The sequence below is a fragment of the Anoxybacillus sp. PDR2 genome, from assembly GCF_009834045.1.
GTDB classification, from domain to species: Bacteria; Bacillota; Bacilli; order Bacillales; family Anoxybacillaceae; genus Anoxybacteroides; species Anoxybacteroides rupiense.
The window spans coordinates 3,638,871-3,696,541 of the sequence record NZ_CP047158.1 but is presented as its reverse complement, the minus strand read 5'-3'; the positions used below and the strand labels follow the sequence as shown (position 1 = coordinate 3,696,541).

At 44.1% G+C, this 57,671-nt stretch carries 57 protein-coding genes (2 of these 57 cut by a window edge); 53 read left to right on the top strand and 4 right to left on the bottom strand.

The genetic code is table 11. The features are described from left to right. On the top strand, positions 1-712 hold the final stretch of the coding sequence (gene argS / locus GRQ40_RS17805) for an arginine--tRNA ligase (RefSeq protein ID WP_080862197.1). 959 nt of this gene lie to the left of the window's left edge; the window shows 712 of its 1,671 coding nt (coding positions 960-1,671); the start codon falls outside the window, past its left edge; the stop codon is at positions 710-712. 193 nt (positions 713-905) lie between these two features. After that, complete coding sequence (locus tag GRQ40_RS17800; RefSeq protein ID WP_066150676.1) at positions 906-1,073, top strand: XapX domain-containing protein; 168 nt, start codon at positions 906-908, stop codon at positions 1,071-1,073. A 29-nt stretch (positions 1,074-1,102) separates the two neighbouring features. On the opposite strand, the gene cls is transcribed toward GRQ40_RS17800, so the two are convergent. Beyond that, positions 1,103-2,290: a cardiolipin synthase gene (cls, locus tag GRQ40_RS17795; protein WP_066150674.1), complete on the bottom strand. Its 1,188-nt coding sequence runs from the start codon at positions 2,288-2,290 to the stop codon at positions 1,103-1,105. A 203-nt stretch (positions 2,291-2,493) separates the two neighbouring features. On the opposite strand from cls, the gene GRQ40_RS17790 reads away from it, so the two are divergent. The 9 genes from GRQ40_RS17790 to GRQ40_RS17750 all read left to right on the top strand — a co-directional run bounded on the left by GRQ40_RS17790 (position 2,494) and on the right by GRQ40_RS17750 (position 15,782). Beyond that, the gene (locus GRQ40_RS17790; RefSeq protein WP_159720642.1) at positions 2,494-4,599 is read left to right on the top strand and encodes a heterodisulfide reductase-related iron-sulfur binding cluster; all 2,106 of its coding nucleotides are present in this window, start codon (positions 2,494-2,496) and stop codon (positions 4,597-4,599) included. 216 nt (positions 4,600-4,815) lie between these two features. After that, on the top strand, positions 4,816-5,994 hold the full coding sequence (locus GRQ40_RS17785; RefSeq protein WP_159720640.1) for an acetyl-CoA C-acetyltransferase: 1,179 nt from the start codon (positions 4,816-4,818) through the stop codon (positions 5,992-5,994). Positions 5,995-6,152: 158 nt separating this feature from the next. Continuing rightward, the gene (locus GRQ40_RS17780) at positions 6,153-7,004 is read left to right on the top strand and encodes a 3-hydroxybutyryl-CoA dehydrogenase (RefSeq protein WP_159720638.1); all 852 of its coding nucleotides are present in this window, start codon (positions 6,153-6,155) and stop codon (positions 7,002-7,004) included. 43 nt (positions 7,005-7,047) lie between these two features. Next, positions 7,048-8,181: an acyl-CoA dehydrogenase gene (locus GRQ40_RS17775; RefSeq protein ID WP_159720636.1), complete on the top strand. Its 1,134-nt coding sequence runs from the start codon at positions 7,048-7,050 to the stop codon at positions 8,179-8,181. 16 nt (positions 8,182-8,197) lie between these two features. Next, the gene (locus tag GRQ40_RS17770) at positions 8,198-9,340 is read left to right on the top strand and encodes an acyl-CoA dehydrogenase (protein ID WP_044741519.1); all 1,143 of its coding nucleotides are present in this window, start codon (positions 8,198-8,200) and stop codon (positions 9,338-9,340) included. 21 nt (positions 9,341-9,361) lie between these two features. Beyond that, a complete protein-coding gene (locus GRQ40_RS17765) occupies positions 9,362-9,991 on the top strand; it encodes a TetR/AcrR family transcriptional regulator (RefSeq protein WP_044741591.1) in 630 nt (209 codons plus the stop codon). A gap of 21 nt (positions 9,992-10,012) precedes the next feature. After that, positions 10,013-13,270 carry a fused isobutyryl-CoA mutase/GTPase IcmF gene (icmF, locus tag GRQ40_RS17760; RefSeq protein WP_159720634.1) on the top strand — a complete coding sequence of 1,086 codons (3,258 nt, stop codon included), beginning with the start codon at positions 10,013-10,015 and terminating at the stop codon, positions 13,268-13,270. A gap of 188 nt (positions 13,271-13,458) precedes the next feature. Continuing rightward, the gene (gene rpoE / locus GRQ40_RS17755; protein ID WP_044741521.1) at positions 13,459-14,016 is read left to right on the top strand and encodes a DNA-directed RNA polymerase subunit delta; all 558 of its coding nucleotides are present in this window, start codon (positions 13,459-13,461) and stop codon (positions 14,014-14,016) included. A 170-nt stretch (positions 14,017-14,186) separates the two neighbouring features. Then, positions 14,187-15,782: a CTP synthase gene (locus GRQ40_RS17750; RefSeq protein WP_044741522.1), complete on the top strand. Its 1,596-nt coding sequence runs from the start codon at positions 14,187-14,189 to the stop codon at positions 15,780-15,782. A gap of 43 nt (positions 15,783-15,825) precedes the next feature. Here the strand turns inward: GRQ40_RS17750 and GRQ40_RS17745 are convergent, their stop codons facing one another. Then, positions 15,826-16,359: a DUF2529 domain-containing protein gene (locus tag GRQ40_RS17745; RefSeq protein WP_201295965.1), complete on the bottom strand. Its 534-nt coding sequence runs from the start codon at positions 16,357-16,359 to the stop codon at positions 15,826-15,828. A gap of 187 nt (positions 16,360-16,546) precedes the next feature. On the opposite strand from GRQ40_RS17745, the gene GRQ40_RS17740 reads away from it, so the two are divergent. From GRQ40_RS17740 to GRQ40_RS17685, 12 genes are all read left to right on the top strand, one after another. Next, positions 16,547-16,906, top strand: coding sequence for a response regulator (locus GRQ40_RS17740; RefSeq protein WP_044741523.1), 360 nt, complete (start codon positions 16,547-16,549; stop codon positions 16,904-16,906). Positions 16,907-17,097: 191 nt separating this feature from the next. Beyond that, positions 17,098-17,958 (top strand): class II fructose-bisphosphate aldolase, encoded by an 861-nt coding sequence (locus GRQ40_RS17735; protein WP_044741524.1) that lies wholly within the window; start codon positions 17,098-17,100, stop codon positions 17,956-17,958. Between the two features lie 86 nt (positions 17,959-18,044). Further along, on the top strand, positions 18,045-18,692 hold the full coding sequence (gene fsa, locus GRQ40_RS17730) for a fructose-6-phosphate aldolase (RefSeq protein WP_080862201.1): 648 nt from the start codon (positions 18,045-18,047) through the stop codon (positions 18,690-18,692). A gap of 89 nt (positions 18,693-18,781) precedes the next feature. Further along, entirely contained in the window at positions 18,782-20,068 is a 1,287-nt protein-coding gene (locus GRQ40_RS17725) for a UDP-N-acetylglucosamine 1-carboxyvinyltransferase (protein WP_044741526.1), read from the top strand. A gap of 28 nt (positions 20,069-20,096) precedes the next feature. After that, entirely contained in the window at positions 20,097-21,062 is a 966-nt protein-coding gene (gene glpX / locus GRQ40_RS17720) for a class II fructose-bisphosphatase (RefSeq protein ID WP_066150651.1), read from the top strand. A 643-nt stretch (positions 21,063-21,705) separates the two neighbouring features. Then, positions 21,706-22,977 (top strand): transcription termination factor Rho, encoded by a 1,272-nt coding sequence (gene rho, locus GRQ40_RS17715; protein WP_044741528.1) that lies wholly within the window; start codon positions 21,706-21,708, stop codon positions 22,975-22,977. A gap of 130 nt (positions 22,978-23,107) precedes the next feature. Continuing rightward, complete coding sequence (gene rpmE, locus GRQ40_RS17710; protein ID WP_044741529.1) at positions 23,108-23,308, top strand: 50S ribosomal protein L31; 201 nt, start codon at positions 23,108-23,110, stop codon at positions 23,306-23,308. Between the two features lie 133 nt (positions 23,309-23,441). Next, positions 23,442-24,068 (top strand): thymidine kinase, encoded by a 627-nt coding sequence (locus GRQ40_RS17705; RefSeq protein ID WP_066150649.1) that lies wholly within the window; start codon positions 23,442-23,444, stop codon positions 24,066-24,068. 67 nt (positions 24,069-24,135) lie between these two features. After that, positions 24,136-24,579 (top strand): hypothetical protein, encoded by a 444-nt coding sequence (locus GRQ40_RS17700; protein WP_231734678.1) that lies wholly within the window; start codon positions 24,136-24,138, stop codon positions 24,577-24,579. Between the two features lie 628 nt (positions 24,580-25,207). Continuing rightward, a complete protein-coding gene (locus tag GRQ40_RS17695) occupies positions 25,208-26,356 on the top strand; it encodes an iron-containing alcohol dehydrogenase (RefSeq protein ID WP_044741531.1) in 1,149 nt (382 codons plus the stop codon). 2 nt (positions 26,357-26,358) lie between these two features. Further along, on the top strand, positions 26,359-28,005 hold the full coding sequence (locus tag GRQ40_RS17690) for a GAF domain-containing sensor histidine kinase (protein WP_159720632.1): 1,647 nt from the start codon (positions 26,359-26,361) through the stop codon (positions 28,003-28,005). A gap of 18 nt (positions 28,006-28,023) precedes the next feature. After that, positions 28,024-29,475, top strand: a complete 1,452-nt coding sequence (locus tag GRQ40_RS17685; protein ID WP_159720630.1) for a sigma-54-dependent transcriptional regulator — start codon at positions 28,024-28,026, stop codon at positions 29,473-29,475. 132 nt (positions 29,476-29,607) lie between these two features. On the opposite strand, the gene adh is transcribed toward GRQ40_RS17685, so the two are convergent. Both adh and adhP read right to left on the bottom strand, forming a co-directional pair. Next, the gene (gene adh / locus GRQ40_RS17680; protein ID WP_080862204.1) at positions 29,608-31,125 is read right to left on the bottom strand and encodes an aldehyde dehydrogenase; all 1,518 of its coding nucleotides are present in this window, start codon (positions 31,123-31,125) and stop codon (positions 29,608-29,610) included. 82 nt (positions 31,126-31,207) lie between these two features. Next, complete coding sequence (gene adhP / locus GRQ40_RS17675; protein ID WP_044741534.1) at positions 31,208-32,221, bottom strand: alcohol dehydrogenase AdhP; 1,014 nt, start codon at positions 32,219-32,221, stop codon at positions 31,208-31,210. 633 nt (positions 32,222-32,854) lie between these two features. On the opposite strand from adhP, the gene prfA reads away from it, so the two are divergent. From prfA to nuoL, 30 genes are all read left to right on the top strand, one after another. Continuing rightward, on the top strand, positions 32,855-33,931 hold the full coding sequence (prfA, locus tag GRQ40_RS17670; protein WP_159720628.1) for a peptide chain release factor 1: 1,077 nt from the start codon (positions 32,855-32,857) through the stop codon (positions 33,929-33,931). Next, on the top strand, positions 33,921-34,793 hold the full coding sequence (gene prmC / locus GRQ40_RS17665) for a peptide chain release factor N(5)-glutamine methyltransferase (RefSeq protein ID WP_159720626.1): 873 nt from the start codon (positions 33,921-33,923) through the stop codon (positions 34,791-34,793). Before prfA ends, prmC begins: the two co-directional genes overlap by 11 nt. 312 nt (positions 34,794-35,105) lie before the next feature. Continuing rightward, complete coding sequence (gene spoIIR, locus GRQ40_RS17660; protein WP_159720624.1) at positions 35,106-35,933, top strand: stage II sporulation protein R; 828 nt, start codon at positions 35,106-35,108, stop codon at positions 35,931-35,933. A 190-nt stretch (positions 35,934-36,123) separates the two neighbouring features. Beyond that, the gene (locus GRQ40_RS17655) at positions 36,124-37,170 is read left to right on the top strand and encodes an L-threonylcarbamoyladenylate synthase (protein ID WP_159720622.1); all 1,047 of its coding nucleotides are present in this window, start codon (positions 36,124-36,126) and stop codon (positions 37,168-37,170) included. Between the two features lie 62 nt (positions 37,171-37,232). Beyond that, on the top strand, positions 37,233-37,790 hold the full coding sequence (locus GRQ40_RS17650) for a manganese efflux pump MntP (RefSeq protein WP_080862207.1): 558 nt from the start codon (positions 37,233-37,235) through the stop codon (positions 37,788-37,790). A 316-nt stretch (positions 37,791-38,106) separates the two neighbouring features. Further along, a complete protein-coding gene (locus GRQ40_RS17645) occupies positions 38,107-38,541 on the top strand; it encodes a low molecular weight protein arginine phosphatase (RefSeq protein WP_159720620.1) in 435 nt (144 codons plus the stop codon). Between the two features lie 26 nt (positions 38,542-38,567). Further along, positions 38,568-39,860 carry a methyl-accepting chemotaxis protein gene (locus GRQ40_RS17640; protein ID WP_080862209.1) on the top strand — a complete coding sequence of 431 codons (1,293 nt, stop codon included), beginning with the start codon at positions 38,568-38,570 and terminating at the stop codon, positions 39,858-39,860. A 448-nt stretch (positions 39,861-40,308) separates the two neighbouring features. Then, entirely contained in the window at positions 40,309-40,755 is a 447-nt protein-coding gene (gene rpiB / locus GRQ40_RS17635) for a ribose 5-phosphate isomerase B (RefSeq protein WP_044741542.1), read from the top strand. Positions 40,756-40,772: 17 nt separating this feature from the next. Continuing rightward, positions 40,773-41,345, top strand: a complete 573-nt coding sequence (locus GRQ40_RS17630) for a TIGR01440 family protein (RefSeq protein ID WP_066150623.1) — start codon at positions 40,773-40,775, stop codon at positions 41,343-41,345. 90 nt (positions 41,346-41,435) lie between these two features. Then, on the top strand, positions 41,436-42,671 hold the full coding sequence (gene glyA, locus GRQ40_RS17625) for a serine hydroxymethyltransferase (RefSeq protein WP_159720618.1): 1,236 nt from the start codon (positions 41,436-41,438) through the stop codon (positions 42,669-42,671). 133 nt (positions 42,672-42,804) lie between these two features. Beyond that, complete coding sequence (gene upp / locus GRQ40_RS17620) at positions 42,805-43,434, top strand: uracil phosphoribosyltransferase (protein WP_066150620.1); 630 nt, start codon at positions 42,805-42,807, stop codon at positions 43,432-43,434. Positions 43,435-43,860: 426 nt separating this feature from the next. Continuing rightward, positions 43,861-44,082 (top strand): AtpZ/AtpI family protein, encoded by a 222-nt coding sequence (locus tag GRQ40_RS17615; RefSeq protein WP_044741546.1) that lies wholly within the window; start codon positions 43,861-43,863, stop codon positions 44,080-44,082. A 4-nt stretch (positions 44,083-44,086) separates the two neighbouring features. Beyond that, positions 44,087-44,443, top strand: coding sequence for an ATP synthase subunit I (locus GRQ40_RS17610; RefSeq protein WP_066150614.1), 357 nt, complete (start codon positions 44,087-44,089; stop codon positions 44,441-44,443). 27 nt (positions 44,444-44,470) lie between these two features. Then, the gene (atpB, locus tag GRQ40_RS17605; protein ID WP_066150612.1) at positions 44,471-45,184 is read left to right on the top strand and encodes a F0F1 ATP synthase subunit A; all 714 of its coding nucleotides are present in this window, start codon (positions 44,471-44,473) and stop codon (positions 45,182-45,184) included. 56 nt (positions 45,185-45,240) lie between these two features. Further along, positions 45,241-45,453: a F0F1 ATP synthase subunit C gene (gene atpE, locus GRQ40_RS17600; RefSeq protein WP_017436872.1), complete on the top strand. Its 213-nt coding sequence runs from the start codon at positions 45,241-45,243 to the stop codon at positions 45,451-45,453. Between the two features lie 137 nt (positions 45,454-45,590). Continuing rightward, positions 45,591-46,112 carry a F0F1 ATP synthase subunit B gene (gene atpF / locus GRQ40_RS17595; RefSeq protein ID WP_066150851.1) on the top strand — a complete coding sequence of 174 codons (522 nt, stop codon included), beginning with the start codon at positions 45,591-45,593 and terminating at the stop codon, positions 46,110-46,112. Continuing rightward, positions 46,109-46,645, top strand: coding sequence for a F0F1 ATP synthase subunit delta (locus tag GRQ40_RS17590; RefSeq protein WP_044741551.1), 537 nt, complete (start codon positions 46,109-46,111; stop codon positions 46,643-46,645). The genes atpF and GRQ40_RS17590 overlap by 4 nt, the downstream gene beginning before the upstream one ends. A 25-nt stretch (positions 46,646-46,670) precedes the next feature. Then, a complete protein-coding gene (gene atpA, locus GRQ40_RS17585) occupies positions 46,671-48,179 on the top strand; it encodes a F0F1 ATP synthase subunit alpha (protein ID WP_066150609.1) in 1,509 nt (502 codons plus the stop codon). An 85-nt stretch (positions 48,180-48,264) separates the two neighbouring features. After that, entirely contained in the window at positions 48,265-49,119 is an 855-nt protein-coding gene (locus GRQ40_RS17580) for a F0F1 ATP synthase subunit gamma (RefSeq protein WP_159720616.1), read from the top strand. A gap of 61 nt (positions 49,120-49,180) precedes the next feature. Then, positions 49,181-50,602, top strand: coding sequence for a F0F1 ATP synthase subunit beta (gene atpD, locus GRQ40_RS17575; RefSeq protein ID WP_044741554.1), 1,422 nt, complete (start codon positions 49,181-49,183; stop codon positions 50,600-50,602). Positions 50,603-50,627: 25 nt separating this feature from the next. Beyond that, positions 50,628-51,029 carry a F0F1 ATP synthase subunit epsilon gene (locus GRQ40_RS17570; RefSeq protein ID WP_044741555.1) on the top strand — a complete coding sequence of 134 codons (402 nt, stop codon included), beginning with the start codon at positions 50,628-50,630 and terminating at the stop codon, positions 51,027-51,029. 386 nt (positions 51,030-51,415) lie between these two features. Further along, positions 51,416-51,784: an NADH-quinone oxidoreductase subunit A gene (locus GRQ40_RS17565; protein ID WP_159720614.1), complete on the top strand. Its 369-nt coding sequence runs from the start codon at positions 51,416-51,418 to the stop codon at positions 51,782-51,784. Next, positions 51,775-52,287, top strand: coding sequence for a NuoB/complex I 20 kDa subunit family protein (locus GRQ40_RS17560; RefSeq protein ID WP_044741556.1), 513 nt, complete (start codon positions 51,775-51,777; stop codon positions 52,285-52,287). The genes GRQ40_RS17565 and GRQ40_RS17560 overlap by 10 nt, the downstream gene beginning before the upstream one ends. Positions 52,288-52,290: 3 nt before the next feature. Further along, the gene (locus tag GRQ40_RS17555) at positions 52,291-53,292 is read left to right on the top strand and encodes an NADH-quinone oxidoreductase subunit C (RefSeq protein WP_159720612.1); all 1,002 of its coding nucleotides are present in this window, start codon (positions 52,291-52,293) and stop codon (positions 53,290-53,292) included. A 3-nt stretch (positions 53,293-53,295) separates the two neighbouring features. After that, positions 53,296-54,396, top strand: a complete 1,101-nt coding sequence (locus GRQ40_RS17550) for an NADH-quinone oxidoreductase subunit D (RefSeq protein ID WP_159720610.1) — start codon at positions 53,296-53,298, stop codon at positions 54,394-54,396. After that, on the top strand, positions 54,393-55,397 hold the full coding sequence (gene nuoH, locus GRQ40_RS17545; protein ID WP_066150594.1) for an NADH-quinone oxidoreductase subunit NuoH: 1,005 nt from the start codon (positions 54,393-54,395) through the stop codon (positions 55,395-55,397). The genes GRQ40_RS17550 and nuoH overlap by 4 nt, the downstream gene beginning before the upstream one ends. Before the next feature lie 30 nt (positions 55,398-55,427). Next, positions 55,428-55,847 carry an NADH-quinone oxidoreductase subunit NuoI gene (gene nuoI, locus GRQ40_RS17540; RefSeq protein ID WP_044741560.1) on the top strand — a complete coding sequence of 140 codons (420 nt, stop codon included), beginning with the start codon at positions 55,428-55,430 and terminating at the stop codon, positions 55,845-55,847. Beyond that, the gene (locus tag GRQ40_RS17535) at positions 55,844-56,356 is read left to right on the top strand and encodes an NADH-quinone oxidoreductase subunit J (RefSeq protein ID WP_159720608.1); all 513 of its coding nucleotides are present in this window, start codon (positions 55,844-55,846) and stop codon (positions 56,354-56,356) included. The genes nuoI and GRQ40_RS17535 overlap by 4 nt, the downstream gene beginning before the upstream one ends. Beyond that, complete coding sequence (gene nuoK, locus GRQ40_RS17530; protein WP_044741562.1) at positions 56,353-56,667, top strand: NADH-quinone oxidoreductase subunit NuoK; 315 nt, start codon at positions 56,353-56,355, stop codon at positions 56,665-56,667. The genes GRQ40_RS17535 and nuoK overlap by 4 nt, the downstream gene beginning before the upstream one ends. A 95-nt stretch (positions 56,668-56,762) precedes the next feature. Further along, positions 56,763-57,671, top strand: the 5' portion of a protein-coding gene (gene nuoL, locus GRQ40_RS17525) for an NADH-quinone oxidoreductase subunit L (protein WP_159720606.1). The gene runs 948 nt beyond the window's last position; only the first 909 of its 1,857 coding nucleotides appear in the window; it begins with the start codon at positions 56,763-56,765; its stop codon lies beyond the right edge, outside the window.

Genomic DNA, 57,671 nt, shown 5'->3' with positions numbered 1-57,671 from the left:
TATCGCCTATCATCAAGATAAACTGCAACGCGGTTTTACGAAGCTGATTAACATTTGGGGAGCCGATCATCATGGCTATATTCCGCGCATGAAAGCGGCCATTGAAGCGCTCGGCTATGATCCGGCGGTATTGGAAGTCGAAATTATTCAGCTAGTAAGCTTATATCAAAATGGCGAGAAAGTAAAAATGAGCAAGCGTACTGGCAAGGCGGTGACGATGCGCGATTTAATGGAAGAAGTTGGCTTGGATGCGACTCGTTATTTCTTTGCGATGCGTTCAAGCGATACCCATTTAGATTTTGATATGGACTTAGCGGTTTCGCAATCGAATGAAAACCCGGTATATTATGCACAATATGCTCATGCGCGTGTCTGCAGCATTCTTCGTCAAGGAGCCGAGCAGAATTTGACATATGAAGGGACACAGAAGCTCGAGTATATTCAATCTGAAAAAGAAATCGAACTCTTGAAAAAGCTTGGCGAGTTTCCGTCTGCTGTTTCTGAAGCGGCTTTGAAGCGCACGCCGCATCGAATTACCAACTATGTTTTTGATCTGGCTTCTGCTTTGCACAGCTTTTACAATGCGGAAAAAGTAATTGATCCGGAAAATAAGGAAAAAAGCCAAGCGCGCTTAGCTCTTGTTAAAGCTGTACAAATCACGCTGCAAAACGCTTTAGCTTTAATTGGCGTGTCGGCGCCAGAAAAAATGTAATCGCCTATTTTATTTTTTGAATATCATATTAAGTGAAACAGGAAATGGATATATTTGTATTGAAGGCAACACAAATATATCCATTTTTTTGACTCCTCATTTTGCAGAGAGTATGTTAAGATGTGTAAGGGCTGTCGATAAAAGTAGATATATGTCGAAAAATGGACAGCGAACATGAACGGAGGAGAATGTCATGAAAGAAGTAATTATATCATTACTGACCGGCATGGTCGTCGGTTTTTTATTTACCCTATTTCGTCTGCCGATTCCAGCTCCGCCGGCGCTGGCGGGAATTTCAGGAATTATTGGCGTTTATCTCGGCATGAAAGTATTTCAGTGGCTGAGTGTATTTTGGAAATAAAAATGTTGGGGAAAAAGCCCCAACATTTTTTATAGCCATTCAGAAAGAAGGAGAGATAGCGATTCTTTGCCGCGGTCCCATATGGTTCGTTTTTTCCAAAAATCGATCGTCAATCGTTCAGAGCGGGAAAGGTCGCGTTTAATCACCTGATGCATGTGCTGCATAAAGGAACGGTCATAAATCAAGCAATTCATTTCGCCATTTAAAAACAAGCTGCGCTTATCGAAATTAGCGGTGCCAATATCGCATACGCGATCATCGATCATGATCGTTTTCGCATGGTAAAATCCTTGATAAAAACGATAAATTTCCGCTCCCGCATTTAATAAGCGGTAGAAATAGGGAAAGGCGGCTTCCTTGACAAATAGATGATCCGCTTTGAGCGGAACGAGAATGGTCACCGCGACTTGGCGTTCTAATGCGTCAAGCAACGCGTTCATTACTTTAGCACTAGGAATAAAATAAGGGGAACCGATGATGATTTGCTGCTGTGCTTGGCGGATCAGCGCAATGAATTCATTTTCAAGTCCTTGCCCATTTGTCGCAATGAACTGATGGGTAATGGGGCCTTTATCTGCTCGTGGAAAGTACAGCTGGCGTGTCGTGAGCTTTTCTTTTGTCGCGGCTTCCCAATCATCAAAAAACTGTGTTTGCAAATCCGCTACCCCTTCTCCGGTTATTTTTAAATGATAATCACGCCAATCTCCAAAATCCGTATCCTGGCCAATGTACTCTTTGCCAATGTTGAAACCGCCAACATAGCCAATCATTCCGTCAATTACGGTTATTTTTCGATGATTTCTGCGATTTAGCTTGTAAAAGAAATAAGGGAATGTAGGTTTTCGGCTATAGACAAACTGGACACCACTTTTTCGTAGAGAACGAATAATTGATTTAGGAAGTCCAAAGCTGCCGATCCAGTCTACAAGCAAACGGACTTCCACTCCTTCTCTTGCCTTTTGCTGTAAAAGAGAAAAAAAATATTGACTAATGTCGTCCGTTTTGACAATATAAAACAAAATATGAATATGATTTTTTGCTTGTTCGATTGTTTGGAAATAATCGAAGAATAAATGTTTTCCATTGGTAAACAGCTCTATGTTGCCTTGGCGCATCGGGTATTCTTTTTTGGCATTTCCGCTTGTCCGTCTGCGCCCTATTTGTACATCTATTATAATCAGTACAACGAAAATGACAATGACCCACAAAATCATCATTGTACGTTCCTCCTGTCTGCATCGATCGTTATTAATGTTCCCTAAATGAAAAAAATTAGCACCTACCCCAGCAAAACGTTGTTGACTGAATGCTCATTCATTATTAAAATAAAGCCAAGGGGTATAATTCTGAAAATTTCTTTTGTTATTAATATTGTTTTTATTGTTAATGGAAAAACAAGGGGGAAAGGAGCATTAGAAATATGAATGCGTTATTAGTGATTAACTTCCTTGCGTTTTTGCTTGTAACCGCTTACGCTGTGTATTTATTTGCGTATCTTGTAAAAACGCGCATTGCTTACATTAAGCTAGGAAAGAAAGTGGAATTTGACCAAAAGGTAAAAGAAAGGCTAGATAAAATTTGGGTGAATGTATTCGGGCAGAAAAAGCTTTTGAAGGATAAAAAAAGCGGTTTAATCCATGTCGTTTTTTTCTATGGATTTATTCTTGTTCAATTTGGGGCTATTGATTTTATTATGAAAGGAATTGTACCAGGAGCCCATCTTCCATTAGGGCCGCTTTATCCAGGATTTACGTTTTTCCAAGAAATCGTGACTCTCCTCATTTTAATTGCCGTATTTTGGGCGTTTTATCGCCGATATATTGAAAAGCTTGTGCGCTTAAAACGCGATTTCAAGGCTGGATTAGTGTTAATTTTTATCGGGGGGCTTATGCTTTCTGTGTTGTTTGGAAATGGCATGTCCATGATTTGGCACGCCGAGGAAGCAACATGGAGCGAACCGATCGCCTCTCTTGTCGCTGGTGCGTTTTTCTGGGTAGGAAAAACAGGAGCGACTGTACTTTTCTATGTCGCATGGTGGATTCACTTGCTGATCCTGCTTACCTTCTTAGTATATGTCCCTCAGTCGAAGCATGCACACTTAATTGCAGGTCCAGTGAATGTCTTCTTTAGTCGTTTATCCCGACCAAAGCTTGAGAAAATTAATTTTGAAGATGAGACACAGGAATCATTTGGCGTTGGAAAAATTGAAGACTTTAAGCAAACGCAGCTGATCGATTTATATGCTTGTGTGGAATGCGGCCGATGTACGAACATGTGCCCAGCCACAGGAACGGGCAAAATGCTTTCGCCGATGGACTTAATTTTAAAGCTGCGCGATCATTTAACGGAAACAGGAGCGGCTGTGACCTCCAAAGCTCCATGGGTGCCGGCATTTGCGTTTAAAAATACGCGAGGCAATCAGCTGGCGTTTGCCGCACAAGGCTTGCAGGAGCAAGCAGCTACGCTCGAAATGCCAAGCTTAATTGGCGATGTCATTACTGAAGAAGAAATTTGGGCCTGTACGACATGCCGTAACTGTGAAGATCAGTGCCCAGTCATGAATGAACATGTCGATAAAATTATCGATCTTCGCCGTTATCTTGTATTAACAGAAGGAAAAATGAATCCCGATGCCCAACGTGCCATGACCAATATTGAGCGCCAAGGAAATCCATGGGGGCTCAATCGAAAAGAGAAAGAAAATTGGCGGGAGCTGCGCGAGGATGCTCATATTCCGACGGTGAAGGAAATGCAAAAAGCCGGCGAAGAATTTGAATATTTATTGTGGGTTGGTTCAATGGGCGCATTTGATAATCGAAGCCAAAAAATCGCTTTAGCATTTGCGCGCTTATTAAACGAAGCAGGCGTCAAGTTCGCCATTTTAGGAAATAAAGAGAAAAACTCCGGTGATACCCCACGCCGGCTCGGAAATGAATTTTTATTCCAAGAATTAGTGAATAACAATATCGCTGAATTTGAAAAAGCAGGTGTCAAAAAGATTGTAACAATTGATCCACATGCTTATAACACATTTAAAAATGAATATCCGGATTTTGGATTCGAAGCAGAGGTTTATCATCATACGGAACTTCTTGCCAAGCTTGTGGAGGAAGGGCGATTAGTACCGAAATATGAAGTGAATGAAACCGTTACGTTCCATGACTCTTGCTATCTTGGGCGCTACAACGAAGTATATGAGCAGCCGCGCAGCGTTTTGCGAGCGATTCCAGGCGTCAAGCTTGTAGAAATGGAACGCAACCGCGAAAAAGGAATGTGCTGTGGCGCCGGTGGCGGTCTCATGTGGATGGAGGAAACGACAGGAACGCGCATTAACGTTGCACGTACGGAACAGGCATTGGCTGTCAATCCAACGGTGATCAGTTCCGGCTGCCCATATTGCTTAACGATGCTGACGGATGGAACAAAAGCGAAGGAAGTAGAGGAAAAAGTGGCGACGTATGATATTGCCGAGCTTTTAGAAAAAGCGGTATTTGGTGACGAAAACCAAAAGGATATGGTATCTTAAAAAAAATTGAATAAATAATTCGTATTTTTAAAAATAATTAGTATAATAGAAGAGGGAGGTGTGCGAAATGTACACCTTTCTCCTAGTCTATTGTATCGAGCGAGCGTTCAGTCTGTGTTTTGTAATCGCTTTCTAAATTCGAACAGTCCATCGTACAGACTGCTGACACTTAAACATGGCTTAAGTGGATAAATATCGTTCAAAGGGGAGAGGAAGATGGGAAAAACGGTTATTTTAAGCGGAGTGCGTACGCCGTTTGGAAAATTTGGCGGAGGACTTAGCTCATTAACGGCTTCACAATTAGGCGGGATCGCTATTAAGGAAGCGCTTCATCGGGCTAATCTTAGCGCTGAGCAAATTGATGAGGTCATTTTAGGAACGGTTCTACAAGGAGGGCAAGGACAGCTCCCTTCACGCCAAGCGGCTCGCTATGCCGGAATTCCGTGGGAAGTGCGCACGGAGACGATTAATAAAGTATGTGCCTCTGGTATGCGGAGCGTAACATTGGCTGACCAAATCATCCGCGCTGGAGATGGCGAAGTGATTGTCGCCGGAGGAATGGAATCCATGAGCAATGCACCGTATGTTTTACCAAAGGCACGCTGGGGGCTCCGCATGGGCGATTCGACAGTAAAAGATTTAATGGTGTATGACGGTCTCACATGCAGCTTTACCGGTGTCCATATGGGCATATATGGAAGCGAGACGGCCAAAGAATTAGAAATTTCCCGGCAGCATCAAGACGAGTGGGCGTATCGCAGCCATCAACGCGCGATCGCGGCGATCGAGGCAGGGTTGTTAGCAGAAGAAATTGTACCGGTTGAAATACCGCAACGCAAGGGTGGAACGCTGTTGGTGGAGCATGATGAATCACCGCGTAAAGATACATCGCTTGATAAATTAGCAAAACTGTCTCCTGTATTTGATCCGTCTGGCACGATTACAGCCGGCAACGCTCCAGGAGTGAATGACGGAGCAGCTGCGCTTGTTTTAATGAGCGAAGAACGAGCGCTAAGAGAAGGAAGAAAGCCGTTAGCGACCATTATCGGTCATGCTGCGATAGCTGTTGAGGCAAAGGACTTCCCAAAAACACCAGGGCTTGTCATTAATGAATTGCTCAGAAAAACAGGAAAAAAAGCGGAGGAAGTCGATTTGTTTGAGATTAATGAAGCGTTTTCAGCAGTCGCTTTAGCCAGCATCAAGATTGCTGGATTAGACCCTGAAAAAGTGAATGTGAATGGCGGGGCGGTCGCACTAGGACATCCGATTGGTGCAAGCGGCGCGCGGATTATTATCACGCTAATTCATGAATTGCAGCGTCGCGGCGGCGGCATCGGAATTGCGGCTATTTGTAGCGGCGGCGGTCAAGGGGATGCCATTATGGTACAAGTATAAACATTATCAAGGCCCGCAGCTGTACATGGAATGAATAGTGTGGAAAATAAGCCCTGTAGACAGAGCGGGCCATTCTTGACAAGAGGCCAATCGCGATTGATCGACCTATTTCAATGCTGAAGATTTTACAAAAAGTTTGATTGATGGAGGATAGAAAGATGGATGTAAAAAAAGTAATGGTAATTGGTGCAGGTCAAATGGGATCAGGTATTGCGCAAGTATGTGCCATGGCTGGATATGATGTGTTTTTGCATGATTTAAAACAGGAATATGTAGATCGCGGCCTTGCTACGATTTCAAAAAATCTAACGCGACAAGTCGAAAAAGGAAAGCTGACTGAAGACGAAAAAGCAAGTATCTTGCATCGCCTTACCCCTTCTCTAGATCTACAACATGCAAGCGAAGTAGATTTAGTCATTGAAGCCGTTGTGGAAAATATGGAAGTGAAAACAAAGCTGTTTGCGCAGCTTGATGAATTGGCCCCTGCGCATGCCATTTTAGCAACGAATACATCCTCGCTTCCGATTACAGAAATCGCCGCAGCAACAAAACGACCAGAGAAAGTGATTGGCATGCATTTTATGAATCCAGTTCCTGTTATGAAGCTTGTCGAAATTATTCGGGGGCTGGCAACCGCTGAAGAAGTCTATCAAACGATTGAAGATATGACCCACAAGCTCAATAAAGTACCTGTCGAAGTAAACGATTTCCCAGGATTTATTTCAAACCGCATTTTAATGCCGATGATTAATGAAGCGATTTATGCGCTATATGAAGGCGTAGCGACAAAAGAGGCGATTGATGAGGTAATGAAGCTCGGTATGAATCATCCGATGGGACCATTAACCCTAGCAGATTTTATCGGCTTAGATACATGCCTTTATATTATGGAAACGCTTCACGAAGGATTTGGCGATGATAAATATCGTCCGTGCCCGCTGTTGCGCAAGTACGTAAAGGCTGGATGGCTTGGACGCAAAACAGGAAAAGGCTTCTACACATATGAATAACCAACAGATGGTTTGACAGTATCCAACAAAGAGGGTGACAAACATGAATTTACATTTTACAGAAGAACAAGAAATGATGCGCAAGATGGTCAGAGAGTTCGCAGAAAGTGAAATTACCCCGTTTGTAGAGCAAATGGAGAAAGGAGAATTCCCGCGCCCCATCCTCAGCAAGATGGCGGAGCTCGGTTTAATGGGAATTACGATTCCAGAAGAGTACGGCGGGGCAGGAATGGATTTTGTTTCGTATATTATTGCGATTCATGAAATTTCAAAAGTCAGCGCAACGGTCGGCGTGATTTTATCTGTGCATACATCTGTCGGCACGAATCCTATTCTTTACTTTGGAACGGAGGAGCAAAAAAGAAAATATGTGCCGAAGCTTGCAAGCGGTGAATATTTAGGAGCCTTTTGCTTAACAGAGCCGAGCGCAGGTTCAGATGCGAAAAGCTTAAAGACAAAGGCCGTTCGCCAAGGAGATTATTATATCTTAAACGGTTCAAAAGTGTTTATCACAAACGGCGGGGAAGCAGATACGTATATTGTATTTGCCCGCACAAATCCAGACGAAACAGGAAGCCGAGGCATTTCTGCTTTTATTGTGGAAAAGGATACGCCAGGATTTATCATCGGAAAAGATGAAAAGAAAATGGGGCTTCACGGTTCACGAACCGTACAAATCTCTTTTGAAGATGCGAAAGTGCCAGCGGAAAATTTATTGGGCGAAGAAGGACAAGGCTTTAAAATCGCCATGGCCAACCTTGATGTTGGGCGCATCGGCATTGCTGCCCAATCGCTCGGTATTGCGGAAGCAGCGCTTGAGCATGCAACGGCTTATGCAAAGGAAAGAATCCAATTCGGCAAACCGATCGCTGAACAGCAAGGAGTGGGGTTTAAACTTGCTGATATGGCGACAGCGACGGAGGCTGCCAAGCTGCTCGTTTATCGTGCTGCCTTTTTGCGCGCAAATGGAATTCCGTGCGGCAAAGAAGCATCAATGGCTAAGCTGTTTGCATCGCGAGCGGCTATGGAAAATGCCATTGAAGCGGTACAAATTTTCGGGGGGAACGGATACACCGAAGATTATCCGGTAGAGCGCTTATTCCGTGATGCAAAAATTTGTGAAATTTACGAAGGAACAAGTGAAATTCAACGGTTAGTGATTAGTAAACAATTATAAAAACGGGGGAGAGGACATGAATTTCCAATTAACAGAAGAGCATGAAATGATACGAAAAATGGTGCGGGATTTTGCCAAAAATGAAGTCGCGCCAACAGCGGCAGAGCGCGATGAAGAGGAGCGCTTTGACCGCAGTATTTTCGATAAAATGGCCGAGCTTGGCTTAACCGGCATTCCATGGCCGGAAGAATACGGCGGCATTGGCAGTGATTATTTAGCTTATGTGATTGCTGTGGAAGAGCTATCAAGAGTTTGCGCTTCGACAGGCGTAACATTGTCGGCCCACATTTCTTTGGCAAGCTGGCCTATTTATAAATTTGGTACTGAGGAGCAAAAACAAAAGTATTTACGCGCTCTTGCAACTGGCGAAAAACTTGGAGCTTACGGCCTTTCGGAGCCAGGGGCAGGATCGGATGTTTCTTCCATGAAAACGCGGGCGGTGCTTGACGGGGATCACTACGTGCTAAACGGCTCGAAAGTATGGATTACGAACGGCGGAGAAGCGGAAATTTATGTTGTATTCGCGGTGACAGACCCAGAGAAAAAGCATAAAGGCATTAGCGCGTTTATTGTAGAAAAAGGAACACCAGGATTTTCGATTGGCAAAAAAGAGAAAAAACTTGGTATCCGTTCTTCGCCAACAACCGAGCTTATTTTTGAAGATTGCCGCATTCCGAAGGAAAATCTTCTCGGTCAAGAAGGGGAAGGCTTTAAAATTGCCATGATGACATTAGATGGCGGGCGCAACGGCATCGCTGCACAAGCAGTAGGCATCGCGCAAGGAGCATTGGATGCGGCGGTGGAATATGCAAAAGAACGCGTTCAATTTGGCAAACCGATCATCGAGCAGCAGGGAGTCGGATTTAAGTTGGCGGATATGGCGACAGCCGTTGAGGCGTCTCGCTTGTTAACCTACCAAGCAGCATGGCTAGAATCCAATGGTCTTCCATATGGCAAAGCTTCAGCGATGGCCAAACTGTTTGCTGGAGACACAGCGATGAAAGTAACGGTAGATGCGGTTCAAGTTTTTGGTGGATATGGATATACAAAAGATTATCCAGTCGAACGTTTTATGCGTGACGCGAAAATTACGCAAATTTATGAAGGAACACAAGAAATTCAACGAATTGTCATTTCAAGAATGCTCACAAAAGAATAAGCGGAGCGATCCACGATGAATATGAAAAAACGAGAAGTCCCAGCATCTGTAAAGGATGAACGCCTTGTGAAAAAAAGGCGCAATGAAATGATTAAAGGGGCCATTTCCCTTTTTAAGCAAAAAGGATTTCATCGTACCACAACAAGAGAAATTGCGAAAGCATCAGGGTTTAGCATCGGAACTTTATATGAATATATCCGTCAAAAAGAAGATGTGCTGTATTTAGTGTGTGACCGCATTTACGATGAAGTACGCGAACGGATGGAAAAGGACATTGATACTCATCATGGAACAATTGAAAGCTTTAAATTGGCGATCGCTCATTACTTTAGGGTGGTCAATGAATTGCAGGACGAAGTCCTTGTCATGTACCAAGAAGCAAAATCATTAACGAAAGATTCGCTCCCATATGTTCTTAATAAAGAACTACAAATGGTCGGAATGTTTGAAAATATTTTGCAGGCTTGTGTGCAAAATGGCGTGTTTGAATTAACAGAACAAGAAATTCAGCTGTTTGCCCATAACATTTTTGTGCTAGGGCAAATGTGGGCGTTTCGCCGTTGGGCGCTGCACAAAATGTATACATTGGAAGAATATATTGAATTGCAGACGGATTTGTTATTAAGGGGTATTTTGGAAAAACGGTCATAATGACAATAAGGGGGAGAGAGGATGGCTCACATTTACCGTCCGAAACATCATGTTCGTTTTGTGACAGCCTCTAGCTTATTTGATGGCCATGACGCTTCAATTAATATTATGCGCCGCATTTTACAAACAAGCGGCGCCGAAGTCATTCATCTAGGGCATAACCGCTCGGCAGAAGAGATTGTCAATGCGGCCATTCAAGAAGATGTTCAAGGCATTGCTGTTTCTTCTTATCAAGGAGGACACGTCGAATTTTTTAAATATATGTATGATCTGTTGCAGGAAAGAGGCGCTTCCCACATCCGCATTTATGGCGGAGGGGGCGGCGTCATTATTCCTAGGGAAATAAAAGAGTTACATGACTATGGAATTGCCCGCATTTTTTCGCCAGAAGACGGTCGTGTTCTCGGCTTACAGGGAATGATCAATGTCATGTTGGAAGAGTGTGATTTTCCAACGGTTCGAACGATCACGGATGAACTTGAACGCTTGCCAAATGGCGACGTTCAAGCGGTTGCCCGCCTGATTACCTTATGTGAAAATCGGATGGATACGGCAACAGAAGTCGCCGCTGCTGCGGAGACGGTTCTTGATAAAATAAAAGAGCTGACAAAACCTGTTCCGGTTGTAGGGATTACAGGAACGGGGGGAGCAGGAAAAAGCTCGTTAACCGATGAATTAATACGCCGCTTTTTAAATGAAATTCCGGATAAAAAGGTGGCTATTTTATCAGTTGACCCAACGAAGCAAAAAACAGGTGGTGCGCTATTAGGAGACCGCATTCGTATGAATTCCATTCATTCTCCGCGAGTCTATATGCGCAGCCTAGCCACTCGTAGCTCTCGTTCTGAGCTTTCATTGGCGATTCAAGATGCCATTGAAGTCGCAAAAGCGGCCGGTTTTGATTTAATCATTGTTGAAACGAGCGGAATCGGTCAAGGGGATGCTGCGATTACCGAAGTATGTGATATTTCCATGTATGTCATGACGAGCGAATTCGGTGCGCCGACACAGCTTGAAAAAATTGACATGATCGATTATGCAGATTTAATCGTGATCAACAAATTTGAGCGCAAAGGTTCTGAAGATGCAAAGCGCCAGGTGCAAAAGCAATATCAGCGCAGCCATCAATTGTTTGATAAAGATTTATCAGAAATGCCGGTATATGGAACGATTGCAAGCCAATTTAATGATCCGGGCACGAATACATTGTTTGTCGCTTTAATTGATCTGATCAATAAAAAAGCGGGAACGAACTGGACAACAACGCTTGAATCGGTGGCAGATGTTCAAAAACAAAATGTGATTATTCCGAATGATCGCCGCTATTATTTGCGTGAAATCGCTGATACCGTTCGCTCTTATCACAAAAAATCTGAGCAGCAAGCCGATGTGGCTCGGCGGTTGTTCCAATTAGAAGGGGCCATTGAAGCCGTCAAAGAGCGTGAACGAAACGAGGAAGTGCTCGCCTCGCTCGAAGCGTTAAAGCAACATTATGAAAATCAATTAACAGCGGAATCTAAGCAAATTCTTGCCTCATGGGAAGAGCTTAAAGCGAAATATGCAGCCAAGCAATTTGTGACAAAAATTCGCGATAAGGAAATTGTGACAGACTTAACGACGAAAAGCTTGGCCGGCTTAGATATTCCAAAAGTAGCACTGCCGAAATTTAAAGATTATGGGGAAATTTTACGATGGGTATATAAGGAGAATGTACCGGGTTTCTTTCCATATACAGCTGGCGTATTCCCGTTCAAGCGCCAAGGGGAAGATCCGAAGCGGCAATTTGCTGGCGAAGGCACGCCAGAACGGACGAACCGCCGTTTTCACTATCTCTGTAAAGATGATCCGGCGAAGCGCTTAAGTACGGCTTTTGATTCGGTCACCTTGTATGGAGAAGATCCGCAATATCGTCCTGATATTTTTGGGAAAGTAGGCGAAAGTGGTGTAAGCGTTTGTACGCTTGATGATATGAAGAAGTTGTATAAAGGCTTTGATTTATGCCATCCATCAACCTCTGTTTCCATGACCATCAATGGTCCAGCGCCCATTATTTTGGCGATGTTTATGAATACGGCAATTGAACAGCAAGTGGAAAAACGAGAAGAAGAATTAGGCCGTCCATTAACAGAGGCAGAATATGAAGAAGTGAAGGCTTGGACGCTGCAAACCGTGCGCGGCACGGTGCAAGCGGATATTTTAAAAGAGGATCAAGGACAAAACACATGCATCTTCTCGACAGAATTTGCGTTAAAAATGATGGGAGATATTCAAGAATACTTTATTAAAAACAAAGTGCGCAACTACTATTCCGTTTCGATCTCCGGCTATCATATCGCCGAAGCAGGAGCGAATCCGATTACACAGCTCGCGTTTACGTTGGCGAACGGCTTCACGTATGTTGAATATTATTTAAGCCGGGGCATGCATATTGACGATTTTGCACCAAACCTTTCCTTCTTCTTTAGCAACGGATTAGATCCTGAATATACGGTAATCGGGCGTGTGGCTCGCCGTATTTGGTCCGTTGTTATGCGTGAAAAATACGGCGCAAATGAGCGCAGCCAGAAGTTAAAATATCACGTGCAAACATCCGGGCGCTCTCTGCATGCACAGGAAATTGATTTTAATGACATTCGAACAACGCTTCAAGCGCTAATGGCGCTTCATGATAACTGTAACTCGCTTCATACAAACGCGTATGATGAAGCGATCACAACACCAACCGAAGAGTCGGTCCGTCGTGCGATGGCGATTCAGCTCATTATTACAAAAGAGCACGGTTTAACGAAAAACGAAAATCCATTGCAAGGATCATTTATTATTGAAGAATTAACCGATTTGGTTGAAGAAGCGGTATTAAAAGAATTTGAGCGCCTCAATGACCGCGGCGGTGTATTAGGCGCGATGGAAATGCAATACCAACGTGGCAAAATTCAAGATGAATCCATGTACTATGAAATGAAAAAGCATAGCGGCGAACTTCCGATTATTGGCGTGAACACCTATTTAAATCCGAATCCGCCATCAGAAGAAGAGCTCAACAGCATCGAATTAGCTCGAGCATCATACGAAGAAAAAGAATTGCAAATTAAGAACTTGCAAGCATTCCAAGAACGCAATCGAGATAAGGCCGAAGAAGCGTTAAATCGCTTGAAGCACGCAGCAGTAAGCGGAGGTAATATTTTTGAAGAGTTGATGGAGACGGTTAAAGTCGCAAGTCTTGGTCAAATTACAAAAGCATTATATGAAGTGGGCGGACAATACCGCCGCAATATGTAATCAAACCATCGCAGGCTGATCCATTGTATTGGATCAGCCCATTTTTCGCTGAAAAAATTTTAGAAACTATTGATTCAGAGCTAGCATAAACAAAGAGAATTTGTTTATAATGAATGGTATGTATTCCAAGTGCATTCATTCATTTTTATCGGTAGGGAAGTTTATTACATAGAAAGGGAGTGCCGGATTTGAGTTTGCAGCAATACTCTCCAGAGGAATTACAAGAAATGTCACTCGTTGAACTCGCTTATCTTGTGATGGCAGAGAGAAAAGAAGCGCTATTATTTCAAGAGCTTGTTCGTGAAATTGCTGCTTTAGCAAATTTGCAAGAAGAAGATGTGAAGGGGCGCCTTGCGCAATTTTATACAGATTTGAATATCGACGGCCGTTTTATTTGCATTGGAGAAAATCGCTGGGGATTGCGCTCTTGGTATCCATACGATCAAACAGAAGACGAAAATGTTACAACGATCAAGCCGAAGAAGAAGAAAAAAGTATTGGATGAATATGATGATTATGATGAAGTTCTTGACGATGAAGAACTAGATTATGATGATCTCGATGATTATGAAGACGAAGAAGATGTCGATTTAGACGACGACCTCCTCGATGAGGACGAATTCGATCTCGATGAAGCGGATGAGTTCGATGAAGAACTGCTTGATGAAGATGAGTTTGAACTCGAAGATGAAGAAATGGACGATGAACTGCTAGAGATGGAGGAAGCAGAAGAGGAGGAAGAATGACCTTCCTCTTGACTTTACATGGCGGACTATGTAGAATTTTATTTGGGCTCTTTAAAAATTATTAAATATGATAACGCTCCCTTACAAAGGTAAGAGGGGCGTTTTTTATTTTGGCGCTTTGAGCACACTTTAAAGTGTTACATATATTTTTGGCAAGGGGGAAAAACAAGATGACAAAGTATATTTTTGTAACGGGTGGCGTTGTCTCGTCATTAGGAAAAGGAATCACGGCTGCCTCGCTAGGCCGTTTATTGAAAAATCGCGGATTGAATGTAACGATTCAAAAGTTTGATCCATACATTAATGTCGATCCAGGGACGATGAGTCCGTATCAGCATGGAGAGGTATTTGTAACGGATGACGGTGCAGAAACGGATTTAGATTTAGGACATTATGAGCGCTTCATTGACATTAATTTAAATAAATACAGCAACGTCACAACTGGGAAAATTTATTCTGCGGTATTGAAAAAGGAACGCCGTGGTGATTATTTAGGGGGAACTGTACAAGTCATCCCTCATATTACGAATGAGATTAAAGAGCGAGTGTTTCGTGCTGGCCGTGAAACAAATGCCGATGTAGTGATTACGGAAATTGGCGGAACGGTTGGAGACATTGAATCGCTGCCGTTTTTAGAAGCCATTCGTCAAATCAAAAGCGATGTTGGCCGCGACCATGTCATGTATATTCATTGTACGCTTGTTCCGTATATTAAAGCAGCTGGAGAAATGAAAACAAAGCCAACTCAGCATAGTGTAAAAGAATTACGCAGCTTAGGGATTCAGCCAAATGTCATTGTGGTTCGTACCGAAATGCCGATGTCGCAAGAAATGAAAGATAAAATTGCGCTATTTTGCGATATCGACCCGAAAGCTGTAATTGAAGCGCGCGATGCCGATACTTTATATGCTGTGCCGTTAATGCTGCAGGAGCAAAAATTAGATCAAATTGTTTGCGAACATCTCAAGCTGAACTGCCAAGAAGCAGATATGACCGAATGGAGGGCGCTTGTCGAAAAAGTGCGCCATCTTTCTGATAAAACGAAAATAGCGCTTGTCGGGAAATATGTAGAATTGCAGGATGCTTACATTTCAGTTGTTGAAGCACTTCGCCACGCGGGTTATGCTTTCGATGCAGAAGTAGAAATCCAATGGATTAATTCAGAACATGTAGATCGGGATAATGTTCATGAACTGTTAAAAGATGCTAGCGGGATCCTCGTTCCGGGTGGATTTGGTGATCGCGGCATTGAAGGAAAAATCGAAGCGATTCGCTACGCTCGGGAGCAGCAGATTCCGTTTCTCGGAATTTGTCTCGGCATGCAGTTGGCGTCAGTTGAATTTGCCCGCCACGTAGTTGGATTAGAAAATGCGCACTCATCAGAGATTGATCCAAATACTCCTCATCCTGTCATTGATTTGCTTCCAGAGCAAAAAGATATTGAGGATTTAGGAGGAACGCTGCGCTTGGGATTATATCCATGCAAGCTTGTTGAAGGAACTCTTGCCTATGAAGCTTATCAGGATGAGGTCATTTATGAGCGTCATCGCCATCGTTACGAATTTAATAACCAATATAGACAAATCATGGAACAAAAAGGATTTGTTTTTTCCGGCACAAGCCCAGATGGACGTTTAGTGGAGATTATTGAATTAAAGGATCATCCATGGTTTGTGGCGGCTCAATTCCATCCGGAATTTACTTCTCGTCCAACAAGACCGCAGCCGCTGTTCCGTGAATTTGTAAAAGCATCATTGCAGAAATAAAAACAGTAGAAAAAGACGATCTCGCATCAATGGCGAGATCGTCTTATTCGTTGTATTCCTCAAAAATTTCATGAATCGTAAAGAACAAGCAATAGTAGGCAAATAGCGCCATCATGACAGCTGGAAATCCAAAGCGCGTACCGTCATCCTTTGGAATAAGAGGCTTTACCAGCTTGCTGTCAATATGCACATCGGCTACATCGGCAAGCGAAGGCTCTTGAGGGACGGCAGCTGAAATGGCGACGACTGGAATGTTTTGCTGAATCAACTGCTCAGTTAATGCAATGGCACGCTCATCGTTGGAGAAGCGCGTAATGAGTAAAACACGATCGGTTTCATTCATATCTGCACGAATCGTTCCGTGCTTCATGAGTGGCTCGGCTTTGGGCAACATCTCTGCTCCCTTTATGGCCGTAAGAGCAACGGATTCCATCTCATCAAAGCCATGAATCAAAATGCGCCCGTCCCCGATCAATGCTTGAGCAAGCAGGCGCGCACCATCTTCGATCGCCATTTCTTCTTGCTCTGCGAGTTTTTTGAAGTAACCCGTTAATTGGGTGGAAAAAACTTTCATCATGCTTTTTTCACCGTCCTTTACATCATTACAGTATACTGAATTGGGGAAAGAACACAACCGTTTCATTTGGCTGCTGATGATCGCTACTGTATTCGTTTGCGGACAATGATGGAAAAGAGGCAGGAAATCAACAAAGAAATGCGGAATTATACAAATTAGCAAAACAAAGAATAGAGGTGCATAACAGATGGGAAACAAACTTTTAATCGTTGACGATCAATATGGCATTCGTATTTTACTAAATGAAGTTTTTCAAAGAGAAGGATATACAACCTTTCAAGCAGCTAACGGTATACAAGCATTAGAGATCGTCCAAAAGCACCAACCTGACTTAGTATTATTAGATATGAAAATTCCAGGAATGGATGGAATTGAAATATTAAAACGGATTAAGGCAATGAATGAGAACATTAAAGTCATTATTATGACAGCATATGGCGAGCTTGATATGATTCAGGAAACAAAAGATTTAGGCGCCATCATGCATTTTGCTAAACCATTCGATATTGATGAATTGCGGGAAGCTGTGAAAAAATATATTTCGTAATGCGCTTTCAATAAATTTTTGTGGAATTCCTAGGTGCGCATAATGTTGCTGTTTCGTCTCTAAGTTGGTATGCTTATAAAGTAAGGCCGAAGCGCGCCTTTCATACATAATGCAAGTTGTTGCGGCGATGCTGCGGCATAGCCTCCCTTTTGACGAAAGGCGGAGTTTAATGACAAGGAGGGTTTTTTATCATGCCTTTAGTATCGATGAAGGAAATGCTAAACAAAGCGTTAGCAGAAAAATATGCGGTAGGGCAATTTAATATTAACAACTTAGAATGGACCCAAGCCATTTTAGCCGCTGCCGAAGAAGAAAAATCTCCAGTAATCCTCGGTGTATCAGAAGGAGCAGCTCGATATATGGGCGGCTTTAAAACGGTTGTCAACATGGTGAAAGGATTAATGGAGGATATGAATATTACCGTTCCTGTGGCCATTCATCTTGACCATGGTTCCAGCTTCGAAAAATGTAAAGCAGCGATTGATGCTGGTTTTACATCCGTAATGATCGATGCTTCTCATCATCCGTTTGAAGAAAATGTCCAGATCACTTCACAAGTGGTCGAGTATGCCCATACGCGCGGCGTGTCTGTCGAAGCGGAGCTCGGCACAGTCGGCGGACAAGAGGACGATGTGGTGGCAGACGGCATTATTTATGCAGATCCAAAGGAATGCGAGGAGCTTGTTAAGCGTACAAATATCGATTGCTTGGCTCCAGCGCTTGGTTCTGTGCATGGTCCTTACAAAGGAGAGCCAAAATTAGGATTCAAAGAAATGGAAATTATCCGTGATTTAACGCGCGTTCCACTTGTATTGCACGGTGGTACAGGTATTCCGACGGAACAAATCCAACGCGCGATTTCACTTGGAACCTCAAAAATCAATGTAAATACTGAAAACCAAATGGCCTTTACAAAAGTTGTGCGTGAAATCTTGGCGCAAGATACAAAAGTATACGATCCACGCAAAATTATCGGTCCTGGCCGTGACGCTATTAAAGAAACCGTCATTGGGAAAATGCGCGAGTTTGGTTCCTCTGGCAAAGCTTTGTAATCAGATAGCCGCATCGTTTCGGTTTGAACCCGAAACGAGCGGTTTTGTTTCATTTCATTAAGGAATATGTTTAGGAGGAGAGAGCGATGAAATTCTTTATTGATACGGCAAATTTGGAAGAAATTAAACAGGCTAATGAGCTGGGGGTTTTAGCGGGAGTGACGACCAACCCGAGCCTTGTAGCCAAAGAAAACGTGTCCTTCCACGATCGCCTTCGCCAGATTACATCGATTGTATCAGGTTCTGTAAGCGCCGAAGTTATTTCAACGGATGCAGAAGGAATGATTCGCGAAGGAGAAGAGCTAGCGAAAATCGCTCCAAATATTACGATTAAAGTACCGATGACGCCAGAAGGTCTTAAAGCCGTTAAGGCATTTAGTGAAAAAGGAATTCAAACCAACGTTACCCTCATCTTTACTGCCAATCAGGCTCTGTTAGCTGCACGTGCTGGTGCAACATATGTTTCACCATTCCTTGGGCGTTTAGACGATATCGGTCATAACGGATTGGAGCTTATTTCAACGATTGCCAACATTTTTGATATTCACGGCATTGAGACAGAAATCATCGCAGCATCCATTCGTCACCCACTTCATGTAACGGAGGCAGCATTAAGAGGAGCTCATATTGCGACGATTCCTTATAAGGTATTAATGCAGCTATTCCAGCATCCACTTACTGATCAAGGAATTGAAAAATTTTTAGCAGATTGGAATCAGCAAAAACAGCGATAAAAATCATGAGTTTTGGTCTAAACTGTAAATAAGCGTTTCCGTTGCAATTCGCGCAAAAGCAAGGCATCTTCGCTGGAAGGGAGACTACAATGGAAAAATTAAAGATCATAGGCGGCGACCCTTTGCGCGGAACGGTGCGAGTCAGCGGGGCGAAAAACAGTGCTGTGGCGTTGATTCCAGCAACGATTCTCGCTGAATCGCCGGTAACAATCGAAGGGCTGCCTGATATTTCGGATGTTCGCGTATTAGGAGAGTTAATCGAGGAAATTGGCGGCACGTTCCATTTTGATGGCAAAGAAGCGACAATTGATCCGACGAACATCGTGTCAATGCCTCTTCCAAACGGAAAAGTGAAAATGCTGCGCGCTTCTTACTATTTAATGGGAGCGATGATCGGCCGCTTTAAAAAAGCTGTCATCGGTCTACCGGGCGGTTGTCATTTAGGACCGCGCCCGATCGACCAGCACATTAAAGGGTTTGAAGCGTTAGGAGTTAAAGTCACAAACGAGCAAGGAGCCATTTACTTGCGTGCGGATGAATTGCGCGGTGCCCGTATCTATTTAGATGTAGTAAGTGTTGGGGCAACCATTAACATTATGCTGGCTGCTGTACGCGCGAAAGGACGCACCATCATTGAAAATGCTGCAAAAGAGCCAGAAATCATTGACGTAGCCACACTACTGTCCAACATGGGGGCTAAAATTAAAGGAGCGGGAACGGATATTATCCGCATTGATGGGGTGGAGCGATTGACAGGGTGCCGTCATTCCATTATTCCTGATCGAATTGAGGCAGGAACATTTATGATTGCCGCAGCTGCCATGGGACAAGAAGTGATGATCGACAATGTGATTCCGCAGCATTTGGAGTCATTAACAGCAAAACTGCGTGAAATGGGTGTGCGTGTCGAAGCAAGCGATGATCAAATGGTGGTTGTTGGATCTCCACAAATGAAAGCGGTCGATGTGAAAACGCTCGTATATCCAGGCTTTCCAACAGATTTGCAGCAGCCATTCACAGCTTTATTAACCAAGGCACATGGGACAAGCGTTGTTACCGATACCATTTACAGTGCGCGTTTTAAACATATTGATGAGTTGCGGAGAATGAACGCCAACATTAAGGTAGAAGGACGCTCGGCCATCGTAACCGGTCCAACGCTGCTGCAGGGAGCGAAAGTGAAAGCGAGCGATTTACGGGCGGGTGCAGCTCTTGTAATCGCTGGTTTAATGGCGGATGGAATGACGGAAATTACTGGGGTCGATCATATCGACCGTGGGTATAGCCATCTTGTCGAAAAATTGACAGGATTAGGCGCAACCATTTGGCGGGAGAAAATGACCGATCAGGAAATTGAGCAAATTCAAAATCTATAGGCAACGAAGGGGAGAGGGAGAAGTCACAATGGAAAGAAGTTTATCAATGGAGCTTGTTCGTGTAACGGAAGCAGCGGCATTAGCCGCAGCGCGCTGGATGGGTCGCGGAAAAAAGGATGAAGCGGACGGTGCGGCGACATCGGCGATGCGTGACGTCTTTGACACGATTCCAATGAAGGGAACAGTCGTTATCGGTGAAGGAGAAATGGATGAGGCGCCGATGCTATATATTGGTGAAAAGCTAGGAAACGGTTATGGGCCGCGTGTTGATGTGGCAGTTGACCCTCTAGAAGGAACCAATATCTTGGCATCTGGGGGCTGGAATGCATTGGCGGTAGTAGCAGTAGCCGACCATGGAAATTTACTTCACGCTCCTGATATGTATATGGATAAGATTGCCGTTGGCCCAGAAGCAGTAGGGATGATTGATATCAATGCGCCAATTATAGACAATTTGAAAGCGGTTGCGAAAGCGAAAAATAAAGATATTGAAGACGTGGTGGCCATCGTGTTAAATCGCCCGCGGCATGAGCATATTATAGCGGAACTGCGAGAGGCCGGCGCCCGCATTAAACTCATTAATGATGGCGATGTGGCCGCAGCGATTAATACGGCGTTCGATCATACCGGGGTTGATATTTTGTTTGGATCAGGAGGAGCGCCAGAAGGTGTATTAGCCGCTGTGGCGTTAAAATGCTTAGGTGGTGAAATTCAAGGGAAGCTTCTGCCGCAAAATGACGCAGAATTGGAACGGTGCCAAAAAATGGGATTAAATGTCGACAAAGTGCTGCGTATGGAAGATTTAGTAAAAGGGGATGACGCTATTTTTGCTGCAACGGGTGTCACTGACGGTGAGCTTTTGCGAGGAGTTCAATTTAAAGGCTCTTATGGAGAAACGCATTCCCTTGTCATGAGGGCGAAATCAGGCACGGTTCGTTTCATTGACGGGCGGCACAGCTTAAAGAAAAAACCTAATTTAGTCATTAAACCATAAGCCATGTGAGCGAGGGGCAGATGCAGCTTCCCTCGCTCCTTTCTATCACGCTGTCACTAGTCAAATGGCTGGAAAGATGAAAAGCCAAGGAATTCATCCCATTTTTGTAGAATGGGAACGTTTCATTGACAGCCTATGGTGTTTTAATTTATCTAGAAACTGGAGTGCATCAGATGAGAAAAGGACAATAACAAGCTTCATATCGCCGCAAATGTTCAGTTACATCTACTCATATAGCACCTCAACCCGCTCATTTTTGTTGCAAGGTCCAAATGGATGATCTATCATCATCATTTTATGGGCGCTTGCCTATGTAGTATTCCAATCAATCGGCGAATGGATGATATGTAATCGATCTCATCCGCAAATGATCAACATCCGGCTCCGCACGTCCCTTAGCTTTACTTCGGAGGAAACACTCTAACCTGTATTGATCATGATAAAAATAAAAAATGGTTGATTAAAAAACTGTAAAAAGGGTAAAATAGTCATGCCGTGTGTGCATAAAAATAAGCTCTGCGATTTTTTGCTTCTTTAACATATAAACCTTCGTAATCTTCTTTCATCCCATCCATAGCTTATTTCATAAATTCATTTGGTGTATATGGGAGAGAATGAAAAATAGTAAAAGTGTGGTGGCGAAATGGACTTAACAATCTCGGTATTAGAAAATATGAAACTTAAAGAGCTATATGAACTAGCTCGGCAATATAAAATTTCTTATTACAGTAAACTAACAAAAAAAGAGCTTATTTTCGCTATTTTAAAAGCACAGGCTGAACAAGACGGATTATTGTTTATGGAAGGCGTTCTCGAAATCATTCAATCAGAAGGGTTCGGGTTTTTAAGGCCGATCAATTACTCTCCAAGCTCAGAGGATATTTACATTTCCGCTTCGCAAATTCGCCGCTTTGATTTAAGAAATGGCGATAAAGTTTCAGGAAAAGTTCGTCCTCCTAAAGAAAATGAACGATATTATGGGCTTCTTCACGTGGAGGCTGTAAATGGCGAAGACCCTGAAGTAGCGAAAGAACGCGTTCACTTTCCTGCCTTGACGCCGCTTTATCCAAGTCGCCAAATGAAATTAGAAACAACGCCGGATAAGCTGTCGACGCGAATTATGGATTTAATCGCCCCGGTCGGCTTTGGCCAGCGCGGGTTAATTGTCGCTCCCCCAAAAGCAGGGAAAACAATGCTTTTAAAAGAAATCGCTAACAGTATTACGACAAACCATCCGGATGTCGAGCTGATTGTCCTTCTAATTGATGAACGTCCTGAGGAAGTGACCGATATTGAACGCTCGGTAGCGGGCGATGTTGTCAGCTCGACGTTTGATGAAGTGCCGGAAAACCATATCAAGGTTGCTGAGTTAGTGCTTGAACGCGCGATGCGTCTCGTTGAGCATAAGCGCGATGTTGTCATTTTAATGGACAGTATTACTCGTTTGGCAAGAGCCTATAATTTAGTCATTCCGCCAAGTGGACGGACACTTTCCGGAGGGATTGATCCAGCCGCTTTCCACCGTCCGAAACGATTTTTTGGAGCTGCGCGCAACATTGAAGAAGGCGGCAGCTTGACGATTTTAGCGACAGCGCTTGTCGATACCGGCTCGCGCATGGATGATGTGATTTATGAGGAATTTAAAGGAACGGGCAATATGGAGCTGCACTTAGATCGCTCGCTGGCGGAACGTCGGATTTTCCCAGCTATTGATATTCGCCGTTCTGGTACTCGTAAAGAAGAATTGCTGATTCCAAAAGAGCATTTAGACAAGCTTTGGTCGATTCGCAAAACGATGTCGGATACACCAGATTTTATCGAGCGCTTTTTAAATAAGCTTCGCCAAACGAAAACAAATGAAGAATTTTTCTCGATATTAGACGATGAATGGAAAAATATAGGGATTAAAAAATAACCAGTTGCAAAACCATAACACCCTTGCTATAATTTTATCATGTGTGTTTTGTCAAACAATGAGAAATGACTCACAACGGATAGAGAAACTCTGTTTCGAAATGATTCAGGGCGGAAGGAGATGAAAAGAAATGAAAGCAGGCATTCATCCTGAGTACAAAAAAGTGATCGTAAAATGTGCTTGTGGAAACGAGTTTGAGAGCGGCTCTGTGAAAGAGGAAGTGCGCGTAGAGATTTGCTCTGAGTGCCATCCATTCTACACAGGACGTCAAAAATTCGCTTCTGCTGCAGGACGTGTTGATAAATTCAACAAAAAATACGGCCTTAAATAATAGAAAACGGCTCGCTGAGCGATTAGCGTGCCGCTTTATCATTACTTCGATGAGTAAACGTACAGAACAGGCAAGCGAAGTTGATTCACTTGCCTGTTTTTTCATGAAGTTTGGAAAGAAAGGGGAAGCCCCGATGGATGTAATGAAACAATCAGGCTGGCTCGAGGTGATTTGCGGCAGCATGTTCTCTGGAAAATCAGAGGAGCTGATCCGCCGCGTTCGTCGTGCTACATTTGCAAAGCAGGAAGTGAAGGTATTTAAACCTGCGATTGATAACCGCTATAGCGAAGAAGCGGTTGTATCTCATAATGGCGCTTCAGTGATTGCTATTTCCGTCGCGACTGCTGAGGAAATATTAGAATACATATCAGAAAAAACGGATGTCGTTGCCATTGATGAAGTGCAATTTTTTGATGAGCAAATTGTCGAAATTGTGCAAACGTTAGCAGATCGCGGTTATCGCGTCATTGCAGCTGGATTGGATCAGGATTTTCGCGGTGAACCATTTGGTCCTGTGCCGACATTAATGGCGATTGCCGAATCGGTCACAAAGCTTCAAGCAGTATGTACGGTATGCGGTTCCCCAGCAAGCCGTACACAGCGACTCATTAATGGCAAACCTGCTTCTTATTATGATCCGGTGATTTTAGTGGGAGCCAGTGAATCATATGAGCCGCGTTGCCGCCATCATCATGAAGTTCCTGATAAGCCAGAGAAGCGAGACCGTAATGGAAGCGAAACCGAACGTATCATTCGGTAGTGCATGGTACATTCTGCTATCAATATTTCTGTCATAACAGGAAAAGATAACGGCAGGGAGGCGACGAATGATGAAAAAGGTACTGCCGTTACTTTTCGGTGTGCTCCTTTCCGCATGTGCACTGAATCCAACCGATTCACAATATCATGCGCAAAAGGAAGATCAAAACGGAAGAAAACTAATGACAGGGGATCGGGCCAAGCCCAATTATGATCGAATGTATAATCATTTTGATGATCCAGAAAACACCAATCAAAACCCGAATTTTATAAGCTTGACCGATGGCAGCGAAAATAATCGTGCGGATGTGCGAAAAGCGGTTCAAGTAGTGGAAAAATATACAAATTATGAGGCTGGATCGGTGTGGATGAATGGTGCTGACATGTGGATCACCGTTCATGCACGAAACCGTCTGTCGAATGAGCAGAGACAAAAAGATCAAGCGCGTTTGCAGCAATTATTGACAAAGGCAATCCCGACCTATCGTGTTCATGTACGAATCCATGACTGATATGTGCCTGCTCTGCAATAGGGTTTTTGGTGCTGCATAATATTGAGAGATGCAATTGGACAGATGAACATGTGCAGTGATGAAGTTTAACGGTCGGAAGGTAAGCACATATACTTGTCTTCTGACCGTATGTGTTTACAGACATATCCCTTCAATCTCTAAAAGTTTATTTATGATACATAAGTAATGAACGATTTCAGCATGGAATCGACTGTCAAATGATATCAATCCAATGAGAGGATAGAACCTATCGCCCATTCAAAAGCAGAATGTCATTTCTTAGACGGTTGGCGACAAGTCCGTCCATGATCTCGCTCATGCTAAAGCGTAACCACGAATGGAATCATCTCATAAGATTTTTATTTGCTCATCTGAGAGGAATCTATCGGCGCATCCAATGAATGGGGTTGATAGGGTTAACATCAGCTGCGCTGGATGACGCCGCTAAAATGGAAAGGTTGAAAGATGAACTCCGTTCTATATAAAAAAACAGAAGAGTCCTGCCGGGGAACAGCTTATTGGCCACCTGAAATAAAAAGCCGTTATACTGTATCCCGGTTTTTTTGTGGACAAAAAATTGAGAATAATTATAAAATTAGTAAAAGGTTATAATTAGGATGGAGAAAGTATGAACATTCACAAATTCATGATGCCAGAAATCATTTTTGGAAACGGATCCATTCAGCAGGTGGGAGAAAGCTGCTTACGGCTTGGTGCGACAAATGTCTTGATTGTCAGTGATCCAGGTGTGATCGCAGCAGGGTGGCTAGATGTGGTCATTCAAAGCTGTAAGCAAGCGGGCTTAAAGTACACTACTTTTTCTGATATCACGATTAATCCGAAAGATGAAGAAGTAGAAAAGGGATGCCGCGTTTATATGGAGCATGAGTGTGACTCCATTATTGGCGTTGGCGGCGGCAGTTCGATTGATGTAGCGAAAGCGATTGCCATTCTCGCCACCAATGGCGGCCAGATTCAAAGCTATGAGGGAGTGGATAAAATCCACCATCCGCTTCCCCCGCAGGTCATGGTTGCGACTACCGCTGGATCAGGTTCAGAAGTATCGCAATTTTCCGTTATTGTCGATACAAAAAAGCAGAAAAAGATGACCATTATTTCTAGATCTCTTATTCCAGATATCGCGATTATTGACCCAGAAACGCTCGTCACAAAAAGTGCGGAGTTAACCGGAGCGACGGGGATGGATGTGTTAACACACGGCATTGAAGCCTATGTCAGCTTGGCGGCTACACCTCTGACCGACGTTCAAGCGAAGAATGCGATTTCTCTAGTGGCGGAATATTTGCGGCCTTCTGTAGCTTCCAAAATGAATCGGGAGGCTAAGACGAATATGGCAATGGCAAGCTTACAATCCGGGCTTGCCTTTTCCAACGCCATTTTAGGAGCTGTCCATGCGATGTCGCATGCAGTAGGAGGAAAATACAACCTTTTGCATGGCGATGTCAATTCTATTTTGCTTCCTCATGTAATGGAGTACAATCTTTTAGCCAATCCTAAGAAATTTGCTGATATTGCTCTTTTTCTTGGCATGGATATACGCGGAATGTCTCATATGGAAGCAGGGAGAAGAGCCATTGAGTATGTCAAACAATTAACGGCCGATATTGGGGCTCCCCAACGTTTGTCATCTATTGGGGTAGAAGAAGAAGAAATGAAAAAAATGAGCCTCATGGCTTTACATGATGCTTGCATGATTACCAACCCGAGAGATGTAACGGCAGAAGATATTGAAGAAATATTTAGAAGGGCATGGTAGCGATGAATGAGCGGCAGCAAATGATTAATTTGTTAACAGGGGTGCAATCCTCCAAGAAAAGCTATTATACCGAATTAAAGAAAATGGTAGCGGAATTAAAAAAGAAAAATATGCAGCTGGAAATTATCAATGACATTACGAAAAGCTTTAATATTGATATGTCAATGGATGATATGCTGAAAAATACCTTTGATAAGCTGAGAGAAATTTTTCCTATCAAACGAATTAGCCTATCTTTATATGAAAATGATAAGCTCACATTGACGAATGTCTATCCTTTGCATTCGCTATACTTCCCCATTGGTTTTACGTTGCCGAAGGAACGCTCGATTTATTGGAAAGTGATTCAATCGCTGCAGAAACTTTTTTATCAAGTGCAGGAGAAAGAGGAGAGTTATGTAGAAAACGCTGTCTACCGAGAGCTTGGCATGAAAAGCGTATTGCTTGTTCCGTTGATTAGCAAAGGACAGGTAATCGGCGTATTAAGCATCGGAAGCTCTGAAATCGTCCGATATGATGAAGCCGATCTCTCGTTTTTCCAGCAATTTGGCGATCAGTTGGCGGTTTGCATCGAAAATGCAAGGCTTTATCGCGAGGTGCTTGTCAGTAAAAAAGAATGGGAGGAAACATTTCGGGCTGTTTCGGAAATGATTTTAGTCGTTGATTTAGAAGGCCGTATTTTGCGATATAATGATGCAGCGAAAGAATTTTTTCAAATTGGCGGGTCCCCGCATACTAGAAATATATGTGAGCTGTTAGCGATTGAGCAAAATGAAAACCCTATCATGGAAAATGTAGCAACACAAAAACCCGTTTATCGTCGCTTTCATATTCAGCAACGCATATGTGACTTTCATTCGTATCCAGTATTTAACGAAAACCAAAGCATTTACGCTGTGATTATTTATATCAATGATATTACAGAAAAACTTCAGATTGAGGCGCAATTGGTGCAATCAGGGAAATTGGCCGCCATTGGCGAAATGGCGGCGGGTATTGCTCATGAGCTGAACAATCCGCTGACAGCGATTCTTGGCAATGCTCAGCTATTGTTGAGATCTTTCCCGAAAGAAGAGCGTTCTTCCACACTTTTATCCGATATTTATTCATGTGGAAAGCGCTGCAAAGCCATTATTCAAAACCTGCTGACATTTGCCAGACAGGATGAATATCGGTTTGCGGACTGTTCCATTAATGATGCGGTTGAACAGGTGCTGGGGCTGATCAGGGATCAAATTCAAAAGCAAAATATCGTCATTCAGGTCAATCTGGATCATTCCGTTGAATGGGTGGAAGGGAATCTTCAGCAAATTGGCCAAATTGTATTAAATCTTTTAATCAACGCCAAAGATGCACTGGAAGAGAGGGAGGGCGCTGAAAAAGTAATCGCAATTGAAACAAAAACGATCGTTGAACATGGGAGTAAATGGGTAACCCTTTCTGTCAAAGATAATGGTATTGGGATCGACAAACAGCATCTGCAGGAGATTTTTAACCCGTTTTTTACGACTAAACGGCCAGGAAAAGGAACAGGGCTTGGTCTATCTGTTAGCTTAGGAATTGCACAAGCTCACGGAGGGACAATTGAAGCCATAAGCGAACGAGGAAAAGGAAGTGAGTTTATTTTAAAGCTTCCGGCAAAGCGATAGAATGGAGGCAGAGAACCGATGAGCTATATTTTAGTGATTGATGATGAACGAGAGGTAGGCACCTTTTTTCTGCATTTGCTAGAAGGAAGAGGGTATCGCGTAAAGCTCGGATTCAGCGGCAAAGATTTCTCTAAACTCATTCAGCAATACTCGTTTGATCTCGCATTTATTGATGTCAAACTTCCGGACACAAACGGTTTAGACTTGTTAAAACAGCTGAAGCGCACACAGCCGACGTGTAAAGCTGTGGTAATGACGGGATACAGCACGGTCAAAACCGCGGTGGATGCGATAAAATATGGAGCGAGCGACTATGTAGAAAAACCGTTTGATGATATTGAGCAGCTGGAAGAATTAATTGAAGGACTGTTAAATAACGGTATCGCTTCATCACAAGACGACATGTACAAGCTCGCGGAAACGCTTGGGTTTGTTGTCGGGACGAACAAGGAAATGAAGGATCTGTTAAAATTGGCTTATAAAATTGCGAAAAAAAATGTCAATGTGCTCATTGAAGGGGAAACAGGAACAGGAAAAGAAGTGCTTGCCCAGTTTATTCACCACGCGAGCCTTCGCTACGACCAGCCTTTTATTGGAATAAACTGCGGAGCCGTTTCCGAAACATTGTTGGAAAGCGAACTGTTTGGTCATGAGAAAGGGGCTTTTACAGGAGCGATCAAAGAAAAGAAAGGCATCTTTGAGATTGCTCATCGCGGAACATTATTTCTCGATGAAATTGGCGAAGCCTCGCTGGCCATTCAAGTCAAATTGCTGCGAGTGTTAGAGACTGGCGAGTATATGAGGGTAGGCGGTGAGGTCATCCGCAAAACCAATACGAGAATCATTGCGGCTTCACATGTCGATTTGTCTAAAGCAGTAGAAGAAAAAAAGTTTAGAGAAGATCTTTTGTATCGGCTTGACGTAGTCAAAATCGCGATTCCGCCGCTTCGAGAGAGAATAGAAGATTTGCCGCTTTTGCTTACTTATTTTTTAAAAAAGATGAACTCATCATTATCTTTTTCCGAAGAAAGCCTTTTCTATTTGAAGCGTTATCATTGGCCGGGAAATATAAGAGAGCTGATGAATGTGGTCAAGCGGGCGATCACATTAGCGGAAGGAGAAACACAGGTGATTACGCCACAGTATCTTCCGGAAAAAATCAAAGGAGAAACCCATCCTCCATCTGTACGGGTGCATGAAAAGGAGCAAGAAGAAATCGATTTAGAAACCTATTTGCAGCAATGGACGAACCATGTATTGTCATTGTGGAAGAATAATCATCCACAAGTAGATCTTGAATATGTATTGTCATTGGTGAAAGAATTAGAGACGCAAATTGGCCGTTCCTTTGTCATAAAAACATTAAAAGAAACGATCGGAAACCGAAAGGAGACAGCAGAGCGATTAAATATCACCGTTCGTAAATTGCGGTATTTATTAAAAGAAAAGGGAGCAGATTCAAAAGTATAGCTGCTTTTGCATCCGCTCCTTTTTCCTTTTGTAAAAAAGCTTCAGCCTCTAATGGTGTATCATTGGCCAGAAAATGGAGAGGCGGCGGCTCGCCCTCATGGACGAGCCACGTGCCCCTTAGCTGTGAATCGTTTAGAAAAACCCTTGCGCTTTTGGATGATAGCTGACGAGAAGGTTTTTGGTTTGCTGGTAGTGAGCTAACATCATTTTATGAGTTTCGCGGCCGATTCCTGACATTTTATAGCCGCCGAATGCCGCATGAGCCGGATAGGCGTGATAACAATTGGTCCACACTCTTCCTGCTTGAATTCCCCGGCCTAGCCGGTAAGCGGTATGAATATTTCTTGTCCACACACCGGCGCCCAATCCGTATAATGTATCATTGGCAATGGCTAGCGCTTCCTCTTCACTTTTAAACGTTGTGACAGATACGACAGGACCGAAAATTTCCTCTTGGAAGATCCGCATTTTATTATGTCCTTTGAATACGGTCGGCTGAATATAATAGCCGTTTTCAAGGCCCGCGATGTGGTTTCGGTCTCCGCCGATCAGGCATTCCGCTCCCTCTTGCTTGCCGATATCAATATAGGAAAGGATTTTTTCCATCTGTTCGGACGATGCTTGCGCTCCGATCATGGTGCTTGTATCCAATGGATTTCCGGCTTTAATATTTTTGACACGTTCGAGCGCCCTTTCCATAAATACAGCATAAATGGACTCGTGGATCAAGGCCCGCGACGGGCATGTGCAGACCTCTCCTTGATTCAGGGCAAACATCGTAAAGCCCTCAAGCGCTTTATCTAAGAAATCATCCTCTTCGCTCATTACGTCCGGAAGAAAGATATTCGGCGATTTTCCGCCTAACTCAAGGGTGACCGGGATAATGTTTTGTGAGGCATACTGCATAATTAAACGTCCTGTTGTCGTTTCGCCTGTAAAAGCAATTTTCGCAATGCGCGGACTGGATGCTAAAGGTTTTCCGGCTTCAAGGCCAAAACCATTGACGATATTGAGCACTCCTGGAGGCAAGAGATCCCCGATTAGCTCCATTAAAACCATAATGGATGCCGGTGTTTGCTCTGCAGGCTTTAAGACAATGCAGTTTCCGGCCGCCAGCGCCGGGGCGATTTTCCAAGCTGCCATGAGAAGCGGGAAATTCCACGGAATGATTTGGCCAACGACCCCGAGTGGCTCATGAAAATGATAAGCAACGGTATCATCGTCAATTTGGCTGATGGATCCTTCTTGAGCGCGGATCACTCCCGCGAAATAACGGAAATGATCGATAGCTAAAGGAAGATCTGCATTTAGCGTTTCTCGAATAGGTTTTCCGTTTTCCCATGTTTCAGCGACCGCCAGCATTTCTAAATTTTCTTCCATGCGGTCTGCAATTTTGTTTAAAATCGTGGCGCGGAATGCAGGAGACGTTTTGCCCCACGCTTCCTTCGCCGCGTGGGCTGCGTCGAGCGCCAGTTCAATATCCTCCGCTTGGGAACGGGCTACTTCGCAAAAAACCTCCCCTGTAACAGGAGTGATGTTTTCAAAATATTGTCCTGAAATAGGCGGTGTCCATTCCCCGTTAATGTAATTGTCATATCTTTTTTTAAATTGAACTTTGGCGCCATTTTCTCCGGGCCGGTTATAAATCATAAGATGATTCCTCCTTATTTGGCTGGTGCAGGAGCCGCTTGTTCCACCGCTCCTGCCAGCTTGAATATCTATTTAGAAAGTGTTATTGCATGGTTAAAACGATGCGGCCGTTGATTTGTCCTTTTTCCATCCGTTCAAACACTTCGTTAATATGCTCCAAAGAAACCGCTTCCACAATAGGGCGAACCTTTCCTTGGGCTGCGAAGTTAAGCGCTTCCTGCATGTCCTTTCTTGTTCCTACGATGGATCCCTTAACGGTGATGCCGTTTAAGACGGTATCGAAAATAGGGATCGGCAGCTCGTCATGAGGCAATCCGACGACAACGAGGCAACCGCCGCGTTTGATAGATTGATAGGCTTGTTCAAATGCTTTTTTCGTGACAGCTACGCTAATAGCCGCTTGTACGCCGCCGACTTTTTCATGAATGGCTTGTACCGGATCTTCCTTTAAGCCATTGATGGCGATATCCGCTCCTAATTTTGTAGCCAATTCTGCTTTATCATCGCTGATATCGACGGCTACTACATTGAATCCCATTGCTTTCGCGTATTGCAGAGCGATATGTCCTAAGCCGCCGATTCCATAAATGGCTACCCAATCCCCCGGTTTAGCATTGGATACTTTCAGAGCTTTATAGGTTGTGACCCCGGCGCAAAGAATCGGTGCGACCTCCACCGGATCTAGGTTATCTGGAATGCGCGCGACATAATCCGCTGGCGCTTTACAATATTCTGCGTATCCGCCGTCAACAGAATAACCGCCATTCAATTGATGAGGGCAAAGGGTTTCTTGGCCGCTTAAGCAATATTCACATTCCCCGCATGCGGAGTAAAGCCAAGGAATTCCTACGCGATCTCCCACTTTAATCGATTTCACCCCCGGTGCCACTTCGACGACGACTCCCACTCCTTCATGTCCTGGAATGAGCGGAAGCTTTGGTTTGACGGGCCAGTCCCCATGAGCGGCATGCAAATCGGTATGGCAAACGCCGCACGCTTCGATTTTCACGAGCACTTCGCCGTACTCAAGCTTTGGTTTTTCTACCTCTTCAATTTGAAGCTTTTGTTTGAACTGATGAACAACAGCTGCTTTCATTCTCCCAATCCCCTTTCCGAAAAATTTTTCGTCATCTACCATTAATGCAAAAAGTATGCCAAGTAAAAAAATCCGCTTCCTGTCCGCAAAGGGAAACGGAATCTTATGGCTCAGCGAAGCATCACGAGCAGATCGTCTGGCATGCAGATAGGCGGATTCCTTCTATATGGACGGAGGGGCAGGCGTGCATTCGCTAGCAAATGATGCCGAAAATTTGTCGATTTTGTCCTAATTCTTGGCACTTTGGTCAAAAAATCGCCTGTTCGATAAGAGGAAGCTGAGACGTAAACATTCGTGTACATGAAGTCGAGCTCATCCGTCGATCGTGTTTCATGACGATCTCCATTTCATTGAATGTGTCGATATTGATTTCCCCGCAATGAGCAGGAACGACAGTCGGGCAGGCTTTTCTGACAATGAATTTGGATACATATCGTTCCCGTCCCAAGTTTGTGTTTATCGATAAGGGGATTGAACAATCGTTATCACATCTCCACTCTGTTAGAAAGGAGAGACGTTTCATTAACCCTCATGAGACTTTATTTAGCTGGACCGGAAGTACTTTCGTATTTCATCAGATTGTAGTATAATTACAAATTAGACTGTGTATGGACAAAGACAGAGGTGAATCATGTGTTTGAGCGTCTTCAAGCAGTAGAAGAACGTTATGAAAAATTAAACCAGCTGTTGATGGATCCAGAAGTTATTAATGATCCAAAAAAGCTTCGCGACTATTCAAAAGAACAGTCCGATTTAGAAGAAACCGTGCATGTATATCGCGAATATAAGTCTGTTCGCGAGCAGCTGGCAGATGCGAAAGCGATGCTAGAAGAAAAATTGGATCCTGATATGCGCGAAATGGTAAAAGAAGAAATTAACGAATTGGAAGAGCGCGAGGAAGCGCTAGTAGAAAAATTAAGAGTATTATTGTTGCCGAAAGACCCGAACGATGACAAAAACGTCATTATGGAAATTCGCGGCGCGGCTGGCGGAGAAGAGGCGGCGCTGTTTGCGGGCGACTTATACCGTATGTATACTCGCTATGCGGAATCCCAGGGATGGAAAACGGAAGTCATCGAAGCGAGTCCAACAGGATTAGGCGGTTATAAAGAGATTATTTTTATGATTAACGGAAAAGGGGCGTACTCAAAATTAAAGTTTGAAAATGGCGCTCATCGTGTTCAGCGTGTTCCTGAGACAGAATCGGGCGGACGCATCCATACATCGACAGCAACCGTTGCCTGCTTACCTGAAATGGAAGAGGTTGAAATTGAAATCAACGAAAAAGACATTCGTGTCGACACGTTCGCTTCAAGCGGACCAGGTGGACAAAGCGTCAATACGACGATGTCCGCGGTGCGCTTAACGCATATCCCGACCGGAATCGTCGTTTCATGTCAAGATGAAAAATCGCAAATTAAAAATAAGGAAAAAGCGATGAAAGTATTGCGTGCCCGTATTTATGATAAATATCAGCAAGAAGCGCGTGCAGAATATGATCAAACACGCAAACAGGCGGTCGGCACAGGAGACCGTTCTGAGCGGATTCGCACTTACAATTTTCCGCAAAATCGCGTAACGGATCATCGAATCGGGCTCACGATTCAAAAGCTTGATCAAATTCTAGAAGGGAAGCTGGATGAGATCATCGATGCGCTGATTCTAGACGATCAATCGAAAAAATTGGAGCAGGCGAATCATGAGTTATAAAATTTACGAAGTCCTTCATTGGGCTTCTTCTTTTTTAGAAGAGCATGGAAAAGAAGCGCGTGTAGCAGAATTACTGCTGCTTCATCATTTACAAATGACCAGAGCGCAGCTGTTTGCTTGTCTGCGAGAGGAGATTAGTGAAAAAGCGTATCAAGGGCTGATTGAAGATCTCTATCAGCATGTAAAGGAACATACCCCTGTACAATACTTAATTGGCGCGGAGGAATTTTATGGTCGTTCATTCCTCGTCAATCGCGAGGTTCTCATTCCAAGGCCAGAAACGGAAGAGTTAGTGGAAGGGGTGTTAAAGCGCATCCAGCGATTTTTTCCTAATCAAACAGTGGTTGATGTTGTCGATGTAGGAACAGGCAGCGGAGCGATCGCTGTAACACTGGCGCTCGAAAACCATACACTGCGCATGAGTGCGATTGATATTTCACAAAAATCGCTGCTGGTAGCACAAGAAAATGCCCGCCGCCTTGGAGCGGAAGTAGAATTTTGGTTAGGGGATTTACTGCAGCCGCTCATTCAGGCAAAACGTAAAGTGGATGTGGTTGTGTCTAACCCTCCGTATATTCCAGAGCGTGATATCGCTTTGCTTTCTCCAATTGTAAAAGACCATGAACCGCGAAAAGCGCTTGTGGGCGGCAAGGATGGCCTTGATTTTTATCGGCGTTTTATGGCTGAACTGCCTTTGGTGCTGAAAAGCCGTTCCATTGTCGCATTTGAAGTTGGGGCAGGGCAAGGAGAAGCGGTAGCTCAACTGCTGCGGCGAACATTTCCGCAGGCTGCTGTTGACGTCGTTTTTGATATCAATGGAAAAGACCGCAATGTTTATGCGGAAATTGAACCGCTGTTATAAGGCAAAGGCCATCTCGCACCCGCATTCTCGCTCATGGCCCATCACGGAGAACGGGTGCGATTTTATGATATGATTGGTCGTTGGAATCTGTGGTACATCATGGCTAATCAATGCAGCAGGAAGACGGAGGTGCGCAGAAACGGGGGCTTTGTCGGAGGAATTCCCCATAACGAAGGCAAAATCAAAGATTTTCTTTGATGATGTTGCATGAAAGCTTTCAATCCATTAATTTATTGTTTTATTTTTTAGATTCATAGTTTAAAAATGGATAGCACTGTCCAAAATAGGTTAGTGAAAGGACGGTGCAATATAATGAAAAAACTAGCAATTGTATTATATATTTTTTTATTGGCAATCGGTGTGTTTGTGAATGTGTATGGTCAGCAAACAGAGGCTGGTGAAAATGCGCAAGTGATGATTCCAGATCAGGCGATCCGTCTGCGTATCCTAGCCAACAGCGATTCGGATGAGGATCAAGCATTGAAGCGTAAAGTGCGCGATGCGGTGAATGAACAAATTAACGGCTGGGTCGCTCATTTAACCTCATTCTCTCAGGCTGAGCAAGTCATCCGCTTACATTTGCCTGATATTGAAAAAACGGTGGCTGATGTGCTGAAAAAAGAAAAGAGCGATCAAACCTACCATGTTCAATTTGGCAAGGTGCATTTTCCGACTAAGATTTATGGGAACTATATTTACCCGGCAGGGGAATATCAAGCGATTCTTATTACTCTAGGGGAAGGAAAAGGAGCAAATTGGTGGTGTGTGTTGTTTCCGCCGCTATGTTTCCTCGACTTTTCCAATGGCGAAGCCGTGAAAGCAGAAGAGGGAGCCAAAACAGAAGTGACTCCGGCATCAGAAAAAGCAGAAGCTCATAAGAATGAAGAGCATATGAATAAGAAAGTTGTGAACAAGCATCAGCCAGAGGCAGATCCAGAAAAAGACAGTACCACATTTGTTAAAAAAGAAAAAACAACAAAGGATCATGAGCAAGAAGAAACGGAAAATTCGCCAGCGCTGCAAGCAGCTGGTGCCGGCACGGCTGTGATGTCCTCATCAGACGTTGTCGTCAATGATGACGACGATAAAGTAGAGGTAAAATTTTTCATCAAGGAAATGATCGGAAAAATTTGGCCGTAATCATTTTTGTGGATAAATGCAGAAGTTTGGATTCATAAACAAATAGTTACCCACAGATTTACCCACAGTAAAAATGGATTTATCCACAATGTGTGGATAGAAATAGATGGTTCGCATATGATTTTGCTTGGTTCTTCAAAATTAGCAATAAAATTGAATAGATAATCAACGATGAATGGTGGTGAGAAGCATGGAAACAAAAATTTGGATTGTGGATAAATTTGTGGATAAACATGAACTTTATCCACAAATTTCACAAGCGGCCGAGCTGTTGCGTGCCGGTGAAGTGGTTGCTTTTCCTACTGAAACCGTATATGGATTAGGGGCGAATGCCGCCTCGTCGGCAGCTGTGAAAAAAATTTTTCAAGCGAAAGGACGTCCGAGTGATAATCCATTGATTGTTCACATTGCTGATTATGATCAATTGGGACAGATCGCTGTGGATATTCCTGATGTGGCGCAAACGTTAATCGAGCGGCTATGGCCGGGGCCCCTGACCATGGTTTTGAAAAAGAGAAAAAATGTTGTTTGTGAAGAAGTAACAGCCGGTCTTGCGTCGGTTGCGGTGCGTATGCCGGCCCATCCAGTCGCTCTGGCCTTAATTCGGGAGAGCGGCTTGCCGCTTGCTGCTCCAAGCGCGAATCGGTCAGGAAAACCGAGCCCGACAAGCGCCATGCATGTTTTAGCTGATTTAAATGGAAAAATCGCGGGTATAGTGGATGGCGGACCAACGGGAATCGGAGTCGAATCAACGGTGTTGGATTGCACGACGGACATTCCAATCATTTTGCGTCCGGGAGGCGTTACCAAAGAGGAGCTAGACCACCTCATCGGACGTGTTCGTGTGGATGCAGCGTTATTGAATGAAAAGGAGAAGCCAAAAGCGCCAGGAATGAAATATACACATTATGCACCGCGAGCGCCGTTGACGATTGTAGAAGGCACTTCAGCATTTTTACAGCATCTTGTTGATGAGCAGCGCGCACTCGGTAAAAAAGTGGGAGTGTTAACGACCGAAGAGCGGCAATCGACTTACAGAGCAGATGCTGTGATCTCCTGTGGGAAGCGGTCAGATTTATATACAGTCGCTCGCCATTTATATGATGCGCTTCGGGCGTTCGATGAAGCTGAGGTGGACATGATCTATAGCGAATGTTTTCCTGATCATGGCATTGGTACAGCTATTATGAATCGCTTAAAAAAGGCGGCGGGATATCGGGTTCTTTATGAAAAATAACCAGTCTAAACCTCCCCGGACTTGCATATGTTACCAATAGGCAAGTCCGGGGAGGGTGGGAGATGAAGGAATTAGTTGGTGAACTGGTGACATTGTGCATGATGGCATTTGCATTGGGCATGGACGCATTTTCGATTGGATTGGGAATGGGTTTTTTTCGTTTGCGTGTTAAGCAAATGTTTCATATAGGGTTTACCATCGGTCTCTTTCACGTGCTAATGCCGATGCTAGGAATGTTTGTGGGGCGTCTTCTGTCTGAGCAATTTGGAGCGATTGCCACTTATGTCGGCGGCGGACTCCTGCTTATACTAGGCTTGCAAATGATTGTCACTTCCTTAAAGCGAGAAAGTGATCCGCTGATTTCGCCGGTCGGGATAGGTTTAGTTTTTTTTGCCTTGAGCGTCAGCCTCGACAGCTTTTCGGTCGGTCTGAGTCTCGGCATTTACGGAGCCCGCACGCTATTAACGATTCTGCTGTTTGGTTTTTTTAGCATGGTTCTTACATGGCTTGGCTTATTGCTGGGAAGCCGCTTTCAGCGCTGGCTTGGCATTTATGGGGAATTGTTGGGCGGCAGCATTCTGCTAGTATTCGGTTTAAAGCTGATGATTCCCTTTGGATAAGGCCGCTATATGGGGATGTAACTTCATGCCTTAGCATGTACATAATGGAGTTTGGGCCGCTTTTCACGGTCAAATGAGCGAAAAACGCCGCTTTACAGAACCATGGATGGATCTGAAAGCGGCGTTTTTTGGACTTTTGTCATTTGTTTGCGGGGCCGGGATCTGCCAGCAGACTCACCTTCGTCTGCTGATGGTCTGGAGACGATTCGTTCCATTCTCCTATATTTATAGAGTAGCAATCTTTTTTGCACTATACTTTAGAAAAAGAATTCTATTATAATAATGCTATACAGGCCTTACCAACGAGGAGGGTATTATGTCGATTCATGTACTTTTTGTCTGTACGGGGAATACGTGCCGAAGTCCAATGGCTGAAGCTCTATTAAGGAACAAGCGACTGCCGGATGTCCAAGTGAAATCCGCAGGCTTATTTGCTATGGAAGGGAGCGACGCCTCTGACTATGCGAAATTGGTATTAACAGAAAAAGGAATTGATATGGCTCATTGTTCTTCGTTTCTAAAAAAAGAAGATGTGGACTGGGCTACGTATATTTTTACCATGACAACCGGGCACAAACAGCAGCTGATGGAACGATTTCCGGAGGCAAAGGACAAAATCTTTACAATGAAGGAATTTGTTTTAGGACAAGAAGGGGATGTAGTCGATCCGTTCGGGGGCTCTGTTGAAGTTTATCGCCGGACGAGAGAGGAGCTGGATCAATTGATCGAGCAGCTCATTCAAAAGCTATAATGGGATATTTGAGGGGGATATAGGCCATGAGTGAGAAAAAGAAATACGGGTTTAGCCTGCGATTAAAGCTTGTTGTGTTTACGACCGTTTTGGCCGTTATTACGTATTCTACAAGCGCGTTCTTTATTTATGTGCTTTATGATCTGATGTTTAGTACGTTTGATAAGAGTTTGTTTACGATTGTGATCCTATTGCTCGGTATTTTCTGGTCAGGACTTTTGGCGTATATCGCTTCAGGTTTTATTACACGTCCGCTGCATCAATTAGAGCAGGCGGCGATTAAAGCGGCAAATGGAAAAATTGATGAAGATGTGCCGCTAGCTAAATCGGATGACGAGATACGGGCATTGGGAGTCGCTTTTAATGAAATGTTAAGAAATTTGCGAATGATGGTCCGCAATATTGAAGAAAACTTTGCCCATACAAACGAAAAGGTAGTCGAAATTACCGATGCCTCAAGCGTGGCAGTCGAGCGCTCAGAAAGCATAGCCCGAACGATTGAGGAAATTTCCAAAGGGGCGACCGACTCGGCTGTTTCGATGCAGACAACCGCCGAATCAGTGGAAGATGTGTTGAAGATCGCCAATGAAGTTCAGCAAAAAGCAAAGCAATCAGAGCAATTGGCCGTTGATATGGTCGACACGCTTCATAAGAGCAAAGAAGTCATTGATTCACTTGTAACAGGCATTCAACATTTAGCCCAAAATAATCAGGCTTCGTTAAATGCGGTACGGCGCCTTGAGCAGCATGCCAAAAAAGTCGAGAATATCATTTTGCTTGTTGGTGATATTGCGGGTCAAACGAATTTATTAGCTTTAAATGCTTCCATTGAGGCGGCGCGTGCTGGCGAACATGGAAAGGGCTTCGCTGTGGTTGCGGAAGAGGTGCGGAAGCTGGCTGATGAAAGCGCGCGGGCCGTGCAGGGCATTTCTGAGCTAATCAAAAATATTCAAAAAGAAGTCGTTCACGTGGTCGCGCAAATTGATGAGCAGGTGACCGCTGCCAATGAAGAAGCTGCAAAAGGAAACGATACAAATGAAGCGATTATGAAGATGACTCATTCGATTCATGAAGTGGCTAATTCCGTTCATCAAATTGCGGAATTGGTGAAGGAACAAATGCGGCATATTGAAAAAACGTCCATCCAATCTCAGGAGGTAGCCGCGATTGCTGAAGAAACATCAGCCGGAGCGCTTGAAGTGACGGCTGCCACACAGGAACAAGCCGCAATGATTAACCATGTGAATGAGCTTGTCAGCCAGTTAGCGGAGCAAGCGCAAAAATTAAAAAATACGATTGATCGTTTTTGTGCAAGATAAGTGAATGGATGAGAAGAATATCAAATGGGTCGTCCGTATGAACGGATCCGTCTGCTTGACAGGCGGCGCTTATCGTTCGGGAACAGAAAGAGAAAGGCAGCAACGCTGATGGAGGGCCCATGCCTTTTAAGCGGCATCCATATAGACTTCTTATGATGCCCTGTGTTTTAGGATGGAAATTTGTTTCGTAAAAGAGCATAATAAGTGTTAAAAGCGGTAGACAAAGTCCACTTTGACTTTGTCTACCGTCATTTTGAGCATCAGCCGGTCTTGAAAACGCCTGACAGACAAGGAGCGAAACCGCCCATCGAACAAAAAAACATTCATGGGTGGACGAGCAAGGCTGGCGACATACGATGACAGCGTTTGTCAACAGCCTGAATAAGTTAATGAAAAAGTCGCTTTTTATCGTTACAATGGAAGGAAAGAGAAAAAGGAGGAAAACAACATGAAAGTAGCCATTGCGTCTGACCACGGCGGAGTAGCCATTCGCCAAGAAATTAAAAAGCTTATGGAGGAAATGGAAATCGAATATATCGATTTGGGATGCGAATGCGGCAGTTCTGTCGATTATCCTGATTATGCCATTCCGGTGGCTGAAAAGGTGGCGAGCGGCGAAGTCGATCGCGGTATTTTAATTTGTGGAACAGGAATCGGGATGTCGATTGCCGCCAATAAAGTAAAAGGAGTGCGGTGCGCCCTTGTTCACGACGTATATAGCGCGAAAATGACGCGAGAACATAACGACAGCAACATATTAGCAATGGGAGAACGGGTCATCGGGCCAGGGTTGGCGAGGGAGATTGCGAAAGTATGGCTGACAACAGAATTCGCAGGAGGCCGCCATGCGAATCGCGTGAATAAAATCCATCAATATGAGCAGACACATCTGTAACGAGGAGGAGACGGATCATGCTTTCACAATGGAAGCAGCAATGGCAAGCGATTTTGAGCGAATTTCGCCAGCAGGTTCCTCTCTCTTCTGAGCACCTCCTTGTCATTGGCTGCAGCACGAGTGAAGTAATTGGGCAAAAAATTGGAACAGCAGGCACAAAAGAAGTAGCGGAAATGATTTTTGCTGAATTGCAACAATGGCGCGCTCAATCGGGAATCCAGCTTGCTTTTCAATGCTGTGAGCATTTAAATCGCGCGCTCGTTGTTGAACGAGAAACCGCATTGGCTAAAAATTTGGAAATTGTCTCCGTTGTTCCGGTCGCTTCGGCCGGGGGAGCGATGGCGGAATATGCGTACAATTATATGAAGGATCCAGTCGTTGTCGAATTTATTAAAGCGGATGCCGGCATCGACATTGGCGATACATTCATCGGCATGCATTTAAAGCATGTCGCTGTTCCCGTCCGTACTTCCATTCGTGAAATTGGTCGTGCTCATGTGACATTGGCGAAGACAAGACCGAAATTAATCGGTGGAGATCGGGCGGTCTATTTCAAGGAAAACACGAATGCTTCATACCAATCTTGTTGATTTTGTTCATTTTTTCTTTGAATCCTTTCCTAAAATGCTGTTAAAATAGAGGAGAATATTCTGATATCTCGAAAAAAGGAGGAGCTTGTGATGAACCACTTGCCACAACAAGATCCACAAGTATTTCAAGCGATTCAAGATGAATTAAAAAGACAACAAACAAAAATTGAGCTGATTGCGTCTGAAAATTTTGTCAGTCCCGCTGTAATGGAAGCGCAAGGATCGGTATTAACCAATAAATATGCAGAGGGATATCCGGGCCGCCGTTATTATGGGGGCTGCGAATATGTTGATGTTGTCGAGAATTTAGCGCGTGAACGGGCAAAACAATTATTTGGTGCCGAGCATGCGAACGTTCAGCCTCATTCCGGTGCGCAAGCGAACATGGCGGTATATTTCACCGTATTAAATCACGGAGATACGGTTTTAGGTATGAATTTATCCCATGGAGGACATTTGACGCACGGAAGCCCAGTGAATTTTAGCGGAATTCAGTACAACTTTGTTGAATATGGAGTAGACCCGGAAACTCACCGAATCAACTATGACGATGTATTGGAAAAAGCGCGCTTACATAAGCCAAAGCTCATCGTAGCCGGTGCCAGCGCCTATCCGCGCGAGATTGACTTTGCGCGATTCCGTGAAATTGCTGATGAAGTCGGAGCGTATTTGATGGTCGACATGGCTCATATCGCGGGTCTTGTTGCGGCAGGTCTTCATCCCAATCCTGTTCCTTATGCTCATTTCGTAACAACGACAACGCATAAAACGTTGCGTGGGCCACGCGGCGGTATGATCCTTTGCAAAGAAGAATTTGCTAAGCAAATCGATAAAGCGATTTTCCCTGGCATTCAAGGCGGTCCATTAATGCATGTTATTGCTGCAAAGGCTGTCGCATTAGGCGAGGCGTTGAATGATAGCTTTAAGGAATATGCCCAAAACATTATCAGCAACGCTTCACGTTTGGCAGAAGCGTTAGTAAAGGAAGGATTCACGCTTGTATCAGGAGGAACGGACAATCATCTTTTACTCGTTGATTTACGTTCGCTTGGATTAACAGGAAAAGTCGCTGAGAAAGTTCTTGATGAAATCGGCATTACCGTCAATAAAAATACGATTCCATACGATCCGGAGAGCCCATTTGTCACAAGCGGCATTCGCATCGGCACAGCAGCTGTTACAAGCCGCGGCTTTGGCCTTGCTGAAATGGATGAAATTGCAAGCATTATTGCCCTTGCCCTTAAAAATGTAGATAATGAAGAAAAGCAAGCAGAAGCACGCGAGCGTGTAGCGGCATTAACTGAAAAATTCCCGCTTTATGCATAGTCTCATTCATGCCTCGTATCTTTTTCAAAGATACGAGGCAATTTTTTAATCATTCATGACTGTTATTGAACAGATGTCATTTTTTCGGTAAAATATAAAGAAGTGCAACATGAAAAAAAGAGGAGAAGAGACTATGGGCAAAGTATACGTATTTGATCACCCCCTTATTCAACATAAACTTACATATATCCGGGACAAGCAAACAGGTACAAAGGAGTTTCGTGAATTAGTCGAAGAAGTAGCGACATTGATGGCTTTTGAAATTACACGCGATCTTCCGCTGGAGGAAGTGGAAATCGAAACGCCGGTCAGCAGAGCGAAATCCAAAGTTATTTCCGGGAAAAAGTTGGGAATTATCCCTATTTTGCGCGCGGGAATTGGCATGGTGGATGGCATTTTAAAGCTAATCCCAGCTGCAAAGGTCGGCCATATTGGGCTGTATCGTGATCCAGAAACATTAAAGCCGGTCGAGTATTATGTCAAGCTTCCGACAGACGTAGAAGAGCGCGATTTTATTGTCGTGGATCCGATGCTGGCAACAGGCGGCTCAGCCGTTGAAGCCATTCATTCATTAAAAAAGCGCGGAGCGAAACACATTAAGTTCATGTGTTTAATCGCTGCTCCTGAAGGGGTAGAGGCGGTCAAAAAGGCGCATCCGGATGTTGATATTTACATTGCCGCACTTGATGAAAAATTAAATGATCACGGCTATATTGTTCCAGGGCTTGGAGATGCAGGAGACCGACTATTTGGAACGAAATAGTATATTTTGTTAAACGCTGAGCATGCTAACATGGATGCTTGGCGTTTTTTCATATGAAGCAAAAGTGACGCGGGAATTGCTCTACTTTTATAAACGAATTTTCGATCGAAGCCAATCGCTTTTGCGAGAAATGCATTTTTCGCAATGGTTTTAGAGGAACGCCAAACCCTCAGATTCCGCGTGAAAAGGGAGCAGATTCGCAGAAATGAAGGAAAAATTTGATAGTGAAAAATATAAATATTATATTATACAATAACAATATGAAAAATAAATGAGGAAATGTCACAAAATATTAATAATTTATTTGAATTTATTGGCTAAACACGTTGACATTGGACGATGCCTATTGTATGCTTACAGGGGATATAATGATAAGGTTTTCACGAGGTTTATCTACAAAAACTTTTACCATAAGGATGTATGTGTATGCGTCCAAAACAGCGCCATCCCCTTCAAGCGATCGGTCTCATGTCCGGGATCGTATCCCAGCTAGTTGGTTCGATTTTGATAGGGATTTTTGGCGGGAAATGGATTGACGAAAAGCTTGGCACGGAGCCCATCTTTCTTGTTGTAGGGCTTCTGATTGGTCTTGCGGCAGGCATATATGCGATGTTTCGCTTGATTCGTCAATATTTCCCAGAGGAGTAAAGGCATGCAGCAAATGTTCTTAAGACAGCAAAAATACATATTTTATCTATTGTCTCTTTACACGCTAGGCTGGGGCTTTACAAGCTATAAAACCGTTTTCTTAAGCTTGATTTTAGGAACGGTGATCAGTCTGTTTTTGTTGTGGAGTCTAGTCCGGAAAGTCGAAAAATTCGGACGAGCGGTCGCTCAAGGCAAAAAAGCCCGCTCGCTCGGAACGTTTTCGCGCTTAGCGGCCGCTGTCTTGGCTGCGGCGATTGCCATCGAATATCCGCAATATTTCTCCATCATTCCTGTTACGATAGGATTAATGACATCCTATACTGTCATTATAATAGATTTTCTTTTGCACAAAAATAAATAACATAAATGGAAAGAGAGGTGAAAAAAGTTGGAACATAAAGCACCGATTGTTGAATGGTTGGGACTGACATTTAATTTGTCCAACATCTTAATGACGACCATTACAAGTCTCATTGTGTTTATTATTGCTATTGCTGCAACAAGATCTCTTCAGCTTCGCCCTCGGGGAATGCAAAATTTCTTGGAGTGGGTGTTTGATTTTGTGAGGGGAATCATTAACAGTACTATGGACTGGCAAACGGGCGGCCGCTTCTTAACATTAGGTGTTACGCTCATTATGTACATCTTTGTAGCGAATATGCTCGGTCTGCCGTTTTCTGTCCGTTTCGGAGATACGCTTTGGTGGAAGTCTCCAACTGCCGATCCAACCATTACGTTGACTCTTGCAGTCATGATCGTCGGCCTCACGCATTATTATGGCGTAAAGCTTAAAGGTGTTCAAGAATATGGTCGTGATTACTTACGGCCAATGGCCTTTCTATTCCCGTTGAAAATTATTGAGGAATTCTCTAATACTTTAACATTGGGCTTGCGTCTTTACGGTAACATTTTTGCCGGAGAGATTTTGCTGGGGCTGTTGGCGGGGCTTGCCACAAACGGCGGCGTGTTTGGCGCGCTTGGCGCTGCCATTCCGATGATGGTTTGGCAAGCATTCAGTATTTTCGTAGGCTGTATTCAAGCATTTATCTTTACTATGTTAACAATGGTTTATATGGCACATAAGGTGAGCCAAGACCATTAATGATAAACTTTTATCCAAAAAAATTATATGACATAAATAGAAGGAGGATATTTAACATGAATTTAATTGCAGCTGCTATTGCAGTAGGTTTGGCAGCACTTGGTGCTGGTATTGGTAACGGTTTAATCGTAGGTCGTACTGTGGAAGGAATCGCTCGTCAGCCAGAATTGCGTCCTGTACTTCAAACAACGATGTTCATCGGGGTAGCGTTAGTCGAAGCGTTACCGATTATCGGCGTAGTTATCTCATTCATCGTTATGAACAGATAATCAATAGTTCCTTATGTGATGGCGAAGTTCGTGCAGACGATCACCTTCGCCATTCCTTTATGTACATTACATGTAAACCCTGCCATTTTATGAAAAAGTTTAGCGGCTGAAGGGAGTGAAAAGCGGTGTTAATAAGCATGAACATGTTTTTATTGGGTGCTGCTGAGCATCATACAGGACTCAACACAGGTGATATCATTTTCCAATTGCTTATCTTTGTCATCTTATTAGCATTGCTCCGGAAATTTGCGTTTGGTCCATTAATGGGCATTATGAAACAACGCGAAGAGCATATTGCTAATGAAATTGAACAAGCAGAAAAACACCATCAAGAGGCGAAAAAGCTTGCGGAAGAGCAGCGGGCATTTATGAAGCAATCGCGTCAGGAAGCGCAAGCATTAATTGAAAATGCTCGCAAGCTTGGCGAAGAGCAAAAAGAGCAAATTATCGCAGCGGCTCGTGAGGAAGCCGAGCGTTTAAAAGAAGCGGCGAAAAAAGAAATCGAGCGCGAAAAAGAGCAGGCGGTTGCTGCGTTGCGTGAGCAAGTGGCATCTTTATCTGTATTGATTGCATCAAAAGTCATTGAAAAAGAATTAAGCGAGCAAGATCAAGCGAAGCTGATCAATGAATATATCCAAGAGGTAGGAGAAGGGCGATGAGCAAAGAAGTCGTAGCAAAGCGTTATGCGTTAGCTCTTTTTCAAATCGCCAATGAACAGCAGCTCCTTGATCAGTTTGAAGAAGAAATCCGTGTGATTCAGCAAGTGTTTGCTGCACAGCCGGAATTTCTGTCCGTATTGACTCATCCGAAGCTCTCGATAGACAAGAAAAAGGCGTTAATCAAAGAAGTGTTTGCTACACTGTCAACGCCTTTGCAAAATACGCTTCAGTTGCTGCTTGATCGCCATCGTATCGACATTGTCGAGTCACTGGCGGATGAATTTATTGCACTTGCAAATGAAGCGCGCGGCGCGGAAGAAGCAACGGTATATTCTGTCCGGCCGCTAACGGAAGATGAGAAACAGGCGCTTTCGCAAGTATTTGCAGCGAAGGTGGGCAAAGCAACCCTTCACATTCAAAACATCATTGATCCAAGCTTAATTGGCGGTGTGAAGCTGCGTATCGGCAATCGCATTTATGACGGAAGCGTCAGCGGAAAATTAGAACGACTTCAACGTCAGCTTATTGGCTAAAGATTTATAGATAGGGGTGAAATGCATGAGCATCAGAGCTGAAGAAATTAGCGCGCTGATAAAAAAGCAAATTGAAAGCTATCAGTCTGAAATCAAAGTGAGCGATGTAGGTACAGTAATCCAAGTTGGTGACGGTATCGCGCGCGCACATGGCCTTGACAATGTCATGTCAGGGGAGCTCGTTGAATTTGCAAATGGTGTCATGGGAATGGCACTGAACCTTGAAGAAAACAATGTTGGTATCGTTATCTTAGGTCCGTATACAGATATTAAAGAAGGCGATGAAGTTCGTCGGACAGGCCGTATTATGGAGGTTCCTGTTGGTGAAGCATTGATCGGCCGTGTCGTCAACCCATTAGGACAGCCGGTAGACGGATTAGGACCGATTGCAACAACGGAGACTCGTCCAATCGAAAGCCCGGCACCTGGGGTTATGGATCGTAAATCAGTACATGAGCCATTACAAACAGGTATTAAAGCGATTGACGCACTTGTGCCAATCGGCCGCGGTCAGCGCGAGTTAATTATCGGAGACCGTCAAACAGGTAAAACATCGGTTGCGATCGATACGATTCTGAACCAAAAAGACCAAAACATGATTTGTATCTATGTGGCAATCGGACAAAAAGAATCAACGGTTCGTAACGTTGTTGAAACATTGCGCAAGCATGGCGCGTTAGAGTACACAATCGTTGTCACTGCTTCTGCTTCGCAACCGGCTCCATTGCTATTCCTAGCTCCATACGCTGGGGTATCAATGGGAGAATACTTCATGTATAAAGGAAAGCATGTGCTTGTCGTATATGATGATTTATCGAAGCAAGCGGCCGCTTACCGTGAGCTTTCCCTATTATTGCGCCGTCCTCCAGGCCGTGAAGCGTATCCAGGGGACGTATTCTACTTGCATTCTCGCCTTTTAGAGCGTGCGGCGAAATTAAGCGATGCAAAAGGAGCAGGATCTTTGACTGCATTGCCGTTCGTTGAAACACAAGCAGGGGACATTTCTGCCTATATTCCGACGAACGTTATCTCAATCACAGACGGACAAATTTTCTTGCAATCTGACTTATTCTTCTCTGGTGTGCGTCCGGCAATCAACGCGGGTCTTTCCGTTTCTCGCGTAGGTGGTTCTGCGCAAATTAAAGCGATGAAAAAAGTAGCCGGTACGCTTCGTCTTGACTTAGCTGCGTATCGTGAGCTTGAAGCATTCGCGCAATTCGGTTCAGACCTCGACAAAGCGACACAAGCAAAGCTTGCTCGTGGTGCGCGCACAGTTGAAGTGTTAAAGCAAGGGTTGCACGAACCGCTTCCAGTAGAAAAACAAGTGGCTATCATTTACGCATTAACACGCGGATTCTTAGATGATATTCCGGTTGAAGATATTCGTCGTTTTGAGAAAGAATTCTTTACATGGCTTGATCAAAACGGCCAGCACATTCTTGATCATATTCGCACGACAAAAGATCTTCCAAGCGAAGAAGATCTCAACAAAGCGATCGAAGATTTCAAGAAAACATTTGTTGTTTCTGAATAAAAGGCGGCAGGAGCAGAAGGGGCGTGAAGCCTTCTGTTCCTTGTCTCTATCAATAGATTCAGCGCAAAAAAGGTGGTGAAAACCTTTGGCATCATTACGCGATATTAAAACGCGAATCAACTCGACGAAGAAAACAAGCCAAATTACAAAGGCGATGGAGATGGTTTCCGCTTCAAAACTGCATCGCGCTGAAACCAATGCGAAATCGTTTGTTCCTTATATGGAAAAAATTCAAGAGGTTGTCGCAAACATTTCATTAGGCAGTTCAGTCAATCACCCGATGCTAGTGAAACGTCCTGTCAAAAAGACGGGCTATTTGGTTATTACATCTGATCGCGGATTAGCTGGTGCATACAATAGCAACATTCTTCGAGCGGTTTATCAAACCATTCAGGAGCGTCATAAATCGACAGATGAATATGCGATCATTGCCATTGGCCGTATGGGCTTGAACTTTTTCCAAAAGCGCAATATCCCGGTTGTTTTAAACATTACCGGATTGCCAGATCAGCCATCATTTGCTGATATAAAGCGAATTGCCAGCCAAACTGTAGGCATGTTTGCTGACGGTACATTTGACGAGCTATATATGTATTACAACCATTTCGTAAGCGCGATTCAACAAGATGTAACGGAAAGAAAGCTTTTGCCGCTTACGGATTTAGTGGCTGAGAAAAAACGAACATCTTATGAATTTGAGCCGTCACAAGAAGAAATTTTGGAAGTGCTTTTGCCGCAATATGCCGAAAGTTTGATCTATGGGGCATTGTTAGATGCCAAAGCAAGTGAGCATGCGGCGCGCATGACGGCAATGAAAAATGCGACTGATAATGCAAAAGAACTTATTCGTACGCTTACACTTTCATATAACCGTGCCCGTCAGGCAGCGATTACGCAAGAAATTACGGAAATCGTGGCAGGAGCTAATGCGCTGCAATAACCAGCTGCGTCGGTGCATGCGTCAGAGAGACGTTCAAGTAGCAAGTTAGGAGGGAAAACGGATGACAAAAGGACGCGTTCTTCAAATTATGGGTCCAGTTGTAGACGTAAAGTTCGAAAGCGGACATCTTCCTGCGATTTACAACGCCCTTAAAATCCAACATAAAGCGCGCAACGAAAATGAAGTCGATATTGACTTAACATTAGAAGTGGCCCTTCACCTTGGCGACGATACTGTTCGTACGATTGCGATGGCTTCTACGGACGGTCTCATTCGTGGCATGGAAGTCATTGACACAGGGGCGCCAATTTCCGTGCCTGTCGGTGATGTGACACTTGGCCGCGTATTCAACGTATTGGGAGAGCCAATTGATTTAGATGGAGAAATTCCGGCGGATGCACGTCGCGATTCCATTCATAAACAAGCACCAAAATTTGAACAGCTTTCCACTCAAGTAGAAATCCTTGAAACAGGAATTAAAGTTGTCGATCTTCTTGCACCATACATCAAAGGTGGAAAAATCGGTCTGTTCGGTGGTGCCGGTGTAGGTAAAACGGTATTAATCCAAGAGCTTATCAACAACATCGCTCAAGAGCACGGTGGTATCTCGGTATTCGCGGGCGTCGGTGAGCGTACTCGTGAAGGTAACGACCTTTATCATGAAATGAAGGATTCCGGCGTTATTAACAAAACGGCGATGGTGTTCGGACAAATGAACGAGCCGCCTGGTGCGCGTATGCGCGTAGCATTGACAGGTTTGACAATGGCGGAATATTTCCGTGATGAGCAAGGACAAGACGTGTTGTTCTTCATCGATAACATTTTCCGTTTCACGCAAGCGGGTTCCGAGGTTTCGGCGCTATTAGGACGCATGCCGTCTGCGGTAGGCTATCAGCCAACGCTTGCGACAGAGATGGGTCAATTACAAGAGCGGATTACATCAACTGCTGTTGGTTCAGTAACATCGATTCAAGCGATTTACGTACCAGCGGACGACTATACAGACCCAGCTCCAGCAACCACGTTCGCACACTTAGATGCGACAACGAACTTGGAGCGTAAATTGTCTGAGATGGGGATTTATCCTGCGGTAGACCCGCTTGCTTCGACATCTCGCGCGCTTTCGCCAGAAATCGTTGGTGAAGAGCACTATCAAGTGGCGCGTAAAGTGCAACAAACGTTGCAGCGCTACAAAGAATTGCAAGATATTATCGCCATTCTTGGTATGGACGAGCTTTCTGACGAGGATAAACTTGTGGTTCAGCGCGCTCGCCGTATTCAATTCTTCTTATCGCAAAACTTCCACGTTGCGGAGCAATTTACAGGTCAGCCAGGTTCTTACGTGCCTGTAAAAGAAACCGTTCGCGGTTTCAAAGAAATTTTGGAAGGAAAATACGACCATCTTCCAGAAGATGCGTTCCGTCTTGTAGGCCGCATTGAGGAAGTAGTGGAAAAAGCGAAACAAATGGGCGTAGAAGTCTAATTTAGGGACATAGGAGGCTTTTGTGATGAAGACGATTAAAGTCAATGTAGTTACTCCTGATGGCCCGGTGTATGAAGCGGACGTTGAAATGGTCAGCACGAAGGCAAAAAGCGGAGAGCTCGGCATTCTGCCGGGGCACATTCCGCTTGTTGCTCCGCTTGAGATCGGTTCAATACGCTTAAAAAAAGACGGAAAAACAGAACTTATCGCAGTCAGCGGCGGCTTTCTAGAAGTTCGTCCCGACAAAGTAACCGTGCTCGCGCAAGCAGCAGAAAAAGCGGAAGACATTGATGTAGTTCGCGCACAAGCAGCAAAAGAACGGGCAGAAAGACGTTTGGAGGCCAAACAGGATCATATTGACTTCAAACGCGCCGAGCTTGCTTTAAGACGAGCGATCAATCGGTTAGAGATAGCTGGAAAACGTTAAAGGCAGGGGAGTTCCCTGCCTTTAGGCTGTAGACAAAGCCAACGTTGGCTTTGTCTACAAACATTTTATCCATCATTCATTCAAGGTTGAAAACGCTTGGCAGGCAAAGAATGAAACCAAGCGAAGATGCAAAGTCGAACAAAAACATTCACGAGCGGATGAGCGAGTTCAGTAACGCGGAATGAAAGCGCTTGCAATAGTTTGGACAGGGGATTTTCTCCTGTTTTTTATTTATTTGAAAAATAAAAATATTTATTATTGGCAAGACTGGGCGGTCTGTCGACACTTCTGGATATAAATGTTATAATGATAACGATTACAAATTTTCATTTTTTTATATTTTTGTTCAATTGTTATTTATCAGAAAAAAGGAGGCGAATGAAGCATTGCTCAATGTCTATTTGAATAATTATTTAATCGTCTTTGTGTTTTTATGTCTTGGAATTTTGCTCCCACTGGTTGCTTTGACCGCAGGGCGAATTTTGCGTCCCCATGCTCCTAACAATGCAAAACAGACTACTTATGAGAGTGGAATTGAACCCTTTCACGATTCGCATATTCAATTTAATGTACGCTACTACATTTTTGCTCTGTTGTTTGTCATTTTTGATGTAGAAACGGTATTTTTGTATCCTTGGGCTGTTGCTTACAATCGCCTTGGTTTATTTGCGCTGATTGAAATGCTTATTTTTGTAGCCATGCTTGTGATTGGACTTGCATATGCTTGGAAGAAGAAGGTGTTAAAATGGACATAAAATTGTTAAATGTTCCAGAAGAGGAAATGGAAGAATTAAGACGAAATGTTTTTTTAACAACCCTTGAGCAATTGAAGGCTTGGGCGCGCAGCAATTCGCTATGGCCTCTAACCTTTGGGCTCGCTTGCTGTGCCATCGAGATGATGGGAGTAGGATCCTCCCATTACGATTTGGATCGATTTGGCTCCTTTTTCCGTACGTCTCCCCGCCAATCTGACGTCATGATTGTATCGGGAACCGTAACGAAAAAGATGGCGCCGATCGTTCGCCGCTTATATGACCAAATGCCGGAACCGAAATGGGTGATCGCCATGGGGTCCTGTGCGACGGCGGGCGGTCCTTATGTCAAATCCTACTGTGTAGTGAAAGGCGTGGATCAGATTGTTCCGGTAGATGTGTATATCCCGGGCTGTCCACCAAATCCGGCCGCATTAATTTACGGAATTAATAAATTAAAAGAAAAGATTCGCTACGAAGCAAAGACGGGGAAGAAGGTGCTGTAATAGATGAGCGATGAGAAAGATTTACAGCAGCTTAAAAAGGAAGCAGCGGAACGGGCCAAACGATTGGCGCGTGAACGGATGGCAGCAAAGGAGCAAGCGGAGAAAACATCTAAAGAAGATACAGCAGACCTTCCCTTAGAAAAGCTTCCATCACATGAGGAAGAAGGCAAGCCTATATCTGAAGAAAGAGACGCCTTAGAGCTAGCGAAGCAAAAGGCGGCGGCAGCGGCGAAGGCAAAAGCGGCGGCGTTGGCGAAACAGCAAGGCGATGGCAGTGATCATGAACAGGATCTTGCCAAAGAAAAGGCAAAAGCGATTGCTGCAGCGAAAGCAAAAGCAGCGGCAGCGGCAAAGGCGAAAGCGGCGGCGTTGGCGAAACAGCAAGGCGATGGCAGTGATCATGAACAGGATCTTGCCAAAGAAAAGGCAAAAGCGATTGCTGCAGCGAAAGCAAAAGCAGCCGCAGCAGCGAAGGCAAAAGCGGCAGCAGGAGCAGCCGAAACCGCCAAGCCGGAGGAAACTCCATCGCCGAATCAACCGCTTCTTGATAAGTATATAAAGGTAATTCATGAGCATCTTGGGGAAGATGTCTTAGAAGCTGCCTATATTAACCGACTTTCCAAGGATGTGCCGACGCTTGTTGCCAAGAGAACGACCTATTACAAAGTCGCCCAGTTTTTAAAATATAATGAGCAACTAGGCTTCGATTATTTGTCGGAGCTCCATGGAACGGACTTTGGAACACATATGGAGGTGTATGTACATCTTTATTCTTATAAAAACGATCAGCCAGTCGCATTAAAAGTGAAGCTGGATCGCGATCATCCTGAAATTGAGTCGCTTGTTCCGCTTTGGCCAGGCGCGAATTGGCCGGAATGCGAGGCGTATGATTTGTTAGGTATTCGCTTCCAAGGACATCCTAATTTAATTCGCATCTTTTTAGGGGAAAATTGGGTCGGACATCCGCTTCGAAAAGATTATGAGCCATATGATGTGGAGGTGTAGCCGATGCTTCGAACAGAGGAAATGCTTCTTAATGTAGGCCCGCAGCATCCAAGCACACACGGCGTATTTCGTCTCGTACTTAAAATCGATGGAGAAATTATTCAAGAAGCTACACCCGTTATCGGTTATCTTCATCGAGGAACGGAAAAGTTAGCTGAGAATTTACAATATACACAAATTATCCCATATACCGATCGAATGGATTACTTATCGGCGATGACCAACAATTATGTCATTTGTCATGCTGTGGAGACGATGATGGGAATGAAAGTGCCAGATCGCGCGGAGTATTTGCGGGTATTGGCTATGGAGCTCGGCAGAATTGCCAGCCATTTAGTGTGGTGGGGAACGTATTTATTAGACATTGGCGCCATTAGCCCGTTTTTATATGCATTTCGTGAGCGGGAGATGATTATTAATCTATTAAATGAATTATCAGGCGCGCGTCTCACGTTTAATTATATGCGTGTCGGCGGTGTAAAGTGGGATGCTCCAGATGGATGGATCGAGAAAGTAAAAGAATTTGTGCCATATATGCGGAAGCAGCTGGCAGGATACCATGAACTGGTCACTGGAAATGAAATTTTTCGTCATCGCGTAATTGGCGTAGGGCGATATACAAAAGAAGAAGCGCTAAGCTATTCATTAAGCGGTGCGAATCTTCGATGTACAGGGGTAAAATGGGATTTGCGCAAAAACGAGCCTTACTCTATCTATGACCGATTTGATTTTGACATTCCAGTCCGTGAAGATGGCGACTGCTTTGCTCGCTATGAATGCCGGCTTGCCGAAATTGAAGAATCATTAAAAATCATTGAACAAGCATGTGAACAGTTTCCGGAAAAAGGGGAGATTATGGCGAAAGTGCCGCGCATTATTAAAGCGCCGCCAGGAGAAGCATTTGTCCGCATTGAATCCCCACGAGGAGAAATAGGCTGCTATATTGCTAGTGATGGAAAAAAAGAACCGTATCGTCTTAAGTTCCGTCGGCCGTCGTTTTATAACCTGCAAATTCTTCCAAAGCTCTTAAAGGGAGAAAACATTGCGAATTTAATTGCGATTCTTGGCGCGATTGATATTGTACTTGGGGAGGTGGATGGCTGATGGAGCAGTTGCTGCGTTCTGTGCCTAGCTGGACGAATCTTGCTATCTTTTTCGGACTTGGTGTCCTTTTGCTCCTCGTTGTATTAGGGTTTGTTACATATGGTATTTTAGCGGAGCGAAAAGTCATGGGGTTTATGCAAGGGAGAATTGGTCCGAATCAAGTGGGGGGAAGGTGGGGGCTTTTACAGACGGTAGCCGATGTTTTAAAGCTTCTCATCAAAGAAGATACCATTCCGAAAGCGGCTGATAGGCCACTATTCATTTTAGCCCCTGTTATTGCGTTTGCTCCAGCATTTATGGTATTAGCTACACTACCTTTTACCGATTCACTTCAATTTGCTGATATTGGTGTTGGACTTCTCTACTACATTGCTGTGTCTGGATTATCAACGATTGGCGTTTTGACGGGAGCTTGGGCGTCTAATAATAAGTATGCGCTCCTTGGAGGCATGCGGGCAGCCGCGCAAATGATTTCCTACGAAATTCCACTTGTGATGTCAGTGATCGGGATTATTTTATTAACGGGAAGCTTAAATCTAAACGATATTGTGGAAGCGCAGAAGCATGTATGGTACATTTTTATTCAGCCAATTGGGTTTCTCGTTTTTCTTATTGCTTCCGTCGCCGAGTTGAATCGGACGCCGTTTGACCTACCAGAAGCCGAATCCGAGCTTGTTGCCGGCTTCCATGTTGAATACTCTGGTTTTCGTTGGGCGTTCTTTATGCTCGCAGAATATGTCTACCTTTTTGCCATGGCATCCTTGACTACTATTTTATTTTTGGGCGGTTGGCAGCCTGTGATGTTCCTTGGCTTTATTCCTGGAGCTATTTGGTTTTCACTGAAATTTAGCATCGTTGTTTTTGTGCTTATTTGGTTCCGCTCGACATTTCCGCGGCTGCGAGCCGATCAGCTGATGGAATTTGGATGGAAGGTATTGCTTCCTGTTGCGTTAGCCAACATTTTTATAACGGCGCTGATAAAAACGATTTTCTTCTCGTAACGAAAATAACCGGAAAAAGGGGTGTCCGTTGTGCTAGGATTAGCGAAAGGTTTAAAGTATACCCTCTCCAATTTAACGAAACAGAAGGTAACGTATGATTATCCGAATGAGCCATTGGCGCTTCCCGATCGATTTCGCGGCATTCAAAAATTTTATCCAGAAAAATGCATCGTCTGTAATCAATGTGCGGCGATTTGTCCGACGGACTGTATTCAGCTGACCGGAAAGAAGCATCCGGATCCCACTAAAAAAGGGAAAATTATTGATACGTACGATATTAATTTTGAGATCTGTATTTTGTGTGATCTCTGTACGGAAGTTTGTCCAACCGAAGCCATTGTCATGACCAATCATTTCGAGTTGGCGGAATATAGTCGTGACGCCTTGTTTAAAAACTTGGAATGGCTTGATGAAAATGATGAAAATGTGCGAAAGGGGAATAAACCGTGAACGGTGAATATTTCGCATTTTTGGTCCTTGCGCTTGTTGCCATTTCTGGTGGCGTGCTCATGCTAAATGTGACAAAAGTGATGCATATGTTTGTTTCCTTGATTTTTACTTTTGTCAGCATCGCCGGAATATACATTCTTTTATCTGCGGAATTTGTGGCTGCTGTTCAAGTGCTGATTTATTCAGGGGCCATTACGATTATTATGCTGTTTGGCATTATGCTGACGCGCCATCGGGATGAAGGGAAAACGACAACGGGAGGATTTTGGCGAAAGGGGTTAACGGCGCTTGCTGTCTTTGCTTTTGGCGCAGCGGTATATGCTGGTATTTATCGTTTAGATTTCGGCGAGCAAGCGACGCATCTTCATGAAAAAAATGCAGAGCAAATCGGGATCGCGCTTTATTCAAAATATGTGATACCATTTGAAATTACCTCTGTGATTTTACTAGTGGCACTTGTGGGAGCGATTGTATTAGCGAAAAAAGAAGACGAGGAGGCGAAATCATGAGTACCGTTCCTTTGTCTGCCTACCTTGTGCTCGCATTAATTTTGTTTTGTATTGGGTTATATGGGGCATTAACAAAGCGTAATACGGTCATTGTGCTAATCTGTATTGAGTTAATGCTGAATGCGGTGAATATTAATTTAGTTGCTTTTAGTAAATATGGCGTAAATCCGAGCATCACAGGACAAGTTTTCGCTTTATTTACGATCACGGTTGCAGCAGCCGAGGCGGCTGTTGGATTAGCGATTTTAATGGCGCTTTACCGCAATCGGAAGACGGTCCATATAGATGAAATGGATTCGATGAAGCATTAGTGGAGCAAGGGAAGTGTTCCGACACCATCAGTGGATGGCATGTTGAAAATGAAAAAAGGGCTATGGGCCCTTTTGATAAAGGGGATTGTGATACAATGATGGAAAACGCTTGGATCATACCGCTTTTCCCGCTTTTTTCATTCCTGATTTTGCTCGTGGCCGGAAAGAGCATGAAGGAAAGGAGCGCTTATATCGGAATAGCTGCCACGTTTCTTTCCTTTATCAGCGCAGCAATGGTGCTGATCGAACGATTTCATGAACCAACCTATCAACTGCACCGGGAATGGCTTGCAATCGGTAAGGTCAGCATAGCCATGGGCTTTGAGATTAATGCATTGAACGCGCTTATGCTTGTTGTTGTTTCGCTTGTAAGCTTTCTTGTTCATGTTTATTCCAAAGGCTATATGCATGGAGACGACCGCTTTTCGGTGTTTTATGCTTATCTTGGATTGTTTACGTTTGCCATGCTCGGCTTAGTCATTTCTGATAATTTGCTGCAAACGTATATTTTTTGGGAGCTGGTTGGTCTTGGTTCCTTTTTACTTATCGGCTTTTATTTTTACAAGGAAGAAGCAAAAGCAGCTGCCAAAAAAGCGTTTATTATGACGCGTATTGGCGATGTCGGTTTGCTGATTGGCATGATTTTATTGTTTTGGCAAACGGGAAGCTTTCAATATGATGATATCTTTGCTGCCGTTCAAGCAGGCAATGTTTCAGCAACGATGATAACGTTATGTGCCATTCTGATTTTTATTGGGGCGATCGGCAAATCTGGCCAGTTTCCGCTTCATACATGGCTGCCGGATGCCATGGAAGGTCCGACGCCTGTATCGGCGCTCATCCATGCCGCTACGATGGTGGCAGCTGGTGTGTATCTCGTAGCATCGCTATTCCCGCTTTATGAAGCAAGTGAAACAGCGATGCTTACCGTGGCGGTTGTTGGCGGTTTTACCGCTATTTTTGCCGCGTCTATTGGCCTTGTACAAACAGATATCAAACGAGTG

Bases quoted from the DNA above. Each gene is read 5' to 3' on its own strand.
- GRQ40_RS17560 (WP_044741556.1), top strand. From the start codon at position 51,775: ATGGACATAAAATTGTTAAATGTTCCAGAAGAGGAAATGGAAGAATTA.
- atpA (WP_066150609.1), top strand. From the start codon at position 46,671: ATGAGCATCAGAGCTGAAGAAATTAGCGCGCTGATAAAAAAGCAAATT.
- glpX (WP_066150651.1), top strand. From the start codon at position 20,097: ATGGAAAGAAGTTTATCAATGGAGCTTGTTCGTGTAACGGAAGCAGCG.
- GRQ40_RS17780 (WP_159720638.1), top strand. From the start codon at position 6,153: ATGGATGTAAAAAAAGTAATGGTAATTGGTGCAGGTCAAATGGGATCA.
- GRQ40_RS17735 (WP_044741524.1), top strand. From the start codon at position 17,098: ATGCCTTTAGTATCGATGAAGGAAATGCTAAACAAAGCGTTAGCAGAA.
- rpiB (WP_044741542.1), top strand. From the start codon at position 40,309: ATGAAAGTAGCCATTGCGTCTGACCACGGCGGAGTAGCCATTCGCCAA.
- glyA (WP_159720618.1), top strand. From the start codon at position 41,436: ATGAACCACTTGCCACAACAAGATCCACAAGTATTTCAAGCGATTCAA.
- GRQ40_RS17695 (WP_044741531.1), top strand. From the start codon at position 25,208: ATGAACATTCACAAATTCATGATGCCAGAAATCATTTTTGGAAACGGA.
- rpmE (WP_044741529.1), top strand. From the start codon at position 23,108: ATGAAAGCAGGCATTCATCCTGAGTACAAAAAAGTGATCGTAAAATGT.
- prmC (WP_159720626.1), top strand. From the start codon at position 33,921: ATGAGTTATAAAATTTACGAAGTCCTTCATTGGGCTTCTTCTTTTTTA.
- GRQ40_RS17590 (WP_044741551.1), top strand. From the start codon at position 46,109: ATGAGCAAAGAAGTCGTAGCAAAGCGTTATGCGTTAGCTCTTTTTCAA.
- spoIIR (WP_159720624.1), top strand. From the start codon at position 35,106: ATGAAAAAACTAGCAATTGTATTATATATTTTTTTATTGGCAATCGGT.
- GRQ40_RS17765 (WP_044741591.1), top strand. From the start codon at position 9,362: ATGAAAAAACGAGAAGTCCCAGCATCTGTAAAGGATGAACGCCTTGTG.
- atpE (WP_017436872.1), top strand. From the start codon at position 45,241: ATGAATTTAATTGCAGCTGCTATTGCAGTAGGTTTGGCAGCACTTGGT.
- GRQ40_RS17650 (WP_080862207.1), top strand. From the start codon at position 37,233: ATGAAGGAATTAGTTGGTGAACTGGTGACATTGTGCATGATGGCATTT.
- nuoK (WP_044741562.1), top strand. From the start codon at position 56,353: ATGAGTACCGTTCCTTTGTCTGCCTACCTTGTGCTCGCATTAATTTTG.
- atpD (WP_044741554.1), top strand. From the start codon at position 49,181: ATGACAAAAGGACGCGTTCTTCAAATTATGGGTCCAGTTGTAGACGTA.
- GRQ40_RS17645 (WP_159720620.1), top strand. From the start codon at position 38,107: ATGTCGATTCATGTACTTTTTGTCTGTACGGGGAATACGTGCCGAAGT.
- GRQ40_RS17770 (WP_044741519.1), top strand. From the start codon at position 8,198: ATGAATTTCCAATTAACAGAAGAGCATGAAATGATACGAAAAATGGTG.
- GRQ40_RS17705 (WP_066150649.1), top strand. From the start codon at position 23,442: ATGGATGTAATGAAACAATCAGGCTGGCTCGAGGTGATTTGCGGCAGC.
- GRQ40_RS17630 (WP_066150623.1), top strand. From the start codon at position 40,773: ATGCTTTCACAATGGAAGCAGCAATGGCAAGCGATTTTGAGCGAATTT.
- GRQ40_RS17700 (WP_231734678.1), top strand. From the start codon at position 24,136: ATGATGAAAAAGGTACTGCCGTTACTTTTCGGTGTGCTCCTTTCCGCA.
- upp (WP_066150620.1), top strand. From the start codon at position 42,805: ATGGGCAAAGTATACGTATTTGATCACCCCCTTATTCAACATAAACTT.
- rho (WP_044741528.1), top strand. From the start codon at position 21,706: ATGGACTTAACAATCTCGGTATTAGAAAATATGAAACTTAAAGAGCTA.
- GRQ40_RS17550 (WP_159720610.1), top strand. From the start codon at position 53,296: ATGCTTCGAACAGAGGAAATGCTTCTTAATGTAGGCCCGCAGCATCCA.
- GRQ40_RS17790 (WP_159720642.1), top strand. From the start codon at position 2,494: ATGAATGCGTTATTAGTGATTAACTTCCTTGCGTTTTTGCTTGTAACC.
- GRQ40_RS17690 (WP_159720632.1), top strand. From the start codon at position 26,359: ATGAATGAGCGGCAGCAAATGATTAATTTGTTAACAGGGGTGCAATCC.
- GRQ40_RS17615 (WP_044741546.1), top strand. From the start codon at position 43,861: ATGCGTCCAAAACAGCGCCATCCCCTTCAAGCGATCGGTCTCATGTCC.
- adhP (WP_044741534.1), bottom strand. From the start codon at position 32,221: ATGAAAGCAGCTGTTGTTCATCAGTTCAAACAAAAGCTTCAAATTGAA.
- adh (WP_080862204.1), bottom strand. From the start codon at position 31,125: ATGATTTATAACCGGCCCGGAGAAAATGGCGCCAAAGTTCAATTTAAA.
- GRQ40_RS17745 (WP_201295965.1), bottom strand. From the start codon at position 16,359: ATGATGAAAGTTTTTTCCACCCAATTAACGGGTTACTTCAAAAAACTC.
- GRQ40_RS17570 (WP_044741555.1), top strand. From the start codon at position 50,628: ATGAAGACGATTAAAGTCAATGTAGTTACTCCTGATGGCCCGGTGTAT.
- GRQ40_RS17785 (WP_159720640.1), top strand. From the start codon at position 4,816: ATGGGAAAAACGGTTATTTTAAGCGGAGTGCGTACGCCGTTTGGAAAA.
- GRQ40_RS17610 (WP_066150614.1), top strand. From the start codon at position 44,087: ATGCAGCAAATGTTCTTAAGACAGCAAAAATACATATTTTATCTATTG.
- GRQ40_RS17655 (WP_159720622.1), top strand. From the start codon at position 36,124: ATGGAAACAAAAATTTGGATTGTGGATAAATTTGTGGATAAACATGAA.
- GRQ40_RS17640 (WP_080862209.1), top strand. From the start codon at position 38,568: ATGAGTGAGAAAAAGAAATACGGGTTTAGCCTGCGATTAAAGCTTGTT.
- GRQ40_RS17685 (WP_159720630.1), top strand. From the start codon at position 28,024: ATGAGCTATATTTTAGTGATTGATGATGAACGAGAGGTAGGCACCTTT.
- cls (WP_066150674.1), bottom strand. From the start codon at position 2,290: ATGATGATTTTGTGGGTCATTGTCATTTTCGTTGTACTGATTATAATA.
- icmF (WP_159720634.1), top strand. From the start codon at position 10,013: ATGGCTCACATTTACCGTCCGAAACATCATGTTCGTTTTGTGACAGCC.
- fsa (WP_080862201.1), top strand. From the start codon at position 18,045: ATGAAATTCTTTATTGATACGGCAAATTTGGAAGAAATTAAACAGGCT.
- GRQ40_RS17750 (WP_044741522.1), top strand. From the start codon at position 14,187: ATGACAAAGTATATTTTTGTAACGGGTGGCGTTGTCTCGTCATTAGGA.
- atpF (WP_066150851.1), top strand. From the start codon at position 45,591: ATGAACATGTTTTTATTGGGTGCTGCTGAGCATCATACAGGACTCAAC.
- GRQ40_RS17555 (WP_159720612.1), top strand. From the start codon at position 52,291: ATGAGCGATGAGAAAGATTTACAGCAGCTTAAAAAGGAAGCAGCGGAA.
- GRQ40_RS17740 (WP_044741523.1), top strand. From the start codon at position 16,547: ATGGGAAACAAACTTTTAATCGTTGACGATCAATATGGCATTCGTATT.
- GRQ40_RS17775 (WP_159720636.1), top strand. From the start codon at position 7,048: ATGAATTTACATTTTACAGAAGAACAAGAAATGATGCGCAAGATGGTC.
- GRQ40_RS17800 (WP_066150676.1), top strand. From the start codon at position 906: ATGAAAGAAGTAATTATATCATTACTGACCGGCATGGTCGTCGGTTTT.
- GRQ40_RS17725 (WP_044741526.1), top strand. From the start codon at position 18,782: ATGGAAAAATTAAAGATCATAGGCGGCGACCCTTTGCGCGGAACGGTG.